At 72.1% G+C, this 56,357-nt stretch carries 49 protein-coding genes (2 of these 49 cut by a window edge); 16 read left to right on the top strand and 33 right to left on the bottom strand.

Features of this window, described 5'->3' with window-relative positions:
- The 5 genes from U8525_RS01980 to U8525_RS01960 all read right to left on the bottom strand — a co-directional run.
- Window positions 1–54: the 5' end (the start) of an ATP-grasp domain-containing protein gene (locus U8525_RS01980; protein ID WP_374260331.1), read on the bottom strand. Its footprint begins 2,145 nt before the window's first position; 54 of the gene's 2,199 nt are visible here — the first part of the coding sequence; the start codon lies at window positions 52–54; its stop codon lies off the left edge, out of view.
- Window positions 39–656 carry an RDD family protein gene (locus U8525_RS01975; RefSeq protein ID WP_374260328.1) on the bottom strand — a complete coding sequence of 206 codons (618 nt, stop codon included), beginning with the start codon at window positions 654–656 and terminating at the stop codon, window positions 39–41. Before U8525_RS01975 ends, U8525_RS01980 begins: the two co-directional genes overlap by 16 nt.
- A 23-nt stretch (window positions 657–679) precedes the next feature.
- Window positions 680–1,069 (bottom strand): hypothetical protein, encoded by a 390-nt coding sequence (locus U8525_RS01970; RefSeq protein WP_374260326.1) that lies wholly within the window; start codon window positions 1,067–1,069, stop codon window positions 680–682.
- A 256-nt stretch (window positions 1,070–1,325) separates the two neighbouring features.
- Complete coding sequence (gene hemB, locus U8525_RS01965) at window positions 1,326–2,294, bottom strand: porphobilinogen synthase (protein WP_374260323.1); 969 nt, start codon at window positions 2,292–2,294, stop codon at window positions 1,326–1,328.
- Window positions 2,295–2,356: 62 nt separating this feature from the next.
- Window positions 2,357–2,566 carry a hypothetical protein gene (locus tag U8525_RS01960; RefSeq protein ID WP_374260320.1) on the bottom strand — a complete coding sequence of 70 codons (210 nt, stop codon included), beginning with the start codon at window positions 2,564–2,566 and terminating at the stop codon, window positions 2,357–2,359.
- 394 nt (window positions 2,567–2,960) lie between these two features.
- Here U8525_RS01960 and U8525_RS01955 point away from each other — a divergent pair, with 394 nt between their 5' ends.
- Genes U8525_RS01955 through U8525_RS01945 form a run of 3 tightly spaced genes read left to right on the top strand, consistent with a single transcriptional unit; the run spans window position 2,961 to window position 5,770 of the window.
- Window positions 2,961–3,809 carry an ABC transporter ATP-binding protein gene (locus U8525_RS01955; protein ID WP_374260317.1) on the top strand — a complete coding sequence of 283 codons (849 nt, stop codon included), beginning with the start codon at window positions 2,961–2,963 and terminating at the stop codon, window positions 3,807–3,809.
- The gene (locus tag U8525_RS01950) at window positions 3,806–4,645 is read left to right on the top strand and encodes a hypothetical protein (protein ID WP_374260314.1); all 840 of its coding nucleotides are present in this window, start codon (window positions 3,806–3,808) and stop codon (window positions 4,643–4,645) included. The genes U8525_RS01955 and U8525_RS01950 overlap by 4 nt, the downstream gene beginning before the upstream one ends.
- Before the next feature lie 3 nt (window positions 4,646–4,648).
- Window positions 4,649–5,770: a hypothetical protein gene (locus U8525_RS01945; protein WP_374260312.1), complete on the top strand. Its 1,122-nt coding sequence runs from the start codon at window positions 4,649–4,651 to the stop codon at window positions 5,768–5,770.
- A 142-nt stretch (window positions 5,771–5,912) separates the two neighbouring features.
- Here U8525_RS01945 and U8525_RS01940 read toward each other — a convergent pair whose 3' ends face one another.
- The 4 genes from U8525_RS01940 to U8525_RS01925 all read right to left on the bottom strand — a co-directional run bounded on the left by U8525_RS01940 (window position 5,913) and on the right by U8525_RS01925 (window position 10,299).
- Entirely contained in the window at window positions 5,913–6,869 is a 957-nt protein-coding gene (locus tag U8525_RS01940) for a DUF6268 family outer membrane beta-barrel protein (protein ID WP_374260309.1), read from the bottom strand.
- A gap of 127 nt (window positions 6,870–6,996) precedes the next feature.
- Window positions 6,997–7,791 (bottom strand): tRNA1(Val) (adenine(37)-N6)-methyltransferase, encoded by a 795-nt coding sequence (locus U8525_RS01935; protein WP_374260307.1) that lies wholly within the window; start codon window positions 7,789–7,791, stop codon window positions 6,997–6,999.
- Between the two features lie 11 nt (window positions 7,792–7,802).
- Window positions 7,803–8,948 (bottom strand): DUF1015 domain-containing protein, encoded by a 1,146-nt coding sequence (locus tag U8525_RS01930; RefSeq protein ID WP_374260305.1) that lies wholly within the window; start codon window positions 8,946–8,948, stop codon window positions 7,803–7,805.
- 67 nt (window positions 8,949–9,015) lie between these two features.
- Window positions 9,016–10,299, bottom strand: coding sequence for a hypothetical protein (locus U8525_RS01925; RefSeq protein WP_374260303.1), 1,284 nt, complete (start codon window positions 10,297–10,299; stop codon window positions 9,016–9,018).
- 95 nt (window positions 10,300–10,394) lie between these two features.
- Here U8525_RS01925 and U8525_RS01920 point away from each other — a divergent pair, with 95 nt between their 5' ends.
- Complete coding sequence (locus U8525_RS01920; protein WP_374260300.1) at window positions 10,395–11,864, top strand: deoxyribodipyrimidine photo-lyase; 1,470 nt, start codon at window positions 10,395–10,397, stop codon at window positions 11,862–11,864.
- A 100-nt stretch (window positions 11,865–11,964) separates the two neighbouring features.
- A complete protein-coding gene (locus U8525_RS01915; RefSeq protein ID WP_374260298.1) occupies window positions 11,965–12,288 on the top strand; it encodes a polyhydroxyalkanoic acid system family protein in 324 nt (107 codons plus the stop codon).
- A 30-nt stretch (window positions 12,289–12,318) separates the two neighbouring features.
- Here U8525_RS01915 and U8525_RS01910 read toward each other — a convergent pair whose 3' ends face one another.
- The 6 genes from U8525_RS01910 to U8525_RS01885 all read right to left on the bottom strand — a co-directional run bounded on the left by U8525_RS01910 (window position 12,319) and on the right by U8525_RS01885 (window position 19,713).
- A complete protein-coding gene (locus U8525_RS01910; protein WP_374260295.1) occupies window positions 12,319–14,142 on the bottom strand; it encodes a CheR family methyltransferase in 1,824 nt (607 codons plus the stop codon).
- Entirely contained in the window at window positions 14,136–15,167 is a 1,032-nt protein-coding gene (locus U8525_RS01905; RefSeq protein WP_374260293.1) for a chemotaxis protein CheB, read from the bottom strand. The genes U8525_RS01910 and U8525_RS01905 overlap by 7 nt, the downstream gene beginning before the upstream one ends.
- A gap of 10 nt (window positions 15,168–15,177) precedes the next feature.
- Complete coding sequence (locus U8525_RS01900; protein ID WP_374260291.1) at window positions 15,178–17,493, bottom strand: hybrid sensor histidine kinase/response regulator; 2,316 nt, start codon at window positions 17,491–17,493, stop codon at window positions 15,178–15,180.
- A 62-nt stretch (window positions 17,494–17,555) separates the two neighbouring features.
- Window positions 17,556–18,818, bottom strand: coding sequence for a methyl-accepting chemotaxis protein (locus U8525_RS01895; RefSeq protein WP_374260289.1), 1,263 nt, complete (start codon window positions 18,816–18,818; stop codon window positions 17,556–17,558).
- A gap of 5 nt (window positions 18,819–18,823) precedes the next feature.
- Window positions 18,824–19,234 (bottom strand): Frizzy aggregation protein FrzB, encoded by a 411-nt coding sequence (locus U8525_RS01890; RefSeq protein ID WP_374260286.1) that lies wholly within the window; start codon window positions 19,232–19,234, stop codon window positions 18,824–18,826.
- On the bottom strand, window positions 19,231–19,713 hold the full coding sequence (locus tag U8525_RS01885) for a chemotaxis protein CheW (RefSeq protein WP_374260283.1): 483 nt from the start codon (window positions 19,711–19,713) through the stop codon (window positions 19,231–19,233). Before U8525_RS01885 ends, U8525_RS01890 begins: the two co-directional genes overlap by 4 nt.
- Window positions 19,714–19,893: 180 nt before the next feature.
- Between U8525_RS01885 and U8525_RS01880 the strand changes: the two genes are divergently transcribed.
- Complete coding sequence (locus U8525_RS01880; protein WP_374260281.1) at window positions 19,894–20,769, top strand: response regulator; 876 nt, start codon at window positions 19,894–19,896, stop codon at window positions 20,767–20,769.
- Between the two features lie 15 nt (window positions 20,770–20,784).
- On the opposite strand, the gene U8525_RS01875 is transcribed toward U8525_RS01880, so the two are convergent.
- Window positions 20,785–21,483, bottom strand: a complete 699-nt coding sequence (locus U8525_RS01875; RefSeq protein ID WP_374260278.1) for a tetratricopeptide repeat protein — start codon at window positions 21,481–21,483, stop codon at window positions 20,785–20,787.
- 32 nt (window positions 21,484–21,515) lie between these two features.
- Entirely contained in the window at window positions 21,516–22,826 is a 1,311-nt protein-coding gene (locus U8525_RS01870; RefSeq protein ID WP_374260275.1) for a radical SAM protein, read from the bottom strand.
- Between the two features lie 181 nt (window positions 22,827–23,007).
- Between U8525_RS01870 and ald the strand changes: the two genes are divergently transcribed.
- The 4 genes from ald (at window position 23,008) to U8525_RS01850 (ending at window position 27,881) form a co-directional block, all read left to right on the top strand.
- Complete coding sequence (ald, locus tag U8525_RS01865; protein ID WP_374260272.1) at window positions 23,008–24,135, top strand: alanine dehydrogenase; 1,128 nt, start codon at window positions 23,008–23,010, stop codon at window positions 24,133–24,135.
- Window positions 24,136–24,394: 259 nt separating this feature from the next.
- Complete coding sequence (locus tag U8525_RS01860; RefSeq protein ID WP_370645426.1) at window positions 24,395–25,036, top strand: sigma-70 family RNA polymerase sigma factor; 642 nt, start codon at window positions 24,395–24,397, stop codon at window positions 25,034–25,036.
- A gap of 52 nt (window positions 25,037–25,088) precedes the next feature.
- A complete protein-coding gene (locus tag U8525_RS01855) occupies window positions 25,089–25,940 on the top strand; it encodes an anti-sigma factor (protein ID WP_374260269.1) in 852 nt (283 codons plus the stop codon).
- Between the two features lie 189 nt (window positions 25,941–26,129).
- Window positions 26,130–27,881 (top strand): response regulator, encoded by a 1,752-nt coding sequence (locus U8525_RS01850; RefSeq protein ID WP_374260267.1) that lies wholly within the window; start codon window positions 26,130–26,132, stop codon window positions 27,879–27,881.
- A gap of 58 nt (window positions 27,882–27,939) precedes the next feature.
- Here the strand turns inward: U8525_RS01850 and U8525_RS01845 are convergent, their stop codons facing one another.
- The 7 genes from U8525_RS01845 to U8525_RS01815 form a co-directional block, all read right to left on the bottom strand.
- Window positions 27,940–29,082: a hypothetical protein gene (locus U8525_RS01845; protein ID WP_374260264.1), complete on the bottom strand. Its 1,143-nt coding sequence runs from the start codon at window positions 29,080–29,082 to the stop codon at window positions 27,940–27,942.
- Entirely contained in the window at window positions 29,079–29,849 is a 771-nt protein-coding gene (locus U8525_RS01840; RefSeq protein WP_374260262.1) for a type III pantothenate kinase, read from the bottom strand. Before U8525_RS01840 ends, U8525_RS01845 begins: the two co-directional genes overlap by 4 nt.
- A 12-nt stretch (window positions 29,850–29,861) precedes the next feature.
- A complete protein-coding gene (locus U8525_RS01835; protein ID WP_374260259.1) occupies window positions 29,862–30,863 on the bottom strand; it encodes a biotin--[acetyl-CoA-carboxylase] ligase in 1,002 nt (333 codons plus the stop codon).
- A gap of 15 nt (window positions 30,864–30,878) precedes the next feature.
- Window positions 30,879–31,514 carry a hypothetical protein gene (locus tag U8525_RS01830; protein ID WP_374260257.1) on the bottom strand — a complete coding sequence of 212 codons (636 nt, stop codon included), beginning with the start codon at window positions 31,512–31,514 and terminating at the stop codon, window positions 30,879–30,881.
- 4 nt (window positions 31,515–31,518) lie between these two features.
- A complete protein-coding gene (locus U8525_RS01825) occupies window positions 31,519–32,436 on the bottom strand; it encodes a HEAT repeat domain-containing protein (RefSeq protein ID WP_374260254.1) in 918 nt (305 codons plus the stop codon).
- A gap of 53 nt (window positions 32,437–32,489) precedes the next feature.
- Complete coding sequence (locus U8525_RS01820; protein WP_374260252.1) at window positions 32,490–33,215, bottom strand: hypothetical protein; 726 nt, start codon at window positions 33,213–33,215, stop codon at window positions 32,490–32,492.
- Between the two features lie 120 nt (window positions 33,216–33,335).
- The gene (locus U8525_RS01815) at window positions 33,336–34,712 is read right to left on the bottom strand and encodes an HTH domain-containing protein (protein WP_374260250.1); all 1,377 of its coding nucleotides are present in this window, start codon (window positions 34,710–34,712) and stop codon (window positions 33,336–33,338) included.
- 97 nt (window positions 34,713–34,809) lie between these two features.
- Here U8525_RS01815 and U8525_RS01810 point away from each other — a divergent pair, with 97 nt between their 5' ends.
- Window positions 34,810–37,005, top strand: a complete 2,196-nt coding sequence (locus U8525_RS01810; RefSeq protein ID WP_374260248.1) for a PQQ-binding-like beta-propeller repeat protein — start codon at window positions 34,810–34,812, stop codon at window positions 37,003–37,005.
- Between the two features lie 18 nt (window positions 37,006–37,023).
- On the opposite strand, the gene U8525_RS01805 is transcribed toward U8525_RS01810, so the two are convergent.
- The gene (locus U8525_RS01805; protein ID WP_374260245.1) at window positions 37,024–37,953 is read right to left on the bottom strand and encodes a hypothetical protein; all 930 of its coding nucleotides are present in this window, start codon (window positions 37,951–37,953) and stop codon (window positions 37,024–37,026) included.
- 35 nt (window positions 37,954–37,988) lie between these two features.
- Between U8525_RS01805 and U8525_RS01800 the strand changes: the two genes are divergently transcribed.
- Window positions 37,989–39,041: an alpha/beta fold hydrolase gene (locus U8525_RS01800; RefSeq protein ID WP_374260243.1), complete on the top strand. Its 1,053-nt coding sequence runs from the start codon at window positions 37,989–37,991 to the stop codon at window positions 39,039–39,041.
- On the opposite strand, the gene udk is transcribed toward U8525_RS01800, so the two are convergent.
- The 3 genes from udk to U8525_RS01785 form a co-directional block, all read right to left on the bottom strand.
- A complete protein-coding gene (gene udk, locus U8525_RS01795; protein ID WP_374260240.1) occupies window positions 39,038–39,676 on the bottom strand; it encodes a uridine kinase in 639 nt (212 codons plus the stop codon). The genes U8525_RS01800 and udk overlap by 4 nt on opposite strands.
- Window positions 39,677–39,744: 68 nt before the next feature.
- On the bottom strand, window positions 39,745–41,391 hold the full coding sequence (locus U8525_RS01790; RefSeq protein ID WP_374260238.1) for a DUF692 family multinuclear iron-containing protein: 1,647 nt from the start codon (window positions 41,389–41,391) through the stop codon (window positions 39,745–39,747).
- 236 nt (window positions 41,392–41,627) lie between these two features.
- Window positions 41,628–42,056 (bottom strand): hypothetical protein, encoded by a 429-nt coding sequence (locus U8525_RS01785; protein ID WP_374260235.1) that lies wholly within the window; start codon window positions 42,054–42,056, stop codon window positions 41,628–41,630.
- A gap of 126 nt (window positions 42,057–42,182) precedes the next feature.
- Here U8525_RS01785 and U8525_RS01780 point away from each other — a divergent pair, with 126 nt between their 5' ends.
- The 3 genes from U8525_RS01780 (at window position 42,183) to U8525_RS01770 (ending at window position 46,328) form a co-directional block, all read left to right on the top strand.
- Window positions 42,183–42,986 (top strand): GNAT family N-acetyltransferase, encoded by an 804-nt coding sequence (locus tag U8525_RS01780; protein ID WP_374260232.1) that lies wholly within the window; start codon window positions 42,183–42,185, stop codon window positions 42,984–42,986.
- 424 nt (window positions 42,987–43,410) lie between these two features.
- Complete coding sequence (locus tag U8525_RS01775; RefSeq protein ID WP_374260230.1) at window positions 43,411–44,664, top strand: hypothetical protein; 1,254 nt, start codon at window positions 43,411–43,413, stop codon at window positions 44,662–44,664.
- 203 nt (window positions 44,665–44,867) lie between these two features.
- Complete coding sequence (locus U8525_RS01770; RefSeq protein WP_374260228.1) at window positions 44,868–46,328, top strand: ATP-binding protein; 1,461 nt, start codon at window positions 44,868–44,870, stop codon at window positions 46,326–46,328.
- A gap of 132 nt (window positions 46,329–46,460) precedes the next feature.
- On the opposite strand, the gene U8525_RS01765 is transcribed toward U8525_RS01770, so the two are convergent.
- The 3 genes from U8525_RS01765 to U8525_RS01755 all read right to left on the bottom strand — a co-directional run bounded on the left by U8525_RS01765 (window position 46,461) and on the right by U8525_RS01755 (window position 50,451).
- Entirely contained in the window at window positions 46,461–48,734 is a 2,274-nt protein-coding gene (locus tag U8525_RS01765; RefSeq protein ID WP_374260226.1) for a carboxypeptidase-like regulatory domain-containing protein, read from the bottom strand.
- A 66-nt stretch (window positions 48,735–48,800) separates the two neighbouring features.
- Window positions 48,801–49,613 (bottom strand): TIGR02452 family protein, encoded by an 813-nt coding sequence (locus U8525_RS01760; RefSeq protein ID WP_374260223.1) that lies wholly within the window; start codon window positions 49,611–49,613, stop codon window positions 48,801–48,803.
- 4 nt (window positions 49,614–49,617) lie between these two features.
- Window positions 49,618–50,451, bottom strand: a complete 834-nt coding sequence (locus U8525_RS01755; protein ID WP_374260220.1) for a hypothetical protein — start codon at window positions 50,449–50,451, stop codon at window positions 49,618–49,620.
- A gap of 366 nt (window positions 50,452–50,817) precedes the next feature.
- Here U8525_RS01755 and U8525_RS01750 point away from each other — a divergent pair, with 366 nt between their 5' ends.
- Window positions 50,818–53,964: an adenylate/guanylate cyclase domain-containing protein gene (locus tag U8525_RS01750; RefSeq protein WP_374260217.1), complete on the top strand. Its 3,147-nt coding sequence runs from the start codon at window positions 50,818–50,820 to the stop codon at window positions 53,962–53,964.
- 12 nt (window positions 53,965–53,976) lie between these two features.
- Here U8525_RS01750 and U8525_RS01745 read toward each other — a convergent pair whose 3' ends face one another.
- Both U8525_RS01745 and mdoH read right to left on the bottom strand, forming a co-directional pair.
- Window positions 53,977–54,408, bottom strand: coding sequence for a M28 family peptidase (locus U8525_RS01745; RefSeq protein WP_374260214.1), 432 nt, complete (start codon window positions 54,406–54,408; stop codon window positions 53,977–53,979).
- Window positions 54,409–54,797: 389 nt separating this feature from the next.
- Window positions 54,798–56,357, bottom strand: the 3' portion of a protein-coding gene (gene mdoH / locus U8525_RS01740) for a glucans biosynthesis glucosyltransferase MdoH (protein ID WP_374260212.1). The gene runs 465 nt beyond the window's last position; the window shows 1,560 of its 2,025 coding nt (coding positions 466–2,025); its start codon lies off the right edge, out of view; it ends in the stop codon at window positions 54,798–54,800.

The following is a 56,357-nucleotide window of genomic DNA, read 5'->3' as shown; positions in this document are numbered from 1 at the left end:
CGCCTCTTCTTCCGAGTCCGACAGCCGCAGGTTGTAGGTCAGCGCGATGCGCATGGCTTGCCCCGTCTCACTTTCCTGAATGCCTTTCCACGGCGCACCTTGGCCGCGGACATCAACCGACCGGGGGCGCGCGTCGCGGCCACCGGCGTGCGAGCTGCAACCGTCGCGCCCGCGACAACCTTCCCGTCCACCACCTGCGTCTGCGCCCAGGTGTCCCCCAGGCGCAGGCCCAGCGGGTCGCACAGCACGCGCCACGCCTCCACGCCGCCAATCACCACGAAGCCCGCCAGGGCGGCCACCACGCCATGCGGCACGGGCATCATCCCCAGGAGCACCACCAGCGCGAGCGGCGCGTTGCGAAGCGTGCTGTCGCGGTGCCGCGCCGCGGAGCGCGTGGGCAGGTGCATCACCTTCACGCCGAAGATGCGCTTGCCCACGCTCTGGCCCTGGAGCATCCCGTCCGCGAGCAGCAGGAACAGCAGCGCCACCACCGCGCCCGCCGCGCCGCACACCACGTACAGGCCCCACGCCACCGCGCAGTCCACCACGCGCGCGCCCAGCCGCAGCAGCAACGACGCCTTCGGGTACGGGGAGTCCGGCTCCACGTCCTCCTGCACCAACCTCAGCACGCGGCCCGTGCCCCGCTCTGCCGACATGAGGCTGCGTTCGGGGGCGGCGCTCACTCCTCCGGCTCCAGCGTGAGCCCTTCTTCGGTGGGCTCCGGCTCGTCCAGCCCCGCCAGCTTCGCCAGCCGCTCGTGCGCGGACAGCGGGTGGACGAAGGGCACCACCGTCTGCGCGTGCTCGCCGGCGTGCTCCGCCGCGAGCTGGGCCGTGGGGCTGCCCGTCTCCGACATGCGCAGCAGCTTCCGCCGCGCGTCGTCCTCGTCGTGCCGGGCGGCCTCGCCCTCGCGGGTGAAGAAGACGAAGGCCATGGCCGGGCGCTTGGAGGACTCGCGCATCGCGAACTGCACGCCGTCCAGGTTCCAGCCCCTGGCCGTCCACTCGTTCAAGGTGCGCTCCAGCGCGCCCTCGTCCACCGTGGACAGCTCCACCACTTTGTACTGCAACGGCCCGGGCTCACGGAGGACGGGGGCCTGTCCCTTCCCGGGGCGCGGGTTCCGTCCGGAGCCTGGGGCCTTGCGCGGCGCCGGGCCCTTTCGAGCCGTCCGGGCCTGGGCCGGCGCGGCGCCACGTCGGAGCGGAGGCTTCTCGGTGCTGCGTCCGGGCCGCTTCTTTTGGGTGGGCATCGTGTGGGGCACCATTTGGACGCAAGCGGCGGAAGCGATCAAGCCTCCCGCCGAACACGTCCGCCCGGGGTGTCACCTACAGGAGCCTGGCCGCCTCCAGGGCGTGGTAGGTGATGACCAGGTCCGCGCCCGCGCGCTTGATGGACGTGAGCACCTCCATCATCACGCGCTCGTAGTCCACCCAGCCGTTCTGCCCGGCGGCCTTGAGCATCGCGTACTCGCCGGAGACGTTGTACGCGGCGAGCGGCAGCTCGAAGCGCTCCCGCAGCGCGCGGATGACGTCCAGGTACGACAGCGCCGGCTTCACCATGATGAAGTCCGCGCCCTCCTCCACGTCCAGCGCCGTCTCGCGGATGGCCTCGCGCACGTTGCCGGGGTCCATCTGGTAGCCGCGGCGGTCGCCGAACTGCGGCGTGCTCTGCGCGGCCTCACGGAAGGGGCCGTAGAAGCCGGAGGCGTACTTCGCCGAGTACGCCATGATGGGCGTGTCCTGGTGCTTCACCTCGTCCAGCGCCTTGCGGATGGCGCCGATGCGGCCGTCCATCATGTCCGACGGCGCGATGATGTCCGCGCCCGCCTGCGCGCAGGTGACGGCCATCTGGGCCAGCAGCGGCAGCGTGGCGTCGTTGGCCACGTGCTGGCCGTCCAGCACGCCGCAGTGGCCGTGGTCGGTGTACTCGCACAGGCACACGTCCGCGATGACCTGGAGGTCCGGCTCCGCGGCCTTGATCTCCCGGATGGCGCGCTGGACGATGCCGTCCTTCGCGTACGCCTGGGTGCCCTGCGCGTCCTTGTGGTCCGGGATGCCGAAGAGGATGACGGAGGGCACGCCCAGCGACCGGGCGAGCTTCGCCTCCTTCACCGCGTGCTCCAGCGAGAAGTTGAAGACCCCCGGCATGGAGGCGATGGGACGGCGCACGTCCCGGCCCTCCACGACGAACAGCGGGTAGATGAAGTCCGTGGGCGAGAGGCGCGTCTCTCTCACCATGTCACGGAGCGCCGCCGAGCGGCGCAGCCTGCGGGGACGGTGGACGGGGTGGGCCATGGGTCGCCGGTATAAACCGCCGCGCCCCGCGCTTCACCCCTTCCGCACGCCCATCCGCCTGCTCAGCCGGCGACGGGCCGCCAGGTCAGCTGATGGCGGCGTGAATCGCGCGCCATGCGGTCGGCCCGCCGCTCGGCCAGGTCCGCCTCGTACAGCGCCCGGGCGTAACGCACCCGCGCCGCCTCGGTCCCGGTGTTCAGCTCCTTCTCCGCGGCCTCCAGCTCACGGCGCGCATCCTGAAGCTGCTGCTCGGTCCCGTTTGCCCACGTCATGCCCATGTCTCCTGTGTGATGTGTTCGCGGGGGTTGGCTGTCCGCTCCCGCGGTTCGTGGACAGGCATTGCAGACACCGGACCAGCAACCCCGTTGGAACCCATAGGAGCGCAACACGTGGGAATGACGGGGTGTCGCGTCGCGCCACGCGCGCTCCGGGTGCGCAAGGTCTTACCCAGCGGCGCGAATGAAGGGACGCGGCTGGGGAGGCCCGCATGCAGGGCCGCCCGCCCCTCCCCGGAGGGCACGGCGTCCATGCGGGTGCAATCATCGCCCCGCCGGGTCGTCTACAGTCGCGACCGTGACGACTCCACCTCCCGCCCTCGAAGTGCAGGGCCTGCGAAAGACGTATCGCCGAGCCTTCGGACGCGGCGGCCATGAGGCCCTCCGGGGCATGGACCTCCACGTCCCGGCGGGCAGCGCGTTCGGGCTGATCGGGCCCAACGGCGCGGGCAAGACGACCTTCATCAAGAGCGTGCTCGGCATCGTGCGGCCCAGCGCGGGCACGGTGCGCGTGCTGGGCGGCTCGCCGGAGGATCCGGCCATCCGCGCGCGCGTCGGCTACCTGCCGGAGCGGCTGCACCTGCCCGGCGCGTGGAAGTCCCCCGCGTTCCTGGCCACCGTGGCCCGGCTCAAGGGGCTGAAGCCGGACGCGGCCGCGCAGGCGCGGCTGCTGGAGCGCGTGGGCCTGGCGGACGCGGTGGACCGGCGCATCGGCGGCTACTCCAAGGGCATGCGGCAGCGGCTGGGCCTGGCGGCGGCGCTGTTGGGAGACCCGGCGCTGCTCGTCCTGGACGAGCCCACGGACGGCATCGACCCCATGGGCCGGCTGGAGGTGCGCCGCATCCTCCAGGAGGAGGTCCAGAAGGGCGTGACGCTGTTCCTGAACTCGCACCTGCTGGCGGAGACGGAGCGCGTGTGCGACCGCGTGGCCATCCTCGCGGACGGGCGCGTGCTGCGCGAGGGGCGGCTGGATGAGCTGGCGAAGGCGGGGGCGCGCTGGCGCGTGCGCTTCGCGCCCGGCGCGGACGTGGCGGCGCTGACGTCCGAGGGCTTCGTACCGGCCGGCGGTGGCCGGGAGGAAGGCGTGTTCACGGTGGACGCGGCGGACGTGGGGGTGCTCAACGCGGCGCTGGACAGGGCGCGAGGCCGGGGCGCGCTGCTCACGGAGCTCAAGCGCGAGGGCGCGGACCTGGAGGCGGTGCTCGTGGGCGCCGTCGGACAGCCGGGGGTGGCGGCGTGAAGAGCCCCGTCTTCGTCATCGCGGGCTACGTGCTGCGCGAGGCGGCGTCGCGCAAGTTCATCCTGGCCTTCATGGTGGGGCTCACGCTGGTGCTGGCCACCGTGGCGCTCAGCCTCAAGCTGGAGGTCGTGGACGGAGCGCTCGCGGCGACGCGCCTGTTCGGCGAGGTGATGCGCTCCAACATCATGTCCGTGGACGTGGCGCTGCGGCCCATCTACCGCGCGGCCGCGTACCTGGTGTTCTACGGCGGCATCCTCTTCGGCATCGTGGCGTGCTCGGACTTCGCGCCGGGGCTGTTGTCGCCCGGGCGCATCGAGCACCTGCTCGCCCTGCCCCTCCAGCGCTGGCACCTGCTGGCCGGCACGTTCCTGGGCGTGATGACGCTGGCCGTGGGCGGCACGGTGTACGCCGCGGGCGGGCTGACGCTCATCTTCGGGGTGAAGGCGGGGTACTGGACGGTGGGGCCGCTCATCGCCGGGGGCCTGGCGTGCGTGGGCTTCGCGGCGGTGTACGCGGTGATGCTCACCACGGCGACGCTGGTGCGCAGCGCGGCGCTGTGCTCCGCGGCGGGCTTCGTGCTGCTGGTGGGCGGAATCCTCGCGGGCTTCCGCGCGGACATCTCGCGCTACCTGGAGTCCGGCTTCGGGCGCACGGCGTTCGACGCGGTGACGCTGGTGCTGCCGCGGCTGTCCGCGCTGGCGTCGCGCGCGGCGGACCTGGCCAGCTCCACGCCGCTGGAGAAGGGTTCGTTGGGCATGCTGCTGGGCGGCGTGCTGGTGTTCGGACTGGGAGCGCTCTCCGTGGGCTTCTGGCACTTCGAGGGAAAGGACTGCTGAACCATGGATTCGCGCGGGCGCAGGAGGGTGTGGCTGCTGGGGGCCGTGCTGTTGTTCGCCGGAGGCGCGTTCCTGATGTTCACGGGCCAGGGCGACACGCCGCCCGCCCCGGAGAAGGACGTGGACTTCCCCCGGCGCATGCGCGGCTCGGACGTGGCGCGCGCGGAGAAGCGGCGCACGTGGGTGATGCCCGCGGCGGTGGACGCGGGCGCGGCCGCGCCCGTGAAGCCGAGGGATCCGCTGCTCGCGGCGCTGCCCCGGGGACCGGGCCGCACGGCGGTGGTGATTGAAGCGAACGCGCTGCGCTACTCGCCCGTGGGCGAGCTGCTCATGGACTGCCTCTTGCGCGACGGTGGCAAGAACCTGGAGCAGTTCAAGGCGATGAGCGGCGTGGATCCGCTCCAGGACCTGGACCGGCTGGTCATCACCGACGAGGGCGTCATCCTCTCCGGTGACTTCAGCAAGGCGCGCTACGAGGAGCTGCTGGGCGGGCGCGTGTCGTCCGACCACGGCCCGGGCGCGCGGGTGTACGAGGGGGGCGACACGACCATCGCCCTGGCGGACGGCGGCACGCAGCGCGGGCGCATGGACGCGGCGGTGGGCACCTGGAACAACCAGATGCTGGTGTTCGGCTCGACGCCGGACACGGTGAAGACGGTGCTGGACCGCATGGACGGGCGCGGGGCGGAGGACGGGCCGCCGCTCCTCGACGAGAACAGCACCTATGGCGAGATGTACGGCGTCCTGGCGGTGGAGACCCTGGCGAAGCTGCTGGGGCCGGAGCAATCGGAGCTGGCGCAGCGGCTGAAGGACGTGGCCCAGAACGTGGAGCTGCACCTGGACACCAGCGGCGACGTGGCCATGGTGGCCAACGTGACGGGCATGGACGCGGAGAAGATGACGGACCTGGGCAAGTCCCTGGGCGGCGCGCTGTCCATGGCGCGGATGAAGGCGCAGGCGGACGGCAAGGAGGACCTGGCGCAGCTCCTGGACTTCGCGAAGGTCCGACCGGACGGCTCGTCCTTCAAGCTGGAGCTGGCCGTGCCGCTCGCCACCCTCCAGGAGCAGCTGGCCTGGTGCCGCGAGGAGCGCCAGGCCGCCGAGCGCGCCAGGTCCACCCCCTAGGGAGGAGCAGGCAAGCCGCCTTCACTGTTTTCAGCCGGACAGTCCGTACGGGATACCGTGGCCCGACAGGGAGCCGCGACCCGCCATGGGAAGGCGGGGGCGGGCTTTGCGCGCGCGCTGGTCTACCAGACGGTGTGGCGCTTCAGGGCGCCGGGCGCGCGCGCTTCGCCTTCGCCTGGGGACGGGGCCGCCAGCCGAGCACGACGCGGCCGTACGGCGCGGGCCCCATGTCCAGCCCGGGGACCTTCAGGCTGTCGCGCTCGCGGTCCAGCAGCGCGTAGTCGTTGATCAACGACAGGCCCACCGACGAGCTCAGCCACAGGTCGCGGCCCAGGTGGACGTTGACGGTGGGCCCCACGCGGACCTGCGTCTCGCGCAGGTAGCTGGCGCCTATCGCCTGGAGCTCCGGCTCGAAGCGGGTGCGGAGCACCTGCATGTCCAGCGCCCCCACCAACCCCAGCTCCACGGTGTCGCCCAGCTTGCGCAGCAGGGTGAGCCGGGGCAGGCCCACCTCCAGGACATACGGGCCCCGGTTGTAGGTCAGGCTCAGCATGGGAATCACCGGCACCTTGTCGAAGGGCCACAGCGCGACCAGGCCGAACGTCAGCCCGAGCCCGGGCGTGTCCCCCAGTTGGTAGCTGGCCATCGCGAACGCCACCCAGGACGTGTCCAGCGCCAGGTCGAAGGAGGACTGGAAGTCCGTGCGGGTGCTGGCCGTCACGCCCGTGACGAGCAACCAGCGCGGCGCCAGGGGACGGACGGCCGTGAGGCCCAGTTGGATGCGGTGGAACTGCCGGTCCACCGCGTCATCCTCCAGGGCGGGCACGTCCGCGCCCATCCACCGCGTCTCATAGCCCACCGACGGCAGCAGGTACGTGCGCCCCAGGACGAGCGGCGGCAGCGGCACGCGCAGCTCCAGGGTCCGCCGCTCCTTGACATGGACGCCCCCCGCTTCCAGCGAGCCACCCCCGGAGAGGCCGTAGCTCAGGTAGAGCCGATCCGCATGCGTCTGGGCCCAGGCCGGAGCGCCGGGGAGCAGCACCGCCACGGCCCAGCCGAGCAGGACCGGCGCCATCCGGGCCAGGAGTCGCCGCCGCATGGCGAGGCGGAAGTCCGCGCGCATCACACCCTGCCTTCGCTAGACGGGGCGGCCGGTCCCACCCCCGAGGCCGGGGAGTCTACCCTGCCCCGCCCCACCCGAGGTGAAGCGAAAAGCGCATGCGGTGTCAGCCCACCATGGCGTTGACCTCGTCCGTGAAGGCCGCGTCCTCGTCCGCGTGGACGAGGAGGGGCGGCAGCACGGTGAGGTCCGCCCGGCCGCCCTTCACCGCGTGCAGGAGCACCAGCTTCGCGGGCCGGTCCGCGCGCGGGTGCACCATGCGCACCGTGCGCGGCTCCAGTTGCAGCGTGCGCAGCACCGACACCAGCTCGCTGAAGCGCGACGCCGGATACACCATGCACAGCGCGCCCCGGGGCACCAGCAGGTAGGCCGCCGCGCGCACCACCTCCGGCAGCTCGCAGGCAATCTCATGCCGCGCGAGCGCCTTCTCCCGGGACAGGTTGCTCTGGCCCGCGGTGCGCGCGCGGTAGGGCGGATTGCACAGCACGTGGCCGAAGCTGCTCGCCGGGAAGGTCTCCGCCACATGGCGCAGGTCCCCCTGCACCAGCGTCACCGCGCCCTCGCAGCGGTTCAGGTACACGTTGCGCTCAGCCAGGGAGAACAGCCCCGGCTGTAGCTCCAGCGCGGTGATGTCCGTGCGCCCCAGCCTGCGGGCGAGCACCAGCGGGATGATGCCGCACCCGGTGCCCAGGTCGATCAACCGCCCCCGGTGCGCCCCCGCCTCGAACACCGCGAAGTGCGCCAGCAGCACGGGGTCCAGGGTGAAGCGGTAGCCGCCCCGGCGCTGGAGCACCTGCACGTCGCCGCCACAGATGGCGTCGAGCGTCTCCCCCGGGCCGGGCTCCAATCGCAGCCGCACCCGGTGGGGCCAGTCCTGCGCGGTGCCGGTCAGCGCACGCACGTGGCGGGCCGTCAGGCTTCCGGATCCAGGAAGAGCAGCCCCGCGGGCACGCGCGGCTCCACGCGCAGGGTGCGCGGCGGCAGCGTGGCCTGGGCCTCCATCACCGCCCGCACCTCCCACACCGGCGGTGGGTTGAGCGCGAAGCCCGCCTGGAACGTGCCGGCCTCCACGCCCGCCACCAGCGCCTCCAGCCCGTGCACCGGGAACACCTGCGGATGCCCGGACGCCTCCGGCTCCTGGATGCCCAGCACCGTGCGCAGCACCAGCGCGTTGAGCAGCGCCAGGTCCAGGCTGCGCAGCGTGGGGTTTCGCGGCGCGCCCTTGAGGTGCGCCAGGTCCAGCCCCTGCCGGAAGCGCAGGATGCGGCCCCGGCCTCCCGGCAGCACCAGCAGCACCGCGTGCTGGCCGGGCACCAGCGTGGCCAGCCGCTCGCGCGCCGCGGCCAGCCCCTGCGGCGTGGTGAGGGGCGCGTCCAGCTCCGTCACGCGCGCGTAGGCGGACACCAGGGTGAGGAAGGTGTCCTCCTGGAAGGTCTCCACGCCCTTCAAGGCGCGGTGGATGGGACACAGCTCCAGGCCGGGCTCGGACAGGGGCACCACCGCGGCCAGCGTCTGGCCCTGCTCGCTCAGGGCCGCCAGGGGCCGCATGGGGGCCTCATCCAGCACGGCCTGCAGGCGCTTGGACACCGGGGACGGCTCGATGCGCAGGAGCGACACCGGGCTGCCGTCGTACTGCCCCTTCCAGACGGAGATGCCGCGCTCGGCGGCCTCCGCCAGGAGGGCCCGGAGCGCCCCATGGTCATCCGCCACCAGGGTGACCGCGGGCTCCACCTCCCATGCGCGGGGGCGGTACGGGTCCTGCTCCAGCGACGGCACCGCGTCCGGCGTCAGCGCGCACAGGAGGTAGCGCACCGGGGGGCCGGAGAACCGGCCCCCGGGGCCGTGCAGCTCCACGACGTAGAGGGCGGGCCGTGCGTCCTTCAGCAGACCGCCCGAGTCCCGCAGCCGGCGCAGCTCCGCGCTCGGGTTGGCGGCCTCCAGCAGGGGCCGCACGTGCGTGGGCATGGGGGCCGCGTTGCCGCGAGGGGGACCGTCCCCGGGCTCCAGCGAGGAGCCCAGCGAGGTCAGGAGGGCCGAGAACGGGAGGACGCGCGCCATACCCGGGGAAGGTGATGCCGCCGCTTCCCGCGCGCCATCACGCCTGCCCGCCCGTCCGCCAGGCCGTCTACCACCAGACGTTCTTGTAGGGCCGGTCCTTGGAGCTGTGCGCGCTGCGCATGGCGGACCGGTCCACGCTCTCCTCCCACAGGAGGCTCACGGTGGTGATGGCGCCCGCGGAGCCCAGGAAGGACAGCACATAGGGGGTGGACTGGTTGAAGCCGCCGAGCACGAGGCCGGAGATGAGCAGCACCGCCGCGCCCACGCCCGCGCCGAACATGTCCGCGCGCAGGATCTGCGACGCCGTGGGGTTGTAGCGCATGGTCGCCAGGGCCAGCACGCCCGCGCCCACGCCCGGGGAGATGAGCAGCATGTCCTTCCACGTCTTGCCGGAGATGGACGTGCCCGAGAAGTGCACGATGGCCAGGAACAGCGCGCTGTACGCCGCCGCCCAGCCCGCGCCAGAGGCCACCAGCAGGCCATCCGAGAGCGGCAGCTGCCCGCCGCCGATGCCCGCCGTCAGCCACGCGCCCAGCTCCGCGCCCAGGAACGCGGACCAGGTGAGCACGCCCGCGTCCTGGGTGATGAGGTCCATGAAGCCCGCGAGGAACATGCCGCCGATCCCCGAGTTGAGGATGGTGAAGTTCGCCATGGGCGTGTCCACCCAGTTGTTGAACTGCCACCACGCGGAGGCGCCGAAGCCCAGGCCCGCGCCGATGAGCGTGCCCGCGAGCATGGACTCACGCGAGCTGCGGTCGAAGTTGAACTCCTTGGAGAACGCCTGCGTGAAGAAGCCGCCCAGCGCGCCCAGGGCCGTGTGGTGCAGCACGAAGCGCATGCTGCCGGGGCCGGACAGGAACGGCCCCCGGCGGCGCTGGCCGTCCAGGTACATGCCGTTGTCCTCCGGCGGCGGGCGGAAGCGCGAGGCGGCCGTCGCGGTCTCATCCCGGATGGACTCCGGGCGCACGTCCCGCGCGCCCTCCGTCAACGGCGCCTGCGGCTCGGTGCGCAGGCGGTCCGGATCCGGCGGCGCGAACGGCGCGTCACTCGCGGGTGGCGGCACGGCGTCCGGGTCCGCCTGGGGCGCGGCCTGCGAGGGCGGAGGCACGTCGGCGTCCGACGGCGCCTGCCCATAGCCGTCGTTGGAAGGCGCCACGGGCCGCGGCTCTTCCGCCTGGGGCGCCCCCTGCGACGACGGCGCCGGATACATGCCCGGCGCGGGCGGTGGCGGCGGCTGCGGCGCCGGATAGACCCCCGTGCCCCCCGCCTGCGCGAGGGCGAGGCCCGGCAACGTCAACAATGCGACCGCGAGGACGGTGACAGGGAGGTTCCAGGTTCGACGATGTGACACGCGAGGGGCTCCTTGGGTCCGGCCGTCCGGCAGAAAACCACAACCGGTGCGCCCGTGTTGGTTTTCCGCCGCGCGTCGAAGATTCTCGCGGACCCATGCCCGAAGGCATCTCGTGGTCCGAGCTCGGCGTCGACTCCGCCCGCGTGCAGGCGGTGAACGAGGCCCCCTTCCCTCCCGGTCAGCGGGACTTCGTCCTCTACTGGTGCATGGTCAACCACCGCTGGGAGGAGAACCACGCGCTGGACGCCGCCATCGCGCTGGGCGACCACCTGGGCCTGCCCGTCGTCGTCTACCAGGCCCTCCGCCCGGACTATCCCTACGCCTCGGAGCGCCTCCACGCGTGGGCGCTGGAGGGCATGGCGGACATGGCGAAGGGCTGCGCCGCGCGCGGCCTGCCGTACTGGCTGGAGCTGCCGCGCACGAAGAAGGAGCACACGCACCGGATCGCCCGCCTGGGCCGGCGCGCCGCGGCCGTCGTGTCGGACCTGTTCCCCACGTACATCATCCCCGGCCACCTGCGCGGCGCGGCCAGGGCGCTGCGCGTCCCGCTCCTCGCGGTGGACGCGTCGTGCGTGGTGCCCATGCAGCGCATCCCCGCCGCCCAGGTGGGCGCGTACGCGCTGCGCCCCAAGCTGCGCAAGCTGTGGCCGGAGTACCTGGAGCGCACGCTGCCGAAGCGGAGGCCCCGCGTGTCCGGCGCGAAGCTCCAGCCGGACTTCGAGCTGTCCGACGCGGTGGAGGCGCGGGGCGCGCTGGACACGTTCGCGCTGGACCATTCCGTGAAGCCCGTGCCCGAGCGCGGCGGACGCAAGGCGGGCCTCCAGGCGCTGAGCGCGTTCGTCCGCGAGCGGCTGGAGGGCTACGACACCGGCCGGAGTGATCCGGGCCTGGGCCAGCAGTCCAACCTGTCGCCCTACTTCCACTGGGGCAACCTCTTCCCCGGCGAGGCGGCGCGCGCGGCCATCGCGGCGAAGGGCCTGAACCACCCGGCGGTGCAGGCCTTCGTGGAGGAGCTGCTCGTGCGCCGCGAGCTGGGCTTCAACTACTGCTTCCACACGCCTGGCCCGAGGCAGCTGAGCGTGGACTCCCTGCCCGCCTGGGCGCGCGAGACGCTGACGCGCCACCGGGAGGATCCGCGCCCGCACCTCTACACGGACGAGGAGCTGGCGCAGGGCCGCACCCGGGACGCGCTCTGGAACGCGGCCCAGCGAGAGCTGCGGGAGCGCGGGCGGATCCACAACTACCTGCGCATGCTCTGGGGGAAGAAGCTCCTGGAGTGGAGCCCCACGCCCGAGGAGGCGCTGGCCCGCATCGCGAGGCTCAACGACACCTACGCGGTGGACGGGCGCGACCCGGCGAGCGTCGCGAACTTCATGTGGGTCCTGGGACTGCACGACCGGCCCTTCCAGGAGCGCCCGGTGCTGGGGAAGGTGCGGCCCATGAGCTCTCCGCGCACCGCGGAGAAGTTCGACCTGGCCCCGTACCTGGAGCGCTGGGGCGCCCCGCCAGCGGACGCCAAGGCCCCCGAGGGGATGAAGAAGTCCCGCCGGAAGACCGCCCGGTAGGCCGCCGGTGGACATCCCCCTGAAGACGGCGGTTCACTTTCCGGCCCGGGCTCACTAAACCGGGCGGACGCACCCGCATTCTCGGAACCAGGAGTCAGCCATGGGCACGATGAAGTTCGAGGTCCCCCACAACCTTCCCAAGGACGAGGTCAAGAAGCGCGTCGAGCACCTGCTGCAGTACTGGGGCACCAAGTACGGTGTGAAGTCCGACTGGCAGGGCGACGAGGGCGCGAAGCTCGCCGGCAAGGTGATGGGCATCAACCTGGACGCCAGCTTCGTCATCACGGACAAGGCCGTGTCCGGTGAAGGCACCGACCCCGGCATGCTCCTGCGCAGCCAGGCCAAGACGTACATCCAGAAGAAGTTCGGCGCGGTCCTGGATCCGTCCAAGAGCCTGGACCAGGTGAAGGGCAACCTGGACTGACCAGGTCCGCCGTGCGCCGGGCCGCGGTCTTCAGCCCGGCTGCTCCTCCAGCGCGGCCAGCGCGTAGCGGGCCGCGCGGGAGATGGACTCCGCGGAGTCGAGCATCTCCGGGTAGTGCCCCGCCAGCGGGCGCTGCGGATACTTGAGCTGCGCGACGGCGTTGCGGTAGCTGCGCCGGGCCGCCTCGAAGTCCTTCGTGCGCTCCTGCACCTGGGCCAGCAGGTAGTGGCCGATGGCCAGCGTGGGCTCCAGGAACAGGGCCTTGGCCAGCTCGGACCGCGCCTCGGCCATGCTCCCGGCCTGCATCGCCGCGACGCCACCGAAGACGCGCGCCTCCACGCACAGCGGCTCGCGCTGGAGCGCCTGCGCGAACGTGTCGCGCGCCTCGGCGATGCGCCCCGTGAGCGAGTACAGGTTGCCCAGCGTCAGGAGCGCGTCCAGGTCGGAGGGCTCGTCCACCAGCAGGCGCTTCACGCCGTCGATGGCGGCCGGGAAGTCGCCCTGCGCCATCTTCCGCACGGCCATGTTCAGGCGCTCGGCGGGCGGCAACAGCTGGGGCCACGAACCGCTGGGCCGCGCGGGCGGTGCTTCCGCCAGGGGCCGGGACGCGGGCGGCTCCGCGCGCACCGCCGCGAAGGAACCGGAGGGCCGATCCGCCGCAGGCCGACGCGAAGGCTCCGCCGGACGCGGTGCCTCCGGCCGGAGCGCGGGAAACTCCCCGGTGCGGGTCGGCTCTGGCCGGAGCGCAGGGAACTCGCCGGTGCGGGTCGGCTCTGGCCGGATGGCGGGAAACTCCCCGGTGCGGCGGCCGGCCAGCGCGCCCAACGCGGGCAGCTCCAGGGTCGGCCTGCGCGCGGGCGCATCCGGAGTCCGGGCCGCGTCGGCGACGCTCGCGCCGCGCAGCCTCGCCGCCATCTCCGCGCTGGCCTGCAACCGCTGGCGCAGCTCGGCGGCGAAGGACTCCGGGCTGCCCGAACGGGGCTCCGTCGCCAGGGGCGCCAGGGGCGGCGGCGGCTGGGGACGCTCCCCCAGGGGGCGCCGGTACACGAACGCGCCGTCCACTTCGATCATCTCGAAGCGGTCATAGACCTTGAACAGGCTCTCCGAGTACCCCAGGAAGAGCAGCCCGCCCGGGCGCAGCGCCGCGAGGAAGCGGTCCATCAGCCCGCGGATGGTGGGCAGGTCGAAGTAGATGATGACGTTGCGGCAGAGGATGAGGTCCAACGACGCGGGCGCCACCTTCTCGAACACCGGCGCGGCGAGGTTCTGACCGTCGAAGCGGATGTACTCGCGCAGGATGGGCGACGCCTCGTACCCGTCCTCCACGGGCCGGAAGAAGCGCTGGAGCCGCTCCGGGCCGATGGCCACCGCGCGCCGCGTGGAGAAGCGCCCCTGCCGCGCGGCCTCCACCGCGGCCAGGTTCAGGTCCGTGGCCCACAGGTCCACCTCCACGGCGAGCGCGCCCAGCTCCGCCAGCACCAGCGCCAGGCTGTAGGGCTCCTCGCCGGTGGCGCAGCCCGCGGACCAGATGGACACCTTGCGCATCTCGCGCCGCGCCCGCGAGAGCAGCTCCGGCAGCACGCTCTGCTCCAGCGCGCGGAACTGCTTCGCGTCTCGGAAGAACTCCGTGTGCCCCACCGTCACCAGCGGCAGCAGCGCGCGCAGCTCCTCCTCGCCGCTCGCGCTCATCAGCTTCTGCAGGTACTTCTCCGGGTCGCTCAGGCCCAGCACGGGCATCCGCGTGGACAGGGCGAGCCGCAGGCTGTGATAGCCATCCAGGGTGATCTTCAGCCCCGCGCGCTCCAGCAGGAGCCCGGCCAGCTGCTGGAGCACCTTGTTCCCCACGTTCAGCACGCGTCCACCCACTGCACGAGCGTCGGCGCGATGACGTCCAGCGGCAGCACCTGCTGCGCCGCGCCCAGGAGCACCGCCTCGCGAGGCATGCCGTAGACGACGCAGGTGGCCTCGTCCTGCGCGATGGTGCGCCCGCCCCGCTCGCGAATCTCCTTCAGGCCCCTGGCGCCGTCGCGGCCCATGCCCGTCAGGATGACGCCGATGCACCGGCGGCCGAAAGACTCCCCGGCCGAAGTGAGCAGCATGTCACACGAGGGGCGGAAGCCCCGCAGGGCAGGTCCTGCATCCAGTTCCAGACGACCGTCCGGCTTCACCAGCAGATGTCCTCCCGAAGGGGCGATGTACACCGTGCCCGGCTCCATGAACGCATCGTGGGTCGCCTCGACGACCCGCAGCGCCGTCTCCGTGGAGAGCCAGTGCGCCAGGCCCTCCGTGAAGCCCTGGCTGATGTGCTGACAGTAGGCGATAGGCGCGGGGAAGCCCCGCGGAATCATCCGCAGCACCGACGCGACGGCCTTCGGCCCACCCAATGAGGCGGCCAGCGCGACCAGGGGATACGGCGCGGCGGGCCCCTCCTCCACCGACGCCCGGGACTGCCGCGTCGTGGAGGGCGGCGAGCGCACCCCCTTCACCTGGGACAGCAGCACCAGCTTGCGGTTCACCGCGTGCCAGAAGTCCGGCCCCGGGCTCATGGGCCGGTCCATCACGTCCAGGGCGCCCAGGGCCAGCGCCTGGAACGCCTGCTGCCCGGTGAGCACGCCCGGGTGCAGCGCGAGGATGGGCGTGGGCCGCACGGCCATGATGTGCTCGATGGCCCCCAGCGCCTCCGAGGACGTCAGGTCCACCAGCAGCACGTCCGGGAAGTGCCGCCGCACCACCCCTTCCGCGCCCACGAAGTCCGCCTCCGGCGGGCCCACGGCCACCAGCGACTCGCCGTCGAAGAGCCCGCGCACCAGCGCGCGCAGGCCCCGCCCCACCAGGAGTACCCGGAACGCGAGTCCCGTCACCGCCGTGCCGCCGCCCACGAGAGGCTCCTCAGGTCAGCCGATCGATGGACTGCGCCAGGCTCTCCACGCCCAGCTCGCCCTTCACCAGGTACGCATCCGCGCCCGCGTCCAGACCGCGCCGCTTGTCCTCCGGAGACGCGAGCGACGACAGGATGATGACCGGGATGCGCGCCACCGCCGGCGTCCCCTTCAGCCGCCGGGTGAGGGAGAAGCCGTCCAGCTTCGGCATCTGCACGTCCGTGAGGATGAGGTCGTACGTGTTCGTCTGCACCTTCGCGTACGCCTCCTCGCCGTCCTGCGCCTCCTCCACGCTGTGGCCCAGCGCCTTGACGAGCGCGCCTTCCGTCGCGCGCGCGATGGGCGAGTCATCCACCAGCAGCACGCGCAGCCGGCGGCTGGCGGGCGCCTGGGTGACGGGGCGGGCCATGCGGCGCACCTCCGTCATGATGTCCGGCACGTGCAGCAGCACCGCGATGCGCCCGTCCTCCAGCGCCGCCGTGCCCGCGATGAAGGGCGCGCCCTTGAGGAACTCGCCGCCGCAGGGCTTCACCGCCACCTCGCGCTCGTCCACGAAGCCGTCCACCACCAGCGCGGCGTAGTCGTCGCCGTGGCGCACCACCACCGCGGGAGGCTTGTCGAAGCGGTTGCCGCCGTTGAGGCCCAGGAGCGGCCCCAGCGCCACCAGCGCCGTGGGCTTGCCCCGGTGCCGCACCGCCAGCGTGCCGAACACCTCCATGCGGTCATCCGGCTTGACGCGCATGACGGCCACCACGTCCGCGGCGGGCATGCCATAGACGTCGTCGCCCAGGCGCACCAGCAGCACCTTCATGAGCGCCAGGGACTGCGGCAGGCGCAGCGTGACGGTGGTGCCGCGGCCCTGGCGGCTCTGCACGCCCACGGACCCGCCCAGCGTCTCCACCTTGCGCTTCACCACGTCCATGCCCACGCCGCGGCCGGACAGCTCGCTCACCTGTTCGCGCGTGGAGAAGCCGGGGCGGAAGATGAGCTCGATGGCCTCGCGCTCCGACAGCGCGGCGGCCTGCACCGGCGACAGCAGGCGCTTGTTGATGGCCACCTGCTTGAGCCGCTCGGTGTCCATGCCCCGGCCGTCGTCCTCGACCTCGATGTGGAGCATGTCGCCGTCCACGCGCACGCGGATGCGGATGCGGCCCTGGGCGGGCTTGCCCATCTGCTGGCGGAAGTCCGGCGACTCCAGGCCGTGGTCCACCGCGTTGCGCAAGAGGTGCACCAGCGCGTCGCGCACGTCCGCCAGCATGGACCGGTCCACGCCGATGTCGGCGTTCTCGATGACCAGGTCCACTTCCTTGTTCTGCGTCTTCGCGATGTCGCGCACCGCGCGCGGGAACGCGTCGAACACGGTGGACAGCGGCACCAGGCGCGCCTCGGCCACGTGGTCCGCGAGCTGGGCCAGGTTGCCGTGCAGCGTGTTGATGCCGTCCCCGTTGCGGCGCACGAAGCGGAACGCGTCGTCGCGCAGCATGTGCAGGTCCGCCTCCGCGCGCTCCAGCTCCTGGCGGATGGCGTCCGGGACGTCCACGTCCTCGGAGATGCGCAGGAAGCGGTCGCCCAGGCGGCTGAAGCGCTCGAAGAGCAGCGCCGTCTCCGTGCTGCGCAGCCGGCCGCGAGCGCTCTCCACCAGCAGGTCGCCGGCGAGCAGACCCAGCGAGTCCAGCACCTCCACGTTCACGCGGATGCTGCGGTCCGCGATGGAGCTGCTCTTCGCGGCGCTGGGGGCCTCTTCCTCCTTCGCCGCGGGCTGCGGCGCGGCGACGGGCTCCGCCGCGCGGGGCGTGGCCTGCGCGGGAGGGGCCACCGGAGCCTGGACCGCGGCGGGCGGAGGCGCCGCCGGGGCCTGCGCCACAGGCTTCGGGGGCGCGACGGGCGGAGGCGGCGCGGCGGAGGCGGCGGGCTTGCGCACCGGGCCCAGCGCGGGCACGGGGTGGCCAGACACCTCCGACAGCGCCTTCACCATCTCCTCGGTGGCGGACGTGCCGGTGTGGGCCGCGTCCAGGTCCTCCAGGAGGTCCGACAGCACGTCGCACGCGCGGAGCATGACGTCCGTGGCCGTCTCGGTGGCCGTCTTGCCTTCGCGCTCGGCGCGCAGGACGTCCTCGGCGGCGTGCGCGAGCTGTCCGATGGCGGCCAGGCCCAACATGCGGGCCTCGCCCTTCATCGTGTGCAGCTCGCGCGCGACGTCGTCCGCGGCCTGCTCCGCGGTCTCCTTCTCCAGGTCGATGACTCCCAGTTGGATCTTCTGGAGTCGGTCGGCCGTGACCTCCTGGAACTTCTTCAGGAGGGATTTCTTGAGGGCCTCGGTGTCCATGGGTCGCGGGCGTCAGGGCGCTTCTGGCGCCCCTCGACCCATTTCTCCCCTCAGGAGAACGACTAGTCGGCCTTGAACCGCTTGATGAGCTCCGCGAGCCGGCCCGCGAGCTGGGTGAGCTCGGCGGCCGCCCCGGTGGCCTGCTTCGACGCCTGCGTCGTCTGGCGCGTCACGTCCTCGATCTCCGCCATGGACGCCACCACCTGCTCGGTGGCCGTGCGCTGCTGCTGGGTCGCCAGGTTGATGACCCGGGCCGCGTCGCTCGTCTCCTGCACGCCAGCGAGGATGCCCTCCACGGCCTGCGCCGCCACCGCGCCCAGCTTCTCGCCGGACTCCGTGGCGTGCTTGGACGCGTCCGCCGCACCCGCCGCGGCCTGCGTGGCCTCGCGGATCTCGGTGATGAGGTTCTTGATCTCCTTGGTGGACTCCAGGACGTTCTCCGCCAGCCGGCGCATCTCCGCCGCGACGATGGAGAAGCCCTTGCCCGCCTCACCCGCGCGGCTGCCCTCCAGCGCCGCGTTGAGCGCCAGCAGGTCGGAGCGGTCCGCGATCTCGTCAATGACCTCCACCACCGTGCCAATGCGCTCCACGCGCTTGGACAGCTTGGAGATGGAGTCCGCCACCGCGACGCCGTCGCTGCGGATCTGCTGCATGGCCTGGATGAACTCGCCGATGGCGCCCCGGCCCGCGCGGGCCGCGCCCAGCGTCTCCTCGGCCACGCGCGCCACGCTGCCCGCGTTCTCCGCGATCTGCGCGGACGCGTGCTTCAGCTCCTCCATGGTCGCGGTCGTCTCGTGGATGGCCGCGGCCTGCTCGGTGGAGGACGTCTCGTGCTGCGTGGACGCCGCCAGCACCTGGTTGGCGGAGGACGACAGCCGCAGCGCGGCCTCGTTGATCTCCCGCACGAAGATGCGCAGCGTCTCAATGACCTTGCCGAAGCCCTCCAGCAGGGGCCCCAGCTGGGGGTCCTCCGTGGAGGTGTTCCAGCGCGACAGGTCGCCTTCGCGCACCAGGATGATCAGCGAGTCGAGAGCCTGATCAATCTCCTGCGCCGCCACCTGCTTGCGGTGCTCCGCGGAGGCGAACTGCTCCAGCACCTGGTTGAGCAGGTGGCCGAAGCCCGTGGGGTCCGCCTGCAGGCGGTCCTGTGGGACGCGCGCGGTCAGGTTGCCGGCCAGCACCGACATCAGCGTGTCGGTGAAGGGCTTGAGCGGATCCACCACGGCGTTCGCGACGGCGGCGGTGTCCTCGCCGGCCTTCACGCCCGGGGTCTTCCTCGCGCCGCGGGACTTCGCGGGCTTCTCGTTGGGGCTCTCCAGGGACATGTGTGTCAGTGCCTTCCTTGCGTCTTCAAGGTTTCCGCCAAATCAATGAGCAACACGGGACGTGCCGCCTCTTCATCCAGGCCGAGGCAGACGCCCACCGCATACGAAGCCGCCGCGGCCGCAGCCGGCATGCGGCGCAGCCCGGCGAGCGGGATGGGGCGCACCCCGTTGACGGCGTCCACCTTCAGGTGGCCCTCGCCCTCGGGGGTGTCGAACACCAGCGCGCGCAGCCCCTTGTGGGGCAGGCCCAGGTCGCGCACGGTCAGGTCCTCCGGGAGCGCCCGGTCGATGCGCAGCACGGACGACGCGTCCGTGCCGTACTCCGAGTCGCCAATCTGGAAGAAGAGGATGTCCACCTCCGCCTGGGTGGGCTCCTGCTCCGCGTCCAGCTCCTCGCTCAGGACGTTGCCGCTCATCGCACCACCGCGCGCTGACGGGCCGTCTGCAGGAGCTTGGAGAAGTTGAGCAGGTTGAGGCCGTCCTGCGGCCCCGAGCCCTGCACGATGCCCAGCAGGTGCTCCGCGGCCTGATCACCGCCCAGCGGCGGCGGCAGGATGTCCGACACCGGGACGCGGCGCAGGCCGAGCACCGTGTCCGCCACCACGCCGGACACGTAGCTGCCGCTGATGCCCACGAAGATGCGGGTGCGCGGACCGATGCGCGCCTCGCCCTTGCTGAGGAAGCGCAGCAGGTCCACCACCGGCAGCACCTGGCCGCGGTGGCCGGTGACGCCCAGGATGAAGGACGGCGTGCGCGGCAGCGGCGTGAGGAGCCCGGCGCGCATCACCTCGAGCACGTTCTCGCTCGGGATGCCGAAGCGCAGATCGCCCACGCGGAAACAGAAGAATTCCTGCTCCGGCCGGGCCTGTGCGGCCACCGTGCGGTCTGGCGCCATGCGCAAGGCGCGTTGGAGGGGAGAGGAGGTCGGGGTCAAGGCACTGAAGTATCCAAGACCGGGAAAGAGGGGGTCAAGGGTCCATCGTCCGGAGCAGGACAGGCCGCCTGCTCGCCGTTTCGATGGTCCAGCGTGACCCAAAGGTGTAGGGTTGTGGGCTGGCAGCCCCTGAGGAGGACGATGTCCCGCGTACTGGTCATTGACGACAGCCCGATGCTTCTGGAGCTCACCGTCCGGGCCCTGACCGCCGCCGGTTACGAGGCCAGTGGCGCGCAGGACCTGGCCGCGCTCGACCAGAAGCTCACCGAGGGCCCGTTCGCGCTCATCCTCATGGACGTGAACATGCCGGAGATGTTCGGCGACGACGTCGTCGAGTACCTCCGCAAGCAGAAGGGCGTCACCGCCAAGCTCGTCCTCTACTCCGACATCTCCGAGCAGGAGTTGGAGTCGAAGACGAAGAACTCCGGTGCGGACGGCTACATCCTCAAGAGCGGAGGCCTGGAGGGCGTGCTGGGGGGCGTGATGGGCCTCATCGGCGCCCCGGCGCTGAACGTCCCCGCCGCGGTCCCCGCTCCTGCCGCCGTGGCCGCCGCCGCTCCTGCTCCCGCCGCGGCGGCTCCGGCCGCACCCGCCGCGGGTACGGGCGGACTCCCCAAGGCCCCGGCGGCCGCGGGCGGGCGCAAGCCGCGCATCCTCATCGTGGACGACAGCGAGATGACCGCGCGGATCATCGAAGCGGACCTCGTGTCCAAGGGCTTCGAGGTCCACGTCGCGGACACTGCGGACAAGGCCACGAAGATCATCCTGAAGAAGCAGACGCGCCCGGACCTGGTGCTGCTGGACGTGCGCATGCCCAACGTGAACGGCGAGCAGTTCTGCCGCTTCATCAAGAGCAACAGCCTCTTCAAGGGCATCAAGGTGCTGCTGTGCTCCGGTGAGAACGTCGAGGAGCTCCAGCGCATCTGCCGCGAGGCCGGCGCCGACGGCTACATCCCCAAGGACGCCGTGATGGGCAGCCTCGTCGCCAAGGAGCTGATGCCCCCCGGCGCCGAGTAGTCCCCTCCCGCGCCCTCAGGGCTTCGCGGCGGCCTCCGGCGTCGCGCCCGCATCGGACGGCGCGGCCTCCTGGGCCGGGCAGCTCGTCTTGCTGGCGCGCTCCCGAAGCTGCCCCTGGACCTCCGCGGACTTCGCCTCGGAGGGCTTCGCGCTCTCCACGAAGCGCTGGTACGCGGCCAGCGCCTCGCAGGACCTGCCCAGCGCGTCGTAGCTCTTCACCAGCGCGTTGAGGATGGGGCGCTGGCCGGGCTGTAGCTCGAAGGCCTTCTGCAGCTCCGCCGCGGTGTCCTCGGTGCGGCCCAGCGCCTCCAGCGAGAGGCCGCGCCACACGCGGTAGCTGGCGTTGTCCGGCTGCGCGGCCACCAGCGCGGTGGCGGCCTTCAGCGCCTGCTCCTTCTCACCGGCGCGCGCATGCGCCGTGTACGCCAGCTGGAGCAGGACGACGTCGGGGCCGCACTTCTCCGTGAACGTGTCCGTCGCGCGGGCCAGGCCCTTCGTGTCGCCGGTGTCCAGCAGCAGCTGCGCCAGCTGCTGCGCCTTCGCCTTGTCACACGGCGTCTCCGCCAGCTCCTCGCGCAGCTTGCGCACGAGCGGCTTCTTCAGGCCGTGGTCGAACTCCGGCTCCTCGGGCGCCTTGCTGCACGCGCCGAGGACGGCGCCGGAGGAGAGACAGAAGATGGCGAGACGCAACGCGGAACGGGAGGAGGCGGACATGCCGTCCTGCGTAGCCCTTCCCTCCCGGACGGTCAAACCTCCCGCGCGCCCGCGGCGTTCTCGCGCTCGTCCAGGCCGCGCGCGAAGTTGCCGATGATCAGCCCCGGCCGCGCCGCCTTCAGCCGCTGGAGCAGCGTGCGGATGCCCACCGGCTCACCTCCCGCGCCCACGCCGCGCGCGACCTCCAGGTACTGGAGCGGATCGATGCACAAGGAGCGCGTCTGCACCTGATCCACGCGGTACTTGCGCACCAGGTCCTCCAGCGCCCGCACCTCGCCCTCGCGGTCGGTGACGCCCGGGAACAGGAGCAGGTTGAGCGCCAGGTACGCGCCCCGCTCGCGCGCCAGCGCGATGGACGCCTCCACGTCCTCCCAGCCGTACTTCACCGGCTTGTAGTAGGCCTCGTAGAGCCCCTTGGACGCGGAGTTGAGCGACACGCGCACGGCGTCCAGCCCCGCGTCCAGCAGGGCCCTGAGCCCGTGCGTGAGGCTGGCGTTGGTGTTGATGTTGATGGAGCCCCGGTCCGTCTTCGCGCGCATCAGGCGGATGGACTCCGCGATGAACTTCCAGCGCGTGAGCGGCTCGCCCTCGCAGCCCTGGCCGAAGCTCACCATGGTGCGGCCCGGCGCGTTCTCCAGGTGGTACAGGCCGATGGCCGCCATCTCCTCCGCGGAGGGGCCGTCATCCATGCGCTCGTGCGAGGCCGGCGGGCCGTCCGCGGGTTGATCCGAGATGCAGCCCACGCAGCGCGCGTTGCACATCACCGACGCGGGGATGGCGCCCTCGTCGCGCGCGTAGAAGATGTTCTGCGACGTGAAGCAGCGGTACAGGAGCGCGCACGTCTTCAGCTGCTTGAGCACGCGGCTGTCCGGGAAGCGCTCCAGGTGCGCCGTCACCAGGCCCTTCAGCTCCGGCGTGGAGTACGCCTCCGGCTCCCAGTGCGACCGGCGGTCGGTGTGGATGGCCCACGCGAGCGGCCCGTCCTTGCCCCACGCCGCCGCCGTGTACGCCCACTGCGGCAGCACCGGCCCGCTGCCCTTCACCTCCCCAGGCAGGAACGTGCGCGTGTAGCCGGGGGGCAGCAGCGCGCCCACCGCGTTGGGCACGAAGGTCTTGCCGCCCACCTTCATCTCGCGCACCAGCTCCAGCTCGCCCGAGTCCGGGTTCAACCCCACGGGCAGCCGGCCGGGCAGGTGCACCAGGCGGCCGGCCGCCGGCAAGGCGATGGGCTTGTCCTGCGGGGGCACCAGCTCCTCGCCGCTGCGCAGCGTGGCGAGGAGGTAGGGATGCTCCATCACCCGGCCCTTGGGGTCCGCGAAGAGCAGTTTCGGCGCGTGCGTCATGCGCCGTTAACTAACACGGGTCGGCCGCTCCGCGTCCAACGCCTCGCGTCATGTGGAGGGCTGAATGCGGCCCATCACGGCCGCCCCGCTTCCGCGCCCGGGCGCGCCTTGAAAGCGCTCATGCGCTGGTCTATGGGTCCGCCACGTTTTCCAGGCAGTCCCCCATTCGTCGGAGGCAGTCGTGATCGTCGGAGTCCCCAAGGAGATCAAAACCCGCGAGTACCGTGTCGGCATGGTGCCTGCGGGCGTGCGCGCGCTCACCAGCGCGGGCCACACGGTGCTGGTGGAGACGAATGCTGGCGTCGGCTCCGGCATCCCGGATTCGGAGTACCAGCGCGTCGGCGCGCAGATCCTCTCCAGCGCGGATGAGGTGTGGAAGCGCGCGGAGATGATCGTCAAGGTGAAGGAGCCCATCGCGCCGGAGTACGAGCGCATGCAGCCCGGGCAGATCGTCTACACGTACTTCCACCTGGCCGGCGTGGATCCGGAGCTCACCAAGACGCTCATCAAGAAGAAGGTCACCGCGGTCGCCTACGAGACGCTCCAGCTGGACGACGGCAGCCTCCCGCTGCTCAAGCCCATGAGCGAGGTGGCCGGCAAGATGGCCATCCAGGTGGGCGCCGCGTGCCTGGAGAAGGCCCACGGTGGCAAGGGCATCCTGCTGGGCGGCGTGCCCGGCGTGCGCCGCGGCCGCGTGGCCGTCATCGGCGGCGGCGTGGTGGGCCTGTGCGCCGCCAAGGTCGCCGTCGGCATGGGCGCGGAGGTGACCATCCTGGACGTGAACCTGGAGCGCCTCACCTACCTGGACGACGTGTTCCTCGGCCACGCGCAGACGCTGGCGTCCGACACGGAGTCCATCGCGCGCACCGTGCGCGAGTCGGACCTCGTCGTCGGCGCGGTGCTCATCCCCGGCGGCAAGGCCCCGAAGCTGGTGTCGCGGGAGCTCATCGGCGAGATGGAGCCCGGCTCCGTCGTCGTCGACGTGGCGGTGGACCAGGGCGGCTGCATCGAGACCTGCAAGCCCACCACGCACGACAACCCCACCTTCACCGTGAGCGACGTCGTCCACTACTGCGTGGCGAACATGCCCGGCGCGGTGCCCCAGACGTCCACCTTCGCGCTCACCAACACCACCCGCCCCTACTCGCGGAAGATCGCGGACCTGGGCCTGGTGGAGGCCATCAAGTCCGACCGCGCCCTCCAGCGCGCCATCAACACCTACAACGGCCACATCACCTACGAGGCCGTGGCGAAGGACATGGGGTACGACTACGTGCCCCTGATGGACGCACTCGGCGGCAAGAAGTGACGTAGCGCCTGCCATCCCCACAGCCGGCCAGCCTTGTGCTGGCCGGTTGCCTGGATGAGCCCCGGGGACGGGTGTCCCGGCCGGTTCCCACCCTGTGGAATAAATGATCCCGTCGAGCGTCTCCGCACCCCAGAAGCGGGCATGCGGGCGGCGTGGCAGGGGAAAGCGTTGTTGACCCGTCTGCTCCGGTGCATAGATTGACCGTTAGACAGGCGACGCATTCCCCAATCATTTCGGGCCCCTGGAAGGCGGGAGCATGATGCTGGACTTCAGGCAACCCAACCGGACGAAGCAGGAATTCGAAGAGCTGGCGCTGGCGCACCTGGATCCGCTGTATTCGGCGGCCCTCCGGCTGACCAAGAACGAGCGCGACGCCGAGGACCTGGTGCAGGACACCTGCATGCGGGCCTACCGCTTCTTCGACAAGTTCGAGCGCGGGACCAACATCAAGGCCTGGCTCTTCAAGATCCTCACGAACACCTTCATCAACCGCTACCGCCGCAAGGTGAAGGAGCGCACGGTGGTGGAGGGCGTGGAGCGCGAGGCGGTGCATGAGCGCTTCGTGAGCCGGGACGCGACGGACTTCGCGGCCAACCCCGAGCAGTACTTCTTCGACCGGCTCCTGTCGGACGACGTGCTGCGCGCCATCGACTCGCTGCCCATCGACTTCCGGCTGGTGGTCATCCTCGCGGACCTCCAGGAGTTCTCCTACAAGGAGATCGCGGAGATTCTGGAGTGCCCCGTGGGCACGGTGATGAGCCGCCTGTTCCGCGGTCGCAAGCTGCTGCAGAAGACGCTGCGCGAGTACGCGGAGGGCCAGGGCGTCTTCCGGCACGACGGGGAGCCGGTGCAGGTTCCGGCGGACCTGGAAGAGTACCGTCGCCGGAAGAAGGCAGGCTAGAAAGAGGTTGGAGGGGCGTCGCACTCCCTCCGGACCACCTCATCGAGCGCCCATGACCTGCCAGGAACTCGAGCGGTTGCTGTATCCGTACCTCGACGGCGAATTCCAGCCCGAGGAACGCCACGACGTGGAGTCGCATCTCGAAGGCTGCGCCGCCTGTGTCGCGCGGGTGGACGAGGAGATGCAGCTGCGTCAGACGCTTCGCCGCGCGGCGAAGCACGCCGTCTCCGCCCAGGGCACGCGCGCGCCGGCGTCGCTGCGCGCGGGCATCCAGTCCGGCCTGCACCGCGAGCACCGCCGCGCGCAGGTGAACCAGTGGCTGCGCGCCGGGGCCCTGGCTCTGGTGGTGGTGACCGTGAGCGGCGGCTGGATGATGTACCAGGCCGGCAAGGCGCAGAAGGCCACCATCCTGGAGGCCGTGCAGCGCCACACGCGCCAGCGCCCCCTGGAGTTCGTCGCGGGCACGCCGGAGCAGATTGAAGCGTGGTTCAACGACAAGGTGGAGCACCGCATCACCCTGCCCCGCCTGCAGCAGGCGCGGCCCGTGGGCGCGCGCTTCTCCACGCTCAACGGCCAGGAAGTCGTCTACGTCAGCTACGAGACCCAGCCCCGCGTCACCAGCGAGCCCAAGCGCAACATCGGCGTGTTCGTGTATCCGGCCACGGGCCAGCGGGTGATCAAGGACGAGGGCCCCACGGTGGAGAACGTCGCCGTGGACTCGAGCCAGGCGTACAACGTCGTGACGTGGCGGGATCAGGACGTCACCTACGAGCTGGTGACGGACCTGGACGACGCCGCCATCCTGCAGATGCTGCGGGACCAGGAGCAGCGCTCCAACGGGCTCGTGCGCCCCGCGCAGGTGAAGCCGGTGGTGAGCGTGCAGCCCGTGTCGCTACAGCCCTGAAGCCCTCGGAAGGCGAGGGCTCGGGTGGTCGCCTGCTCAACTGAATACCGGGCGTTGCGCCCGGTGTGAAGATTGACGGTCCCACACATGGCCGATAGCCTCGACGGCGTCTTCACTCTCGCGCGCCACCGTGGCTGTTGCTCGCGGTGACACATCGCGCGCCCGTACCCCCAGGATGGCCGTCCCTTCATGTCCAAGCGAATCCTGATCGTCGAAAGCGACGCCACCCTCGCCACCACCCTGCAGCAGGCCCTGGAGGCCCGGGGCTTCTCCGCGCAGACGACGGGCGACGGCAAGGGCAGCGTGGAGCTGATCCGCCGTGAGCGCCCGGACCTCGTGGTGCTGGCGGTGGACCTGTCCGCGGGGCAGAACGGCTACCTCATCTGCGGCAAGCTGAAGAAGGACGACGAGCTCAAGACGGTGCCCGTCGTCATCATCGGCAGCCCGGACGGCTTCGCGGCGCACAGCAAGCTGAAGGCGCGCGCGGACGAGTACGTCGCCAAGCCCGTGGACACCGACGCCCTCATCGAGCGCGTGGGCGGCGTCATCGGCTTCCCGGAGCCGCCCGCCAGCCAGGAGGTGGTGGACGAGAGCCTCACGCTGGACTCGCTGGGCGACGAGCCCGCGACGGACTTCGGCGAGGAGATCGCCGTCGACACGGGCGAGGAGCCCGCGGTGGCCGGGGAAGACCTGGACATGCTCGACGACGCCTTCAGCGACATGTCCTCCGATCCCGTGGCCGAGGAGCCCGTGGTGGCGCCTCCGGAGGAGGTGGAGTCCCCGTCCGGCCTGGAGGAGATCTCCGCGCTCGACTCGCTGGGCCCCGAGAACGACGACTCGCTGGACATGCTGGGCAGCCTGGACGAGCCGGAGGAGAAGACCGTCGTCGGCTTCATGCCGCCGGTGGATCCGGAGCCGGCCGCCGTCGCCCCCCCGCCCGCGCGCCCCGCCCCCACGCCCCTGCGCGCGGTGCCCCCGCCCGCCCCCCCCACTCGCCCCGCCCCGGTGACGCCGGCCGCCGCCCCGGGCCTGTCCGCCGCGGACCTGGCGGAGCTGCGCAACCTGCGCGCGAAGGTGGCGGAGCTGCAGAGCGCGCTGGAGGACTCGCGCGCCGAGACGACGCAGGTCGAGGAGCGCGTGCAGTCGCTGGAGTCCGAGCTCCAGGCGAAGGCCACGGACCTGGAGGCGGCCCGCTCCACCTCCGGCAAGAGCGACAAGGACACCTTCGCGCTGCGTGACACCGTCAACAAGCGCGACAAGGAGATCCTCCGCCTCAAGTCCGAGCTGAACCAGAAGGACCAGGAGATCATCGAGCTGAAGGATCAGCACCTGGAGCTGGAGCAGAAGGCCTCCACCTCCGAGGACGAGCTGAACCACCGCGACGCGCAGATCAAGACGCTCACCGCGCGCACCGAGCAGCTCACCACGGAGCGCAAGCGCGTGGATCAGCAGCTGGCCGCCGCGAAGGAAGAGGCGCGCGGCGCCACCGCGAAGCTGGGCGCGCTCCAGACGGAGCTGGATCAGCACCAGGCCCAGGCCCAGGCGCTCCAGGGCGAGGTGGACGGCCTGCGCGCCCAGGTGGCCCAGCAGGACGCGGACCTCCAGGCCGCGCGCGAGGAGGCCGAGGGGCTGCGCTCCCAGGTGGAGGCGGCGCAGGTCGAGCTGGAGGGCCTGCGCGCCCAGCTGGAGCAGACCCAGGCGGACCTCGCCAACCAGAACGCCCAGGCGGCTGCGGAGGCGGACGGCCTGCGCGCGCGCATCACCGAGCTGGAGCAGGCGGCGGTGCGCAACGAGGAGCGCGTGACGAAGCTCTACGCGCGCATCAAGGGCGACGAGAAGCTGCGCGAGAAGACCAAGAAGGCGCTCGCCATCGCGCAGCAGTTGCTGGACGAGCCGGGCACCTCCGTGGGCGACGACGCCGACGAGGAGGCCGCGGCCTGAAGCACCGGCGGGGGGAAGGCGCGGCCCCAGCCGCCCTCCCCCGCTCCAAGCCCCTGGCTTACTTCCCGGCCTCCTTCTTGGGGGCCGTCTTCTTTTCGTGCAGCTTCTTGGCGAAGGACTGCACGGCCGCGGGCACGTTCTTGTCGCGGGACAGGTCCTTCAGCTCCGCGTCGCGCAGGGTGTTGAGGAACTTCATGGTGACGGTGAGCGGCACCTTGGGGTTCTTCACCAACGCGAGCTTCACCTTCTGCATCTTCGTCCACTCGCGGTTGTTGTAGATGACGCGCAGCACGTCCTCGTTGATGGCGCGGTTCGCGGCGCACGCGAGCACCTCGCCGTCGGTGATGCGCGGGCTGCGGATGACGGCCACGCAGACGAGCTTGTTGGTGTCGCGGATGAGCGCGGAGCGGGCCTCCTTGTTGCCCAGCGTCCCCAGCTTGATCTTCTCCGCGATGGACATCTTCATGATCCGCTGCGCGAGCGTCAGGCGCTTGCCCTCCTCCATGGGGGCGGCGTCCTCGGACTGCGCGTCGGAGCCCAGCTCCTGGAGCACCTCCTCCGCGGTGGGGCCCGGATCCGGCGGCGCGGCGGCGGCCTGCGGGCCGTAGATGCGCACGCGCGCCGCCTGCATGGCGGGCACGTCCGCCAGCACCAGGCCGCTGCGCACCGCGAAGTCACACACGCCGTCCACCAGCGACACCGGGACGCCGGGGTTGACGCACAGGTTGCGGATGATGTCCTCGTTGCGCAGCAGGCGCAGCTGGTTCTGGGAGATGATCTCCGCCACCCTCGGGCTGCACGTCCCCGCCACGCTGGCCACGGCGTCGTCCGGCGTCTCCGAGTTGAGGACGAGCATCTCCGCGTAGGCCTCCTTGTCCTTGAGCAGGCCCAGGAAGTAGCCCAGCACGGGCGGCTGCACGCCCTCGTCGCGCAGCGCGGAGCCGAGGATGCGGTCCGGCAGGTTCGCGGACGTCTTGGCGGCCGTCTCGCGCACGCCCGCGTCCGGGTCGAACGTGAGCATGTAGAGCGCGCCCAGCATGTCCGCCGGGTTGAGCGGCACCAGCGACTTGGCCGCCATCATCCGCAGGGGCACGGGGGCGTTGGGGTCCACGTGCTTGCGCAGGTTGGGCGGCAGGAACTCCGCGTTGAAGGGGCAGCCCGGGGGCGGGGCAGGAATGCTGGGGTCGGCGGCCGTGCTCATGTCGCGTGATTCCTTCCGTAGATGATGCGCAGCCCCTCCAGGGTGAGGAACTCATCCACCTCCTGGATGGCCTTCGACTCACTGGCCACCAGCGGGGCCAGGCCCCCGGTGGCCACCACTTTCGCGGAGAAGCCCATCTCCGCCTCCATGCGCGCGCACAGGCCGTCCACCAGGCTCACGTAGCCATAGACGAGGCCGGCCTGCATGGAGTGCACGGTGTTGCGGCCCACCACGTGTTGCGGCCGCGCGAACTCGACGCGGGGCAGCTTGGAGGCGTTCTGGAACAGGGCCTCCATGGAGATGTTGATGCCGGGGCAGATGGCGCCGCCCAGGTACTCGCCCTTGGGCGTCACCGCGTCCAGCGTCGTCGCGGTGCCGAAGTCCACCACGATGAGGCCGCGGTGGTGCTTCTCGTAGGCGGCCACCGCGTTGACGATGCGGTCCGCGCCCACCTCGCGCGGGTTGTCGTAGAGGATGGGCATGCCCGTCTTCACGCCCGGGCCCACGAACATGGGGCGCGTCTTGAAGTAGCGCTCGCTCATCTTCTCCAGGATGAACTGGAGCGGCGGCACCACGCTGGACACGGCCACGGCCTTCACCCGGTTCGCGTCGATGCCGCTCCACGCGAAGAGCTGGCGCACGAGGATGCCGTACTCGTCCGCGCTCCGGCGCGCGCTGGTCTCCAGGCGCCAGTGGTCCAGCAGCCGCCGGCCCTCGTAGACGCCCAGGACGGTGTTGGTGTTGCCGACGTCGATGGCCAGGAGCATCAGGGGCGCACTCTAGCGCCGGGGGCGCAGCTGCTCCACGTCCCCCGCCAGCACGCGCTCCACGCGCCCATCCGCCATGCGCACCAGCAGGGCGCCCGTGGGGTCGATGTCCTCGGCGAACCCCTCCCAGTCCCCCCGGTCCGTCTTCACCCGGACCGGGACGCCCAGGGTGCTGGAGAGCGCCTTCCAGCGGGCGCGCACCGCGTCGAAGCCGGTGGACAGGTACGTGTCCAGCCAGGCCTCCAGCCGGTTCCACAGGGCCGCGGTGAAGGTCGCGCGGGGCACCGGCCGCCCCAGCGCCAGGGCCAGGGACGTGGCCGTCGCGCGCAGGTCCTCCGGGAAGTGCTCCTCGCCCGCGTTCAGGTTCACCCCCACGCCCACGATGACGAAGTGCACGCGCTCGGGCTCGGCGGACAGCTCCGTGAGGATGCCGGCCACCTTCCGGCCCGAAAGCTGGACGTCGTTGGGCCACTTGATGGCGGCGTCCGCGCCCGCGTCGCGCAGCGTCTCCGCCAGGGCCACCGCGGCCACCAGGGTGAGCTCCGGCGCGCGCTGCGGGGGCAGCTCCGGGCGCAGGATGGCGGAGAAGTACAGGTTCAGGTTCGGCGGCGACACCCAGGCGCGGCCCCGGCGGCCCTTGCCGGCCGTCTGCTGCTCGGCCACCACCACCGTGCCGTGCGCGGCGCCGTCCTGGGCCAGCCGGAAGGCCGCCGCGTTGGTGGAGCCGATGGTGTCGTGGTGGCGCAGCACGCGGCCCAGCGCGCGCGTGGCGAGCAGCGGGTGGACCTCCAGCGCGGACAGCCGGTCCGGCCGGCCCACCAGCCGGTAGCCCTTCGCGGGCACCGCCTCGATGCGGTAGCCCTTCTGGCGCAGGGCCTCCACGTGCTTCCACACCGCCGTGCGCGACAGCCCCAGCCGGGTGGACAGCGCCTCGCCGGAGATGAAGCCCTCCCCGCCTCCCGCGAGGAAGTGGAGGATGCGCGCGTCCTGCGAGAGCTCGTTCGTCGTCTCCACGGGCGGCGGGCCGCTTCAGTTCGGGGCGGGGGTGGCCGGCGTCGTGGGCTCGGCGCCCGGGCTGGCCTTGAAGGAGATGAGCTCCAGCTCCGTCTGGGGCACGCGCTTGCCCCCGTGCTCCATGGCCACGTCCACGCGGACCAGGCCCACGCCCGCGGCGAAGGTCATCGTGTTGACGAGCGTCGTCTGCGCGTCGACCTTGTTGCGGCCCTCCACGCTCACGCAGTTGGGGAACGAGCCCGCGGGCACCTGGCAGGCGAAGCCCACCTGCACCAGCTGGTAGCGCTCCGTGGAGGACACGGACACGACGTTGTTCCAGCCGCGCCCGGCCTCCAGCGGGCCGCGCAGGAGGTAGCGCTTGGGGTCGCGCAGGCCGAAGGCGTCCACGGTGAGCTGGCCGCCCTGGTTGTCCACGAAGTACCCGTCCTGCTCCTTGACGATCTCCACCGTGACGGGTTTGTCGTCGCGCCCGTCGATGCGGTACGTCCACGCGTTGCCCACGGCCAGCGGGTAGTACTGGGCGATGGCCTCGGGCGAGGGGCGCGCGTCCGCTTCGACGCGCTTCGCGCAGCCGGAGCCCACCAGCGTGGAGGCCAGGAGGGCCAGGCCCCCCACCATCGACAGCGACTGCTTCAAGGACGGCTGCTTCATGCGCTCAAGGGTCCGCGTGGCCCTGGCCACGCGCCTCCGCGGTTGCGTGGTTGCGTGATGCGTAGAGCGTGTCCAGCGCCTGCTGCGCGGCGGCCTGCACGGACGGCGTGTCGTGGCCCTGGGCCACCGTGTAGAGGTACGCCTCCGCCTCCGGGCCGCCAATCTCGCCCACGGCGAAGACGATCTCCTGCAGGAAGCCCGAGTCGCGGCCGCGCGCCAGGTCGATGAGCGCCGGCACCGCGCTCCTGGCCTTCATCTCCGCCAGCGCGCCGATGGTGCGGCGCACCTGCTCCGCGTCGCTGGTGTCCTTGAGGCGCTCGATCAGGAGCGGCGCGGCGGCCGGATGCTTGCGCTCGGCCAGCGTCCGGAGCGCGAACTCGCGGAGGCGCGAGTCGGTGGCCTGGAGGTCCGCCACCAGCGCCTCGTCCGAGCGCTCCAACGCGGCGAGCTGCATCACCGCGGACTCCGTCACCTGCCGCAGCACGCTCCGCAGCGCGGCGCGCATGGCCGTCCGGCGTCCCTCGGGCGAGTCCTCCTCCACCGCCGCCTCGCCCAGGCCCACGACCTCGTAGCGCTGGGGCATGTTGCCGCCGAAGCGCTCCAGGGACAGGTTGGCGCCCACCTCGGCGAAGCTGTGCGGGTTGCCGTCCTTCAGCACCTCACGGGTGAAGGGCACGTCCAGCGACAGCCGCCAGGGCTGGGACTTCTTGGGAGCCTCTTCGTCCACCCGCTCGAAGCGGCCGGAGGCCTCCAGCGCGCCGTCGAACAGGTCCCGCACGCCTTCCGGGCCGAAGCCCAGGAGGGCGTTGTCCCGCAGGGTGGCCCCGGAGAGCTCCACCGGCGCCACCGGATAGCGCGGGGCCTGCGAGCGGCAGGCCCCGAGGAACAGCACGCAGGAGGTAAGCAGCAGGGCCGGCTTCATGGCCCCCCCAGGCTAACACTCCCGCGTCCACCGCACCCGATTCCGTGCGGGGATCAGCCTTCCTTGTTGCCCTCGGACGAGCCCTCCGTCCCAGGCGACACGGGCGCTTCGTGCACGTCGCGAGCCTCGCGAACCTCCGCGGGCTGCGACGGCGCCTCGGCGGTGGCCTCTTCCGGAGGCAGCGCCTGCGCGGCGACCGGGGTCACCGCGTCGGAGGGATCCTGCGTGGCGACGCCGGACTCCGGGGTGGCCTGCGCCGCTTCGCCCGCCTGCCAGGCGTCACCCACGACGGGCGGCGTGGCGGCGGGCTCCTCGTGCGCGGGGCTGGCGGGCGCCTGCTCCGTCACGGGCAGGGCCTCGCCGGCGAGCGCGACGACCTCACCGGTGACGCTGCCCCCCGGAGAAGGCGCGGCGATGGCGCCGGAGGCCCCCTCCCCCTCGGACGCGACCGCCGCCACCGTGGTGGCACCGGCCGACTCCGCGCTGGCGGTGGCTTCCCCCGCGGCGGCCTCACCCGGCGCCGCGCCGGCTTCACCCGCGGGCGCGCCCTCCGCTCCGCGCGAGCCACGGCCGCGACGGCCCCGGCGACGGCGGCGGCGGCGCTTGCGCTCGGAGGCGTTGCCCTCGGCGGCGCCGGCCTCGGCGCCCTCCTTGGCTCCGCCCACGAAGGCGCTGGCGGCCTCCAGGTCCTCGTCCTCCCCCTCGTCGTCGCCCTCCTCGGACTCGTCCTCCTCCGACGCGGGCGTGAGCCCGACGGCGGCCGGCGGCGCGGGGGCCACCGGAGCGGCCTTGGCCTCGGCGCCCTCGGCGGCGGGCGGGGCCTCGGCCCGGTCGCGCTGACGGTCGCGGCGGCGCTCGGAGCGCTCCGGACGCTCGCCCCGCTCGGGGCGCTCCGCGCGCTAGGGGCTGGCGGCGACCTCCGCCACGCCACCGCCCACCTCGCGGGCCAGCTTCTCGCTCTTGCGCTCCTCGCGGCGGCGCTGGGCCTCCTCGGCGTCCAGCTTCGCGGCCTCGAAGAAGCGCTCGTCGAGGTCGTACAGCTCCACCTGGGTGACGGTGACGGCGGTCTTCGCCTCCAGGAACTTCTCGCCCAGGGCGTCACCGCACCACAGCATCACCAGCGAGCCGGACGCCTGCGCCTCGGAGCGCGCGTCGCCGCGCACCTCGCCCGCGCTCACCAGCAGGCCCACCTGCGCGGAGTAGTGGCCCAGGTCGCGCCGCAGCTCCTGCACCGTCTTGCGGTCGATGCCCGGCGTGCCCTTGAGCATGCGCACCGCGTAGCGCAGCTCCACGCTGCCCTCGCGCTTGCGCGCGGTGAGCAGGGGGCCTTCCTTGGAGCGCTTGGCGACCTTCAGCTCGCGGAAGCCCAGCCCGTGCATCATCTTCACCACGGACTTCTCGAAGGTGCCCACGTCCGCGTCGCCCAGGCGCTTGCGCAGCCCGCGCGCCACCGCCCGGCGCGCGTCCTTGAGGGCCGTGCGCGCGGTGGTGATGAGGGCCTCGTCCACCAGCGGCTCGCCGGCCGCGGCGGGCTTGCCCAGCACCGGACGGCCGCCCTCCAGCGGGATGCCCAGGGCCTGCGCGAAGGCCGCCTGGAGCTCCAGGGGCGGCGCCTCGCTCGGCGCGCCCGCGCGCTCCAGGGACACCTCGCCGGTCTCCTGGTTGAAGGCGTACTGGGGCCGGCGGCCCGCGTCGATGCGGCGCTGGTTGTCCTCCAGCAGGGCGGTGAGCACCGCCTCCACCGTGGTCTCCTCCGCGCACAGCTCCTTGCCCTTGGCGCGCTCGATGAGCTGATCCGTGCGCAGCGCGGCGTCCGCCTCGCTGAGGATCTCGAACACCACCTCCGGCAGCGGCGGGAAGCGCTTGCGGCGCCCGCCCCGCTCCTCGTCACCCTCATCACGGCGGCGCTTGCGCTCCGTGCCCCGGCCCGAGGCGCGGACGTTGTCCGTGCGGGGCTCGGGGTGGCGCTCCACCGGCCGCAGCGGAGGCAAGTCCTCCTCCGGATGCGGCTCCATCACGCCCGTCTGTGCAAGTGCCTCGATGTCCTCGGGAAGCGACCAGTCCGTCAGCGCGAAGGTATCCTTCGCCGTGACAATCACCTTGCGGTCCCGCGTCCGTCGCGCCATGGCGGCCAGTCGCGACAGCATCGTCACTTCTGGCGTCTTGCCGATGTGGGACAGCAGGCTCAGCTGGATGGACTTCTCCGTGATTTCAAGGAAATGCAGGGGGCGACCTTCGCTCTCCAGCACACGGAGCGCGGCCTCGTAAAATGTCATCGAGTATTCCCCAAGAATTCCGAACGGTTACAAAAATGTAGGTCCGTATGGGCGGCGGATGCTAGCCACCGCTAAACTGGCTTGTCAACGAACGTCCATGACCCGACTCCGCATCGGACACCATTGGAAGCGCGAACCGTCGGCTTCCCCGCTCGATTCCATCGCGCTGGAGCTGGATGGCGTGAACCTGTTGTCCGGGGCGGTGGAGGAGCCCCTGGCGGAGGTCGTCCCCGCGCTGGTGGAGGCGGTGGCCGCCCTGCACGCGGGGAAGCGGCGGCTGGCGCAGGTGTCGCTGACGGAGGCGCACCTGGAGCTCGTGTTGCGCCGCGTCGGGCCGGACATCGAGCTGGCGGTGGCCAGCCTCGCCCGGCCCGCACACCTGCTGCGCCCGCCCATCCGGGTGGACGCCGAGGAGCTGACGAGGGCCACCCGCCAGAGCGGCCAGCGCTTCCTCCAGGACGTGACGAAGCTCGCCCCCAGGGCCCTGTCCGCCACGGCCGCCCGGAAGCTGGGAGAGGCCCTCCAGGGCCTGGGCAAGACCGTCCCCCACGCGGAGGGGCCGCCCGTGCCCCCCACCCCGCTGCGGGTCGAGCCCGTCTCCGTCCCGGGGTTCGGCTTCGAGCTGAAGGACGTCTCGCCGGCCGCGCGCGAGGCGCCGTCGAAGGGCACCTCCGGGGCGCTGGCGCCGCTGCTGGGCGCGGGCGAGGTGTGGCTGGCGCTGCCCGGGCGGCCGCAGGCGTGGCGCGCGCCGGGGCCGCCGTTCCTCACCGTGCTGGAGCTGTCGCGGCAGGCGGTGGAGCTGGCGAGGGCGGTGGAGCTGGGCGAGGCCCGCTTCGAGTTCGAGCCCGCGGGCGTGCGCCCCCGGCTGACGCTGGACCTGCCGGGACGGCGGGCGAAGCTGGGGCCCACCGGCACCTGGTTCGAGCTGGAGCCGGCGGCGCTCCTGTCCGCCCTCTTCCAGTTGGGCGAGGCGCTGGGGCTGGCGTTCGCGGAGGCGCACCGGGTCCAGGCCTCCAACCCGTACCTCGTGGAGCTGGCGGAGCGCTGCCGCGAGGGGCTGTCGCACCTGCGCGGCGCCCACAAGCCCCCCGAGGCCGAGGGCGAGGCGCGCGAGCGCAAGGCGTCCCCGGCGCGCGGTGAGTCCCGCCCCCTGAAGGTGCCCGGGAAGCTCCGGCGCCTGCGCTTCGAGAAGCTGTGGGAGCAGCGCGGGCTGGAGGAGCCGGAGGAGGCGCGGCTGCTGCTGGGCCGGCACGGGCCGGTGTACTGCGCGCCGGGGCTGGCGGGCGCGTTCTCCCGCAAGGACGGCGCGCTCCTGTGGCGGCGGGCCGCGTCGCTGGGCGTGGCGGCGTCCGCGGACGGCCACGCGGTGGCGGCGGACGGCGCGCGCGTGTACGGCTTCACCGGCCGGGGCGCGGGGGCCCGGTGGCTGCACGACCACGACGGCATCCCGCTGGGGCCGCTGCTCCTGCGCCAGGACGGGCTGCTCCTGACGCTGTCCGAGGACCGCACCGCGGTGGCGTTCGCGGAGGCCACGGGCCGCGAGGTGTGGCGCCTGGCCCCGCCGCGCACGCAGCGCGGGTGGCTGGCCACGCAGGGGCACCGGGGGCTGCTGTCCACGGACTCGGGCTACCTGTACGGCCTGGACCTGGAGGACGGCCAGGTGCGCTACCGGCTGCGCTCGCCGCTGCCCTTCCATGGGCCTCCGGTGGCGTGGGGCCGGCGCTTCCTGGCGCTCATGGGGCGCGGCTCGCACCACGCGCTGCTGCTCGCGGACGCGCACACCGGCGAGGCGCAGTGGACGTTCGAGCCGGACCTCCTCCTGCCCTCCGCGCCGCTGCCGGTGGGCCAGCGGGTGCTCCTGGCCGGGATGCGCGACCAGGACGGGTTCCTGGTGTGCCTGGACGCGCGCGGGCGCAGGGTCTGGGAGCGCGCGCTGCACCTGGGCCCGGGCCCCTATGCGCTGGCGCCGCTGCCGCGCGCGGTGGTGGTGACGAGCGCGTCCGGGGCCGCCGCTCGCGTGGCCCTGTCCGGACAGGTGGACTGGCGCCTGGGCGCGGCGGGTGAGCCGCTGATCACCGCGCTGCCGGCGCGCACCGCCCGCGACGTGACGCTCATCGCGGGCGAGGTGGTGCGCGCGGTGGATCCGCGCGGCGGTCAGGTGCTCGCGGAGGTGCGCGCGGGGGTGGGGCTCGTCGCGCTCCAGGCGGACGTGCGCCTCAACCTGTACTTCCTGGACGACGCCGGCACGCTGTCCGCGTACCGGCTGGGCTCGCACTTCGCCGTGGTGAAGTGACGCCGGGGGAGGGGCTGACTACTCGCCCTTGTTGGCGGAGGCCTTGGCCGGGTCGATCTCCTCCTCCGGCCGCTCCTCCTGCGTGGCGCCCTCCCACGTCTCGTTGGCCCCCAGCTTCCACTCCGACGGCACGTCCAGCTTCCACACGTAGGTGGCGTTGGCGTTGCCGCCGGACGCCGCGTGCGAGGACACGTTGACGGTCATCTCCAGCTTCGCCACCTCGGCGGGCAGGAGGTCCAGGTCGTAGTGGCCCAGCACCATCTGCGGGGGGAACTCGGCGATGAGGCGCTCGGGGTAGTCGATCTTCATCGACGGGTCGGCGCCGCGCATCTCGCCCAGCAGCTTGCCCTTCGCGTCCGTGAGCTTCCACACCGTGTCGAACGAGGCGCTGGTGAGCATCTTCTTCACCTTGCCCTCGTCCTTCTCCACGCGCTGCGCGCCCCAGAGCACCAGCTGCAGGCGGATCTGCGGCTTGCCCATCACCATCACCACGTCGTTGGACACCACGTCCAGGCGCATGCCCTTGTCCGTGGCGGTCCACACCGGGCGGTAGCGGCCCTCGCGCAGGGCGTCGAACTGCTTGCGCGCGTACTCGTAGAAGGCCTTGCGGTCCCCCGCGCGGTTGTCCTTCTTGTCGCCGCCCGACTCCGCGCGCTTGTCCAGCTCCGCCAGGTAGTTGTCGAACTTCTTGTTGCCGTGGAAGCGGTCCAGGTGGCCGTCGACGTCGTCGAAGTACGCCTTGAAGAACGATTTCAGCTCGTCCCGGTAGGACGCCTCATCCGGGTTGGAGCGCATCCACCCCACCCGCTCCAGGTAGACGGACTGGATGCGGCGGAAGTCCGCGTCCCGCTCCGCCTCGAGCGCCCGGGCGGAGGCGGTGCGGTGGCTCGCCACCGCGGCGACGATCACCAGGGCGATGACAATGATGATTCCGAAGTAGCGCTTCAAGCGACAGGCTCCTGTGCGTACGGGCAGGCAATGATATGAGCCCCATCATCGTGCCCCAGGCCGAGGGAATCCAACTGTTCACCGTGCCCCTTCCGCTGGAGGAAGGAGAGCTGCTGGGAAGCCCCCAGATCGCCTGGCAGGCCCATGGGAAACCGTCAGACGGCAAAGCGGTGGTGGTGCTGCACGACCTGTCGCACTCCCACCGAGCGCTGAGCACGGAAGTGAACGGCGCGTACCAACCTTCCGGCTGGGGGCGCGAGCTGATCGGTCCGGGCAAGGCGTTGGATCCGGAGGTGACGCCGGTCATCGTGCCCAACCTCCTGGGCAGCCCGTTCGGCTCCACGTCGCCGCTGACGCCGGATCCACACACGGGGACGCCGTGGGGCGCGGACCTGCCGCCGCTCACCGTGCTGGACATGGCGCGCGGCGTGTCCGCGCTCTTGCGCGCCATGGAGCTCACGCGCGTGCGGGCGCTGGTGGGCGTGGGCCTGGGCGGGCTGGTGGCGCTGCGGCTCGCGGCGCTGTTCCCGGAGCTGACCGACGGCGTGGTGGTGCTGGGCGCGGCGCGGGCGCTGCCAGAGGGGCTGCGCGAGAGGCTGGGGCTCACGTCGCAGGTGCTGCGCATGGCGCCCGACAATGAAGACACCCCGCCCCTGCGCGAGCGCGCGTCGAACCGGACCCTGGCGCGGCTGCGGCTGGACTACCTCAAGCTGCTCTACGGGCGTGCGCACCTGGGCAGCGCGTATCCGGACAGCGCGGCGGCGCAGGCGGCGCTGGAGGCGGAGGCCGCGTCGTTCGCGGACACGTTCGATCCGGTGGCGTGGGCGCTGCTGTGCTCCGCGTACGCGGGCTGCGACCTGACGGAGACGTTCCCGAGGATCCGCGCGCGGGTGCTGCTGCTCTCTGGCTCGACTGACGCGCTGGCCCCGGCGGGCCGCGTGCGGGACACCTACCACCAGCTGACGGCGGCGGGGGTGCAGGCGCGGTTCGTGGAGCTGCAGGGGCCGGGGGACCACGGCACCCTGCTGTCGGACGCGCACCGGCTCAAGGGGCCGGTGCAGGACTTCCTGCGCTGGCTGCGCGGCTAGCGCTGCGACGGGTGCTGCGTGGCGAGCCGCGCCCGGAGCGCGCCCACGAGCATCCCGATGGCGATGTCGTTGTTGCCGCCGTGCGGGATGATGATGTCCGCGTGGTGCTTGGACGGCTCCACGAAGCCCATGTGCATGGGGCGCACGTGGCGCAGGTACTGGCCCACCACGTGGTCGAAGTCGCGGCCGCGGTCCTTGATGTCGCGGGTGAGGCGGCGAAGGATGCGCAGGTCGTCGTCCGCGTCGACGTAGATCTTCACGTCCATCTCGTCGCGCACCTCCTTCATGTGCAGCACGAGGATGCCCTCGATGAGGATGATGTCCCCGGGGTCCACGCGGTGCGTGTGCGGCTGGCGGCCGGACGTGACGAAGTCGTAGACGGGCTTCTGGATGGCGTGGCCCTGCTTGAGCGCGCGCAGGTGGCTGACCAGCAGCGCCGTGTCGAAGGCGTCGGGATGGTCGAAGTTCACCTCCCGCCGCTCTTCCAGGGACATGTCCTTCAGGTCCCTGTAGTACGAATCCTGATCAATGAAGGCGACCCGGCAGTCGGCAAGGGCCTCACGCACCTTGCGGGCCACCGTGGTCTTGCCGGACGCGGTGCCGCCCGCGATGCCAACGACGAGGGGTGACGACATGCGGCGGGCACTACCCCACCCGACAGGTGGGCGCAAGGATCCGTTGACCTGCCAACAAGGCGTGTTCCTTATGCCCGCCGCAAGAGCCCCCGCGCCTGCCCTTCCGCGAGCAACCACCCGGGCAGGGCCTCCACCGGGCGTGGCCCGTCCGCGAGCCCCTTGAGCCCCTCGGCCACCTCCGGAGGCAGCGTCAGGACCTCGAAGCCCGAGCCCTTGCGGCGGATGGCGAAGCGCCACGGGCCCGGCCCCGGCCGGGCCGCCACCTGCGCCAGGGCCTCCAGGCCGGACACCTCCAGCGCCCCGCTGGCCCACGCACGGCCGGTGAGGTGCCGCCGCAGCGCCCGTGCGGCGAAGACGAGCTCCGTCAGGTCCGCGGGGAAGGCGCCCAGGCGGACGTCCTCGGCCAGCGCCACCTGGCCCGGCGCGGGGGCGGGAGGCTCCTGGAGGAAGGCATGCGGCAGCATCATCTCCAGGGACAGCGCGGCGGCCACCCCGTCCGAAGGCGTGGCCATCACGCGCTCGCGCGCCCAGGACGCGAAGGCGTGGGACAGCGACTTGCCCAGCCCGTCGAAGAGGCCGCGGTACTCGCGCGAGCGCGTGAAGGCCTCCAGCCCCTCCGGCGTCGCCGCGAGCAGCAGGCGCGTGAGGGGCCACTCCTTGTCCAGCTGCTCCGCCACCACCGCCAGCCGGAAGTCGCGGTCCGCGCGCGTGCCCTCAGGATCCTCGTCCTCTGTGGCTGGCGTGACGCCGTGGCCCGCGTCGAAGAGCGCCCACGGGCGGCTGTCCCCGTTGAGCGCCGGCACGGGCTCGCGCGACGCGGGGAGGACGATGACGGGCCGTGACGCTTTGGGCACGAGCGCGCGCAGCCGCCGCAGCGACGCGAGCGCCACCTCCGGCGGATGGCCGTCCCCCTCGAAGGTGACGGCGCGCAGGCGCGGGCAGCGCGGGAGCACCTCGGCCAGCAGCTCGAACAGCTCCTCGCGCACGGGCTGCGTGTGATCATCCACGTAGAAGGTCCGCCCTCCCCTGCGCGTCACCACGCCGCCCGCGATGTGGAGCTCCACGACCTGATCCAACGGGAAGCCGTCCAGCCCCGTGCGCAGGGGCAGTCCCGCGGAGAGCTGGTGGCTGAAGAGGTGCCCCAGGTCCAGGAGCAGCGGCAGGCCCGTGCGCGCGTGCAGCTTCGCCATGAAGTCCAGCGCGTGCAGGCCACCACGCGTGGCGAGCACCGCGGGGTTCTCGATCACCAATGGGACGCTCAAGCCCGCCTGGATGTGGAGCGCGTGCGCCGCGCTGTCCCGCACGCCCGCCTCGTTGAACGGGGGCGTGACGTAGAGGTAGCCCGGGAAGGGCTGGCCGCCCGCGTGCCACCAGCCCACGTCGTTGCCCACCCACGGGCTGCCCACCGCGCGCGCGTGCGCGTCCAGCTGCGCGAGCGCGGAGGCGGGCTCCAGCTCCGGGCCCCACAGGTTCAGGTGGACGGGATGGAAGAGGACCGGCACCTCCGCGCGCCGGCGCCACATCTCCGGAAAGAGCGTGGCCTGGGCCTTCGCCTCCTCCAGCGCGATGGGCGCGCTGTACTCCACGAAGTCGAAGAGGCCGGGCGAGGCGTCGAGCAGCCGGTACGGCTGCGGCACGTCCGAGGCGCTCAGGTTGCTGCTCAGCCCCAGCCCCATCCAGGGCAGTGACCACGAGTCCGATGCAGGGCGCGTCATGGGCACACCCTAACCAGCCCGGCTCCAGGTGGCGCGACCCTTCTGCGGGCGACCGCGCCGGGCGCACGTCGGAACGCACCGAAGCGCGCGGCCCGTACCGCTGCGCATCCCGCACGATGAGCCAGGAGCGCGTATTCCCGATGACACCCAACGATAGGGCCACCGGGCACCTCGTCCCTTCCATGCTCGTCCGCTTCACCCTCTCCGTCCGAGCCTGAGCGGGCCCTTCGCGAACGTCACCCGGAGGGCGTCGGCTTGTCGCGAGCGGCGGCCTCTCGCGCGGCCTGGAGCACGTCGTCCACCGCGGACTCCACCGCGTCGCTGACCAGCTCCGGCGCGGAGGTGCGCCAGCGCTCCAGCGACGCCTCGTGCATCGCCTCCGGGTCCTGGAGCTTCGCGTCCGTCTCCGGAGCCACCTGCGCGATGCAGTCCGGGCACACGCCTTCGAGCGCCCGCGACCACACCTCCAGGTGCGTGGTGATGAGCACGCCCTCCATCGCCAGGGCCTCGCGCAGTCCGCGGCGACCCGCGCCGCGCATCTGCGCGCCGTGCACGCGGTCGAGCATCGTCCGCATCCACGAGGCCACCGCCTCCGGTTTCGGGCAGGTCTGCCTGCCACAGACCCGGCACGTCGTCTGCCAGGGCTGCCCTTCCATGGGATTCATCGCGGCCGCTCCTCGCGCCCAGGTCGAGCCCTCGCTTTAGCAGGGCCCCTCCCCGCGCGCACATAGACGTGAACATCCGCGATTGCAGAGAATCCTATTCCTTGAACCCAGTTGGAGGCCCCGCACGTGTCCCGAGCCGAGATCGATGAATCGCATGCGCAGTTCCGTGGAGCCTGGAGGCTCATGACGCTGGGCCTCCCCCGTGGAGAGGTCGTGGAGCGTGCGGACGTGTTCATCACCGCGGGACACGTGACGTGGTCGCTGATGAACATGGCGTTCCTCAACCGACCCGCGGAGACCGAGGCGGAGCTGCTGCGCGCGGTGGACTCGGCCGCGAGCTACTTCGCGCAGGGGCCGCACGGGTGGGCCTTCACGGTGACGCCGGAGTGGCTGGCGCCGGGCCTGCGGGAGCGTGCGGACGCGCTGCTCGCCACGCGGGGGCTCAAGCCGGGGATGGCCACGACGGGCATGGTGGCGGACAAGCTGCTGGCGCCCGTGCGCCCCCTGCCGCCGCTCGACCTCCGGCCGGTGCGCGACACCTGGGGCTACAACGCCGTCGCGGACGTGAACGCCGCGAGCTACGACACGCCCCAGGCGCTGGGACGTGAGGCCCTGGCCGCCCCCGGCATCTTCGGCCCCGAGACCCGGGCCTTCGTCGGCTGCCACGACGGCGTGCCGTCGACGTCCACGGTGGTGCTGCGCGTGGACGGCATCGCGTACATCGCGCTCGTGGCGACGCTCGCGGAGCACCGTCGCAAGGGCGCCGCGGAGACGGTGCTCCGGCGCGCGCTGGAGGAGGCCCGGAGCGCGTGGGGGCTGGAGCGCACGGTGCTCCATGCCACGGAGGCCGGCGCGCCCGTCTACCGCCGCATGGGCTACCGGGACGTGGCGCCGTTCTGCTCGTACTTCGCCCCCGCGAAGGGCGCGTGACCCTCCGAGGGAGCACCGGCGCGCGAGCCGGTGCTCCCATGCTGGACGGAGCCGCCGGGGACCGGGAACAATCCGCGTCCCCGGCGCCCCGGGCGAGAGCTCCGTCGAGGACGCGCTGCGCTGGTCGCCTGCGAACGTGGCGGTGCGCGCCGTGCCCACGCCCCCGGGGCCCCACCGCGTCGAATTGCGCTACCGGGCGCCTGGCGTGCTTCCGGGCGTCTGGCTCTTCGCCGCGACCTGCCTGGGGCTCGGCGGGGCCGAAGTGCTACGCCGCCGTCGCCTTTCCCGGTGACCTCGCGCGTCAACCGCGCCCAACGGTCATCCATTCAACGCTGCATGTGTTCTCCGCCAGGGCCTGGGGTTTGGACCGGCGCCCCCTGTGCCTAGCTTGGTCGATCACCCACCCCCACCCTGGATCTTCGCCTTGGCGACTCCTGCTCACACCGATGTGCGCCGCTCCACCGTCGCGCTGCTCGGCGCGCTCCTCGTCCTCACCTCCGCCCCCGCCCGGGCCCAGTCCGCGCCCACGCCGCTGGAGGACAACCGCACCATCACGCTGGGTTACATCGACATCGCGTATGAGCTGGGCGGCATCATCGACCCCACGCTGCAACCCGGTGGCACCAGCAGCGCGCGCCCGAACTGGTTCACCTTCGCGCCGCACGCGTCCCAGGCCGGCGGCAAGGGCATGTATGGCACCGCGCTCGCGCGGCACTTCATCGACGCCGCACGGCTGCGGCCCTCGCTGTCGTTGACGAGCGCGTTGGATCGGCTGGGGCTGAGCGGCGTGCTGCGTCTTCGACTGCAAGACCTGTCCCTCCAGCTCATCATCCAGGGCCTGACGGTGGACGCGGCCACGGCGCTCAGCGTGCTGACCAGCTCGCTCAACGTCTCGCAGCTCGGGGATCCGCGCACGCTGCTGACCACCGCGTCGCGCATGGGTGCCCTCTACTGGAGCGCTCCGGGCGCGACGCCGCTCGACAAGGTGGAGGCCATCGTCATCACGCTGGAGCGCACGCTCCACGAGGGCAACCTCGCCATCTACAACGACATCGGCGGTTCGGCGCGCCTGTACCTGGACTGGCGTGCCGCGACCACCGGGCCCATCACTCCCGCGCGCGTGCTCACCGAGTTCACCCTGGTGGACGCCTCGAACGCGGAGGCGCAGCAGGCATATGCCTATGCCGTCGCGCACGCGGAGGACTCGCCGCGCCCCACCCGCATGGATCTGCTCTTCCCCGGCATGCACTGGAAGAGCCTGCTCATCGCCGCGTTCGCCCTCTACGAGGACGCCCGCCTCGCGCCCACGCCCGCGCGCCGCGACGCGCTCATCGCCGTGGGCACCAACTTCGTGGCGTGGCGCGAGCAGTTGGATCAGGCCCAGCCCGTCTTCACGCCTGCGGGATCCCCCACCGACGAGGTCTCTCGCGCGGCCGTCCTCCAGGCGCTGACGCCGTTCTTGATGACGGACTTCGGCACGGTGCGCTGGACCTACGCCGACTACGCGTATTCCCAGCCGGACCGCGATGGCAACCCCTTCACCTCCCCGCCGACCGAGTACAGCTGGGCGGACTTCTGGGACCGGTGGAACGGCATCCTCTTCGCGTTCGACCGGGCCTATGCGCGCCCCACCGAGCTATGGGTCATGCCTGAACCCCTCACGGATCCGTTGAACTGACAGATGTCCCGGACGCCCGGTGCGCTCGCTTGACGGGCGCGGGGGCCGTGCGGGAGCGTGCAAACCCGATGAGTCCCCTGCCTGGTGGTCCGTTCGACCCTGCTCGCCACGCGTCCAAGGACGATGCGTCCTCACCGGGCCCGGATGCTGCGGGCACCTCGAAGGACGCGACCCAGCCTCCCGCTCCGGCCGACGAGGCCAGCATGTCCGCGCAGACCCGCCTGCAGGTGCTGCGGGAGATGATGTCCGAGGCGTTCCTGGCGCTCGATGCGCAGGGGATCATCCATGAGCTCAACCACCGTGCCGCGTCGCTGCTGGGCCTGCCGTACAGCACCTGCGAGGGCATGACGCCGTGGGCGGCGCAGCCGATGCTGGCGGGCACGACGCTGCACGAGCGGCTCCTGGACGCGCTCACCACGCGCGAGCCGGCGCGGTTCCTGTCGGAGCTGCCGTCGGGCGTCTGGCTGGAGCTGTCCGTGCGGCCGGTGGGCGGGGAGATGTGGGTGCTGGCCACGGACATCACCCGCCGGCAGCGCGCGGAGACCGAGGTCGCGCGCACCGAGGAGCGCTTCCGCCAGTTGGGCGAGCGCTTCCAGGTGGCGCTCGAGTCCGCGCAGATGGCGGTCTGGGAGACGAACCTCGTCACCGGGCAGGTGTTCCGCTCGGAGGGGCATGACCGGCTCTACGGCTACCCGCAGCCCTTGGCCGAGTGGACCCACGAGCGGTTCCTGGCGTCGTTGCACCCGGAAGACCGGCCGGTGGTGGAGGCGCAGGTGACGTCCATCTTCGACAACGACGTGCTGTCGTACACGTCCACCTTCCGCACGCACTGGCCGGACGACACATGGCACTGGCTCAACAGCCGCGCGCGCGTCATCCGCGACGCGCAGGGCAAGGTGATGGTGGTGCGCGGGGCCATCCTGGACATCACCGCGCTGAAGGAGACGGAGGAGGCGCTACAGGAGGCGGTGCGCACGCGCGACGACTTCCTGTCGGTGGCGAGCCACGAGCTGCGCACACCGCTCACGTCGCTGCGCCTCCAGATAGACCTGCTGCGACGCATGTCCGAGAGCAGGGGCCAGGAGCCCGTGGGCTCGGACAAGGTGAAGGTGCGGCTGGACGCGGCGGACCGGCAGCTCAATCGGCTGGCGGCGCTGCTGGACAACCTGCTGGACGTGAGCCGCATCCGCACGGGCAAGCTGACCTTCGAGCTGGCGAGCGGAGACCTGGCGCCGCTGGTGCAGGACCTGCTGGCGCGCTTCAGCGACGAGGCGAAGCAGGCCGCGGTGGAGCTGGACGCGCGCGTGGAGGGGCCGGCGCCGTGCCGGTTCGACCGGATCCGGATGGAGCAGGTGGTGAGCAACCTGCTCTCCAATGCCTTGCGCTACGGCCAGGGCACGCCGGTGCACGTGTCGCTGCGCCGGCAGGACGGCCGGCTGCGGCTGACGGTGCAGGACGGAGGCCCTGGAGTCCCCGAGGCCGATCGCGAGCGCGTCTTCCAGCGCTTCGCCCAGGTGCAGGGCTCCACGCGCACCGGAGGCCTGGGGCTGGGGCTCTACATCGTGCGGCAGATCGTGGAAGCGCACGGCGGCCGCATCTGGCTGGAGGACACGCCGGGCGGCGGCGCTACGTTCGTGGTGACGCTCCCGGAGGCGGGGACGTAGGCGGGTTTCAGCGCGTGAGCCATGTGGCTCCACACTTCCTTCGCGGATCCGGTTCCAACAACGGGAGCGGAGTGCCCGCACAGCCCCACCCGACTCCATCGCATGGCGTGAAGCCCACGCGATGGGTTCACCTCAGCGCGTGTATGGCCTTCCGCCCCCATGGCCGGGGCGCTCGGAATGGATGACGTGCACGTCGGTCCCGGTCAGCTCCACGGGTATGCGCAGGACGGCGTCCGCTCCGTCCATCTCGTCGCGAATGAAGAGCGTGTAGCGCCCCAGGGGGAGGTGGCTGAAGTCGAAGCCTGCCCCCACCATGAAGGACGGAATGAAGAACGCGTCCCCCTCTTCCGACTCCCACGTGTCCGGCCTTGGATCCGGCCTGAAGCCGGACCGGATCAGCGCATCCAGGGCTTCGGATGAGCGAGGCCAGGGGACGTCTCCTGGCAGCAGGAACGCAGTGACGAACTCGCGAGACGCATCGACGCCCGCGTGCAGCGAGGCCATCCCCTCCCGGGGCTCGAAATCCACCACCTGCCGTGAGCCGGCCTTCATCCGAAGCCGCATCGGAGAGAACGACGCCGGAGGCGGCTGGCTTCCCCCGCGGACGTTCAAGGGGCTGCATTCGGGATGCACGAAGCACTCGCGGTTTGCCGGGATGCTCACGGCGTAGTGGCCAGCCCCATCGGTTCCGGCGCTCACCCGGAGCCCACCTTCGCAACGGACGTCCAGCCTCACCCCCGCGAACGGAACCCGCGCTCCATCCGTCACGGAGCCTTGCAGCTCCGCGTTGGGAACGAGCCGCAAGCGCGCTGCGGTCTCTCCGGGTTCGAGCCCGTGGATCACCGACCCCTGCTCCTTCGCATCCACGCGCAGATACAGGCGCCGGCCCGCGACATGATCGAAGCGGAAGCGTCCCTCGGCGTCGGTCATCGCCGCTCGCGGGCGACGCGGACTCGGGCTGTCCAGGTCGAAGGTCTCCACGAGCTGGACCTCCTGATTCGGCACGCCCGTGCGGTCGTTACTCGCGAAGAGGCGACCCTGCACGGTGCGGCCCACGTCGAGGACGACGTCCGGGACCTGGAGCACCTCCGCATCCCGCCCTTGCGCGCGCACGAGTGCAGGAGCGAATCCCAGCACGTCGATGACCCACTGATAGGTCTGGTTCATCCACACGCTCCGCACGTACTCGCCCCGTGGATTGTCTGGGAAGTGTCCGTCGACTTCGAAGTACCCCACGGGCAGTCCATCCGGACGCACGACGCGGCCTTTCAGCGCCCCACCTTCACGAGGAAACACCAGCGCTTCGCCTGTTCCCGCCACGAGCGCCCCCTTCAACATCCGCGTCGGCGCCGGCTCGTCGGAGTCCCAGGTCAGCATGAAAAGAGGCTCGAACACATGCGAAAGGGAGAAGGCGCCATCCTGTTCCACGCGGGCTGCGCACCTTCCCCTCAGGCCGGGGGTGTCCTCGCGGTCCTTCCCCATCCAGGCCCTCACGAGTCCAGCGCCGAGCGCCCTTCCGCTGGTGTCAAGCGCACGCGCGCGCCAGGGTCCGAACCCCTGGGTCCCTTCGAAGCTCACGGTCGCTTCAGCCTGCTGTCCCGGAAGCACCTGGACCTCGATGGTGCGTGACCACTCACAGCCCGCCAGGGGCGTGTATCGGCCCGTGATGTGGTAGCGACCAGCGGGAAGGTCCGGGAACAGCATGGCCCCGGGCTCTCGCGTCGGGTTCAGGGTGAGCGCAGGTGCATCCTCATCCTCATCCGCGAGCGCGAGCCATGCGGAGGGTTCGGGCAGTCGATGCTGTTGGGGATCCAGCACCTGGACCCGCAGCGAGCCGAGCCTGCCCATCACCACCATCAACTCCGGGGCGGGCGCGGTGAGCTCCATCCGCGTCGGACTCCAGTTGTCCTTCTCAGCGCGAAGGGTCACGACTCCGGCAGGAACACCGTCGATGTGGAAGCGCCCTTCCGCGTCGCTTTCGGTCGCGGGCAGGGACAGGGGCTCGCCAGCGCGAAGGAGTCGAAGCCGGGCCCTCGCGACGGGCCGTCCTTCCGCATCCACCACACGCCCGGCGATGGGCGCCGCACGCTCCAGCGTCACGTCCCAACGTGGGGCATCGCTGAAAGGAACCCGCGCATCCGTGCGGGTCATGCTCACGAAGCCAGGCGCGTCGGCCTGGAGGACATACCAGCCCGGCATCACCTGGAGTCGCGCCATTCCGGTCGCATCCGTGGTGCCTCCCCTGGCGACGATGGACCCGCGATCCGCACGGCGCGCGATCAGGGACACGCCTGGAATCGGCTGGCTCGCCGCATCCGTGACATGGACGAGCACCGGCACCTCTTCGAGAGGCCAACGCTTCAGCACCGGGCGCGGAGCCTCCGCGCACGCGAGCACCACGGCCACGAGCCCCACCCAGCTCCATCGCATACGCGCAAGCCTAACAGCCGCGCACGAGCGACAGACAGCCCCTCAGCCGAAGCGCTCCCGGAAGGTGCTCAGGTTGGGCCCCTTGCCATCGCGCTCGTACACGGCGAACACCACGCGGCGGAAGGCTCCCGCCATCGTGGACAGGCCTCGCGCGAAGGCCTCCGCCGCGTCGTGCGGGTTGTTGCGGAACGCGCCGCAGCCCCACGCCCCCAGGATGAGCGTGCGGTGCCCGTGGTGCGCCGCCACCTGCAACACCTTGAGCGCCCGCGCGAACAGCACCTCGCGCAGCTTCCGCGCGCGCTCCGGGTCTCCCGCCGGCAGCTGCCTCGCGTTGGGCGCGGGCGCCGTCAGCAGCGACACGAGGAAGGGCCGCTCCAGCAGGTCGTAGCGCTCGTTGCGGAAGAACGGCACGTCCGGCGAATAGATGAAGTGGTCCGTGTACAGCGGCGACCGCAGCCTGCGGTTCACGTCGTAGTACTCCGGCCACTTCAGCAGGCACGGATACAGCGCCGAGCACCGCGCCAGGTCCTCCTCCTGCGCCTTCGCGCCCGTGAGGAACCCGCCGCCCGGGTTCACCGCCGACGCGAAGTTGAGCGCCAGCACGCGCTCCTCGCCCTCCTGCTCCACCAGCCGGCGCGCGGCGTCGCCCGTCTTCTCCGCCGTCACCTCGACGGTGAAGCCCGACACCGGCGCGGGCCTCGTGAGGTGCTCGAAGTCGCCGGGGCGCACCAGCACGGTGCGCTCGACGGCGCGCGCCACCGCGTCGCGCACCGACACCTCGCGCCCGGACAGCGGCACATAGGTGCCCTGCTCAAGGATGTGAAGGGTCTCGTCCGCGACGCGGTTCAGCGACATGGCGTCACTCGCAGCCGATGCGCTCGGGCGCCACCGCGAGGTCGTCGATCCACGTCTCCGACGCGGAGTCTCCCTTCGGGTGCACGAAGCCGTAGCCCACCCCGAAGTTGGTGAACGGCCGGATGCCCACGTTCGGGAAGTCGTAGGCCTGCTTCCCGTCCACCCACACCAGCGCGTGGCCCGTGGTGGCGGAGGTGTCCGCGCGCTCCACGCCCCACTCGATGCACGTCCACCGGTTGGGCGACACCGTGACCTTGGTGTCCTCCTGGAGGTTCCAGCCCGTGCCCTTGATGCCGCTCCAGTCATCCAGCGCGAAGGCGCCGTTGTGCATCCCCTGGAGCTCGATGCCGCCGAAGTCGGTGTCCTTCGGGGAGAAGAGGATGAAGTACGTCCCCATCACGCCCTCCGGCGAGGCCCGGTTCAGGTACACGTACGCACGCGTGTAGAGCTTCGTGCCAAACGCCGGGATGTCCTTGCGCAGGTGCGCGATGGCCTGCTGGTCCCCCGGCCCCGTGTCCTCGTTGTAGCCCGGGTCCGTCTTCACGTGCACCGCGCCGCCGCCGGAGCGGGTGCGCGAGCCGTCGATGGCGATGGTCGCGTGGTGGTCCTCGTCCGGCACCCGCCAGCCGTTCTGCCCCTGGTCGAAGTCCTCGCAGATGTAGGCGGAGGCCGGGCACTGGCCATTGCCCGTGCTGGTACCGGCGTCGGTGTTCGTGCCCGCGTCCATGCTCGTGCCCGAGTCCGGGGTGTTGTTCGTGTCGTCGTCGTCGCCGCAAGCCGACAGCGCGCCCACCGCGAGGGAAGCCATCATCAACGCCAGTGCCGAAGTCGAACGCATGAGTCCTTCCAGGAAGAGGCGTCGCGCCCTCGCGCTCCTACCGCGGGGACGGGACGTGTCTCCGTCCTAACACGCCCCCCCGTCCTCCTTGGAATGGGGCCCGCCAGACCCCGGCGGCCGCGGCGAGCAACCGGCGGTGGTGACGACACGCCCCGCGGGGCCATGCAGGTGTCGCCCCTGGATCAGTTCGCGCGCGGCGCGACGACAAGTGCTCACTAGCGGCACACCGCCCTGCCCGACAGGTGCGCGTTGCCGTTCCGGCCCGTACTGCTTTCCATGTGAAGCGCCAACGGCACGGGCGTCACCCTCACGGGCAGCTGGAGGGGTGGGAGCGGGTGGGGGATCCAGGCATCGGGAGAGCGGGAGATGGGAGAGGCCTTCCGAAGAATCACGGTCGTCGCGCCGCCGGCCGACGAAGGCACCTCCGCAGCGGCCCTGCCACCCGCCCGGCACCTGCCGCCCACGGGCTCGGTGGCGCTCGTCTTCACGGACATCCAGGGGTCCACGCGGCTGTGGGAGCGCTGCGGCCAGGCCATGCGCGACGCGCTGGAGCTGCACGACGGCGTGCTGCGCGCGCTGCTGCTGGGCACCCACGGCTACGAGGTGAAGTCGCAGGGCGATGCCTTCATGGTCGCGTTCGAGTCACCGGTGGAGGCGGCGCACTGGTGCCTGCGCGCCCAGGAGGCCTTGCTGCACGCGAGCTGGCCGGTGGCGCTCCTGGAGGAGCCGGACGCGGAGGAGGAGCACACACCGGAGGGGCTGACCCACCGGGGGTTGCGCGTGCGCATGGGTGTGCACGTGGGCGAGCCCGACTGCCGCCTGGATCCGTCCACGCACCGGCTGGACTACCTGGGGCCCCCGGTGAACATCGCGGCGCGGGTCGCGGCCGCGGGCCACGGCGGACAGGTGCTGCTCAGCGGCGCGGCGTGGACCCGCATCCAGCCGGAGCTGGCGGCGCTGGGGACGCCCAGCGCGCGCACGCTGGGGAGCTACCGCCTGCGCGGCGTGAGCGACAGCGTGGCGCTGGTGGAGCTCCTGCCCGCGTCGCTCGCGCACCGCCGCTTCGGGCCCCTGCGCGCCCCTCGCGAGCGGCCCGGCAACGTGCCCACGCTCCGGCAGGACTTGGTGGGGCGGGCCGAGGAGCTGGACACGCTCCGGCAGTGGATGTCGGAGGGCGCCCGGCTGATCACCATCCTGGGCCCCGGAGGCATGGGCAAGACGCGGCTGGCCACGCACTTCGGCGCGCAGGAGGCCGACGCGGGCGCGTGGGAGGGCGGCGTCTGGCGGTGCGACCTGGAGGAGGCGCTCACGGAGGGAGACCTGTGCCACGCGGTGGGCCGGGGCCTGGGCGTCCCGCTGACGGCGGACGGGGACGGCAGCATGCCCGCGGAGCGGCTGGGACGCGCGCTCGCGGGGTGCGGAGACGTGCTGGTCATCCTGGACAACGTGGAGCAGGTGGTGCGGCACGTGCCCGCGACGCTGGGCCGCTGGCGGGAGCTGGCGCCTCGCGCGCGGTTCCTCGTCACCACGCGAGAGGCCCTGCGGCTGCCCGGCGAGCGCGTGCTGGACCTGGCCCCGCTGGGCCTGCCGGATCCGCACGAGACGCGCTGGGACGTCATCCTGCGCTCGGACGCGGTGCGCCTGTTCGTGCAGCGGGCCAGCGAGGCGCGCGGCGACATCATCCTGAGCGACGCGGAGGCCCCGCGCGTCGCGGACATCGTGCGGCAGCTGGACGGCATCGCGCTGGCCATCGAGCTGGCCGCGGCGCGCGTGAGCGTGCTGGGCGTGGAGCAGCTGCGCGAGCGGCTGTCGAGGCGCTTCGACCTGCTGCGCGTGGGGCGGCGGGACGCGCCCGCGCGGCAGGCGACGCTGCGGGGCACCATCGACTGGTCCTGGAACCTGCTGGAGCCGGCCGAGCGCGCCGCGCTGGCGCAGTGCTCGGTGTTCCGGGGCGGCTTCACGCTGGAGGCCGCGGAGGCCGTGCTCGTGCTGCCGGAGGGCTCGCCGGACGTGCTGGAGGTGGTGCACTCGCTGCGCTCCCAGTCGCTCCTCTGCGCGCGCGAGGTGGACGCGCCGGGAGGCTTCCTGCGCCTGGGCCTGTACGAGAGCATCCGCGAGTACGCGGCGATGCGGCTGCGGGAGATGGGGGACGAGGCCGCGTGCGAGGCCCGGCACGCGGACACGTACCTCCAGGTCGCGGGCCGGCTGCGCGAGCGCGTGCAGAAGACGGGAGGCGCCACGGCGCTGCGGCGGCTGGCCCTGGAGCGCGAGAACCTGCTGGCCGCGTGCGACAACGCGATGGCCGTCCACCCCGCGACCGCCGAGTCCCTGGGCCGCGCGCTGGAGACGCTCGTGGCGCTGGAGCCGGACGCGCGCACGCGCGGGCCGGTGGGGCTGCTCGTGGGACGGCTGGAGCGCGCGCTGGAGGCGTCGGCGCACGTGGCCGTGCCGCCGCTGAAGCGCGCGGAGGCGCTCGCGGTGCTGGGCCGCGCGTACATGGACGCGGGGCAGGCGGAGTTCGCGCGCCAGGCCCTGGATGAAGCGCGAGGCGTCTTCCACACGCTGGGCGAGGCGGCGTCGGAGAAGCGCGTGCTCGTGGACCTGTCCATCGTCGCCCGTCACGCCGGGGACGGGGCCGCCGCGTGGACGCTGATGCGCGACGCGCAGGCGCTGCCCTCCGGAACCGACCGCTGGCTGGAGGCCTACGCGGTGGGCAACCTGGGCCTCCTCGAACAGCTCCGCCACGGCCCGGAGGAGGCCATCCCGCACCTGCGCGAGTCGCTGGCGCTGTTCCGCGAGGTGGGCGACGTGACGTTCGAGGTGGGCTTCCTCACCAACTGCGCGGTCGCCATTGGCGAGGCGGGCGACAGCGGCGAGGCCGTGATGCTGCTGGGCGACGCGCTGGGCCGCGCCCTCAGCGTCGAGGACCGCGTGGGACAGGCGCTGGCACGGCTGAACCTGGGCTGCTACCTGCTGGACGCGGGCGGCGTCGGGGATGCGTGCGAGCACCTGGAGGCCGCGGTGCGCCTGTCGCGGCTGCTGGGACAGCGGCTCCTGGAGGGCACGGCGCTCGGTGAGCTGGGCCGCGCCTCGCTCGCGCGGGGCGACTGGCAGCAGGCGCGCGCGACGCTGGCAGAGGCGGTCTCCATCCTGGGCCGCGCGTCCCGCTGGCAGGCCCTGCGCTTCATCGCGCATCGGGCCGCGCTGGACGCCGCGTGCGGAGAGCTGCGGGCCGCGCGCGAGGGCTTCGCCCTGCTGGAGGGCGCGCCGGAGCTGCGCGAGGACCCCGCCCTCTTCCAGTTGGTGGACCTGCTCCACGCCGCGCTCGACCTCGCCGAAGCCGACGCCGCGCCCGCGCGCAGCGCCGAAGGCCTCCAGGCCCGGGCCGCCGCCCGCCGGCGCATCGAAGCGGCCCGGAATGCCCCGCGCGAGACCGCGTCGTCCGACATCCGAAGCGCGCTCCGCTTCCTGGAGGCGCGCCCCGGCGTCACCGACCCGTGCGTGGACGCGTGACGGCCCGCCGGCTCACGGGGCCGGCGCCTGCGCGGGCCTCGCGAAGCGGCGGAAGAAGCTGTCGTCGTTCCAGCAGGGCCGGCCGGGGACGCCCGCCACCGCGTTCGTCAGCGCGGTCAGGAAGGTGATGAAGCGCGCCGCGCCCCCATGGTCCACGGGCTGCTGCGCCAGGTCATCCGACGGCGCGTGGTAGCGCTCGGACAGCCACTGATTGAAGACCTTCTGCTCCTCCGAGCCCGGCGTGTAGCCGAACTTGAAGAACAGCGCGGGCACGCCCTCGCGGATGAACGAGTACTGGTCGCTGCGTACGAACAGGTTGCGGTCCGGCTCCGGATCCGGGAGCACCTGGACGTCCAGCTTCGCGGCCACCTCCGCTAGCGGCACCGCGAGCGAGGACTCGTCCTTGCCGTGCGCCACCACCGACGTGAACGGCCAGTGGGGCATGGCCCTCCAGCCACTTCTGCGACTGCGCCACGTTCGCCACCACCGCCACCTTCAGCCCGCGCGCGTCGTTGAGCGAAGGGTCCGCGAACTCCACCGTCGGGCTCTTGCTGGAGCCCACGATGCGCGCCCACGGCAGCTCCACCAGCTTCGGGTTCTGGAGGTACCTTGGACACATAGCCCGCGGCTGTCGCGTAGCCCTTGCTGCCCGTGTCGCGCCCCTCCATCGCGTCACTGGGCAGCACCTCCACGTGCTTCCACCAGCGGTCTTCACCCGATGCGGGAGGCTCCGCGGCGAAGGCCCCGGAGGAGACGAACAGCGCGAGCGCGGAGGAGGAGAGCCGGTTCATGCCCCGGAGCATCCAGGGCGAAGCCGGGTCATGCCACCGCGTTCACGCCTGCGCGCCCAGCCGCCGACCGCGCAGCTCCGACAGCGTGCGCGCGTCCAGCAGCACCGCGGACTTCTCCTGCGGGGACAGGGGCTCCAGGCCGCCCGCCAGCAGCTTGCGCCGCGCGGAGGCCAGCGCCACCGGGACGGAGGCCGTCGGCTGGGCCTCCAGCAGCGCCAGGTGCAGCGCGTGCGCGCGCGGGTCGGTGAGCACGTGGTCCAACGCGTCGTCCACCGGCTCCATCCCCTCCTCCGCCAGTTCCTGCGCGCGCACCAGCACCGCGGGCGGCTGGACCTCCTCCGGAATGAGGAGCAGGCCCTGCTTCTGAAGCCACAGGCCCAGCGACGCGCGCGCGGTGAAGACGGAGATGGCCGGGGCCAGCCACAGCCCCAGGATGACCGGCGACAGCCACGCCAGCATCCCCGGCGCCACCGCGACCGCCAGCGCCGCGAGCACCACGCCAATCCCCATGTGCCACTGGTGCCGGCGCAGCGCCTCCGACCACGGCAGGTCGGTGTCCTCGCGCTGCTGGCTGGTCCAGTTCACCTTGTAGCCCAGCAGCGTCCCGAACACGAAGTGCGACTGGAAGAGCATCATCACCGGCGCCATCAGCGTGGAGACGAAGCCCTCCAGCATCACGCTCAGCACCAGCTTGAAGCGGCCGCCCATCCGCGCGGACTCCTCGCGGTTCGCCAGCACCAGCCCCATGCCCAGCAGCCGGGGAATCCATAGCAGCGCCAGCGACAGGCCCATCAGCCGCAGCGCGCCCACCGTGTCGAACGCGTCTCCGCCCGGCAGCGTGGACTGGAAGCCCACCAGCGTCGCGGGCGAAAAGAACCACTCGTGCAGCGCGGCGAACAGGCCCGCCACCAGGAAGATGAGCCACAGGGGCGACGCCACATAGGACATCACGCCCATGAGGAAGTGCATCCGGCTCATGGGATGCAGGCCGCCCGCCATCACCAGCCCCAGGTGCTGGAGGTTGCCCTGGCACCAGCGGCGGTCGCGCTGCGCGTAGGCGAGCAGGTCCGGCGGCGGCTGCTCGTAGCTGCCCCCCAGTTCCGGCACCAGCCACACCGTGTAGCCGGCGCGGCGCATCAGCGCGGCCTCCACGAAGTCGTGGCTGAGGATGTGGCCGCCGAAGGGCTGCTGGCCTGGCAGCACCGGCAGGCCACAGTGCTCGATGAAGGGCGCCATGCGCAGGATGGCGTTGTGGCCCCAGTAGTTGGAGTCCCCCAGCTGCCACGCCGCCGCGCCCGCGGCCACGACGGGCCCGTACACGCGCCCCGCGAACTGCTGCAGCCGCGCGAACAGCGTGGAGCGCCCCACGTTCTGCGGCGGCACCTGGAGGATGCCCGCGCCCGGGTTCAGATCCATCAGCCGGGCCATCTGCACCACGCTGTCGCCCGCCATCAGGCTGTCGGCGTCCAGCACCAGCAGGAAGTCGTAGCGGCGGCCCCAGCGCTCGCAGAACTCCGCCAGGTTGCCGGCCTTCTTGGCCGTGTTGTCGGAGCGGCGGCGGTAGAAGATGCGCCCCTGCCCGCCCACCCGGCGGCACAGCTC

The organism is Corallococcus sp. RDP092CA, from assembly GCF_041903675.1.
Lineage (GTDB): Bacteria > Myxococcota > Myxococcia > Myxococcales > Myxococcaceae > Corallococcus.
This window is presented reverse-complemented; position numbering and strand designations above follow the sequence as displayed.

What these genes read in the sequence shown, in the direction of transcription:
- U8525_RS01885 (WP_374260283.1), bottom strand. Translation starts at nt 19,713, where the DNA reads ATGGCGCCAGACCGCACGGTGGCCGCACAGGCCCGGCCGGAGCAGGAA.
- U8525_RS01850 (WP_374260267.1), top strand. Translation starts at nt 26,130, where the DNA reads ATGTCCAAGCGAATCCTGATCGTCGAAAGCGACGCCACCCTCGCCACC.
- U8525_RS01875 (WP_374260278.1), bottom strand. Translation starts at nt 21,483, where the DNA reads ATGTCCGCCTCCTCCCGTTCCGCGTTGCGTCTCGCCATCTTCTGTCTC.
- U8525_RS01895 (WP_374260289.1), bottom strand. Translation starts at nt 18,818, where the DNA reads ATGTCCCTGGAGAGCCCCAACGAGAAGCCCGCGAAGTCCCGCGGCGCG.
- U8525_RS01955 (WP_374260317.1), top strand. Translation starts at nt 2,961, where the DNA reads ATGGACCTCCACGTCCCGGCGGGCAGCGCGTTCGGGCTGATCGGGCCC.
- U8525_RS01870 (WP_374260275.1), bottom strand. Translation starts at nt 22,826, where the DNA reads ATGACGCACGCGCCGAAACTGCTCTTCGCGGACCCCAAGGGCCGGGTG.
- udk (WP_374260240.1), bottom strand. Translation starts at nt 39,676, where the DNA reads ATGTCGTCACCCCTCGTCGTTGGCATCGCGGGCGGCACCGCGTCCGGC.
- U8525_RS01900 (WP_374260291.1), bottom strand. Translation starts at nt 17,493, where the DNA reads ATGGACACCGAGGCCCTCAAGAAATCCCTCCTGAAGAAGTTCCAGGAG.
- U8525_RS01810 (WP_374260248.1), top strand. Translation starts at nt 34,810, where the DNA reads ATGACCCGACTCCGCATCGGACACCATTGGAAGCGCGAACCGTCGGCT.
- U8525_RS01930 (WP_374260305.1), bottom strand. Translation starts at nt 8,948, where the DNA reads ATGGCGCGCGTCCTCCCGTTCTCGGCCCTCCTGACCTCGCTGGGCTCC.
- U8525_RS01815 (WP_374260250.1), bottom strand. Translation starts at nt 34,712, where the DNA reads ATGACATTTTACGAGGCCGCGCTCCGTGTGCTGGAGAGCGAAGGTCGC.
- U8525_RS01755 (WP_374260220.1), bottom strand. Translation starts at nt 50,451, where the DNA reads ATGCGTTCGACTTCGGCACTGGCGTTGATGATGGCTTCCCTCGCGGTG.
- U8525_RS01760 (WP_374260223.1), bottom strand. Translation starts at nt 49,613, where the DNA reads ATGTCGCTGAACCGCGTCGCGGACGAGACCCTTCACATCCTTGAGCAG.
- U8525_RS01830 (WP_374260257.1), bottom strand. Translation starts at nt 31,514, where the DNA reads ATGAAGCAGCCGTCCTTGAAGCAGTCGCTGTCGATGGTGGGGGGCCTG.
- U8525_RS01860 (WP_370645426.1), top strand. Translation starts at nt 24,395, where the DNA reads ATGCTGGACTTCAGGCAACCCAACCGGACGAAGCAGGAATTCGAAGAG.
- U8525_RS01790 (WP_374260238.1), bottom strand. Translation starts at nt 41,391, where the DNA reads ATGACGCGCCCTGCATCGGACTCGTGGTCACTGCCCTGGATGGGGCTG.
- U8525_RS01915 (WP_374260298.1), top strand. Translation starts at nt 11,965, where the DNA reads ATGGGCACGATGAAGTTCGAGGTCCCCCACAACCTTCCCAAGGACGAG.
- U8525_RS01845 (WP_374260264.1), bottom strand. Translation starts at nt 29,082, where the DNA reads ATGAGCACGGCCGCCGACCCCAGCATTCCTGCCCCGCCCCCGGGCTGC.
- U8525_RS01750 (WP_374260217.1), top strand. Translation starts at nt 50,818, where the DNA reads ATGGGAGAGGCCTTCCGAAGAATCACGGTCGTCGCGCCGCCGGCCGAC.
- U8525_RS01825 (WP_374260254.1), bottom strand. Translation starts at nt 32,436, where the DNA reads ATGAAGCCGGCCCTGCTGCTTACCTCCTGCGTGCTGTTCCTCGGGGCC.
- U8525_RS01890 (WP_374260286.1), bottom strand. Translation starts at nt 19,234, where the DNA reads ATGAGCGGCAACGTCCTGAGCGAGGAGCTGGACGCGGAGCAGGAGCCC.
- hemB (WP_374260323.1), bottom strand. Translation starts at nt 2,294, where the DNA reads ATGGCCCACCCCGTCCACCGTCCCCGCAGGCTGCGCCGCTCGGCGGCG.
- U8525_RS01745 (WP_374260214.1), bottom strand. Translation starts at nt 54,408, where the DNA reads ATGCCCCACTGGCCGTTCACGTCGGTGGTGGCGCACGGCAAGGACGAG.
- U8525_RS01770 (WP_374260228.1), top strand. Translation starts at nt 44,868, where the DNA reads ATGTCCGCGCAGACCCGCCTGCAGGTGCTGCGGGAGATGATGTCCGAG.
- U8525_RS01840 (WP_374260262.1), bottom strand. Translation starts at nt 29,849, where the DNA reads ATGCTCCTGGCCATCGACGTCGGCAACACCAACACCGTCCTGGGCGTC.
- U8525_RS01940 (WP_374260309.1), bottom strand. Translation starts at nt 6,869, where the DNA reads ATGCGGCGGCGACTCCTGGCCCGGATGGCGCCGGTCCTGCTCGGCTGG.
- U8525_RS01785 (WP_374260235.1), bottom strand. Translation starts at nt 42,056, where the DNA reads ATGAATCCCATGGAAGGGCAGCCCTGGCAGACGACGTGCCGGGTCTGT.
- U8525_RS01975 (WP_374260328.1), bottom strand. Translation starts at nt 656, where the DNA reads ATGTCGGCAGAGCGGGGCACGGGCCGCGTGCTGAGGTTGGTGCAGGAG.
- U8525_RS01800 (WP_374260243.1), top strand. Translation starts at nt 37,989, where the DNA reads ATGAGCCCCATCATCGTGCCCCAGGCCGAGGGAATCCAACTGTTCACC.
- U8525_RS01920 (WP_374260300.1), top strand. Translation starts at nt 10,395, where the DNA reads ATGCCCGAAGGCATCTCGTGGTCCGAGCTCGGCGTCGACTCCGCCCGC.
- U8525_RS01880 (WP_374260281.1), top strand. Translation starts at nt 19,894, where the DNA reads ATGTCCCGCGTACTGGTCATTGACGACAGCCCGATGCTTCTGGAGCTC.
- U8525_RS01960 (WP_374260320.1), bottom strand. Translation starts at nt 2,566, where the DNA reads ATGACGTGGGCAAACGGGACCGAGCAGCAGCTTCAGGATGCGCGCCGT.
- U8525_RS01945 (WP_374260312.1), top strand. Translation starts at nt 4,649, where the DNA reads ATGGATTCGCGCGGGCGCAGGAGGGTGTGGCTGCTGGGGGCCGTGCTG.
- U8525_RS01855 (WP_374260269.1), top strand. Translation starts at nt 25,089, where the DNA reads ATGACCTGCCAGGAACTCGAGCGGTTGCTGTATCCGTACCTCGACGGC.